Below are 55,891 nucleotides of genomic sequence, written 5' to 3'. Positions count from 1 at the left end.
TGGAGTCTCGCCGATCTTGCCGCCGGGGTGCTGAGGAGGCAGCCGTGCCGTGCAATCGTCTCATCGAGCCGCGCAACTATCTGCGGACGACGCCTCGGTCTGGGCTGCTGTAGAGTCCCGCAATCCGGCGGGAGATGGGTGCAGGCGTCGATATTCGCTCGGCGTCGAGCCCGTCGCGTGTCCGAAGCTTGTCGAGAAGTGCGCGGAGCTTGCATAGCCGCAGGCATAGGCGATGTCGGTCAGTGTGAGGTTCCGGTCGTCCAGCAGCCGCTTTGCCCGCTCAATCCGTTGCAGCATCTGCCAGCGATGGGGCGGAAGCCCCGTCGCGGCGCGAAAGCGCTTGCAGAAGCGGCCCGGGCTCATGCCGATCAGCGCCGCCATGGCTTCGAGCGTCCAGGGCGTATCGGTGGATTCGATCGCAGCCTTGATGCGCCGCAACTGGCACTCGGCGAGGGCCCCCCGCGCCGTGCTGCGATGGACCGGCTGCATGGCCTCTGGCCTGCGCCGCAACTTGTCCGGTGTTTGATCGTGCGAACCCGGCTCGGGGATCATCGGCGACTTCCACTGCCATGGCCAGGACCGCATTATGAGCCGAACGGCGTTGCATTTCCTTGTCGCCGCCGTGAAGTTTTCTGAAGCTGTGCGACGGAATGTTGCTGCCTTGCGGGAGAAGTTGCCCTGACCGCATCGCCGCAAGGTTAGTGGCAGGTGCGAGAAGGGGGGTGGTCGCCGGGCGATTTGGAGGCCGAGATGCCCGGTCGTGCGGCGAGACTGCGTGCGAAGGTGAGCGCGGGAAGACTGACTTCCGGATCGAACAGCGCACTGACTGGACCCACGAGGTCGAGTGCCGCCTGCCGACGTTTCGATCCTGCCATGATTCTTGCCCAGGTCGCCGCAACCTTCAGCTCGTAGAAGCGGCATTGTTGCTCACGTGCGACGGACAGTCCTTCCGAGAACAGCAATTCCGCCCTGGCGGTATCGCATGTGCTGTCCGCCAGCAGGACCTCGCCCTTGATCCTCAGCAGATCCGCAACGCACCACAACTGCCGACCTTGCCGGGAAATGCTCAGGGCTTCCTCGATGGCGGCGAGGGCCTGCGTGTTCTCGCCGATCGCGAACAGGCCCTCGGCGAGCGATCCGAGAAACTCGGGATTGCGCATCAGCCATCCGTTCTCGGTCCGCGCCTTCAATCCATCGCGCAGCAGCGCGATTCCGTCGCGGTGCTCTCCCTGCAGAACGTGCAACTGCCCCTTCAGGCACGACGTCCAGCTCGCCCAGAAGGCGATCCCCTCGCGCGTGACGAGCTTCAGGAGCGACGATATCGCGCGATCGGCAGTATCGAGATCATGCGTCATAAGGGCGATCGGACAGACGGCGTTCCGCAAGGCGTATGCCATCGCAAGCTTGTCGTTCTCGCTCTCCGCATCCCGGAGGCATTCGTTGGCGAGCGATCTGCTTTGGGCGACCTTTCCCTGCAGCAGGAGCACGCGCGCCAGCATGGCCTTGGCCAGAACGCCCTGGTTCAGCAGGAACCACACCTGGTTCGTGCCGTCCTTCAACCCGTGCGCCGAACGATCCAGGGACAGGGTCAGCTCACGCCGCGCATCCTCCTGCGCTCCGCAAAAATGCGTCGCGGCGCCGATCAGGCGCCGGCCCACCGTCTCGTTGCCGGAATTTCCGGTGCGCAACGCGATCTCGAGGTATCGCTCGCCGACTTCCTTGGCCGCGCCGTACTGGCCGGAATTGAGGTTGTAGCTCCACAGCGTCCAGACCGCCTTGAGCTGGAGCTCGAGGTCACCCAGCTCCTCGGCGAGCACGAGACCGATGTTCAGCGCCGCCTTCATGCGATCCGCCGAGCCCGTCGTGTTGAGAAGCGCAAACCCGAGGGCGACATAGAGCTGCGCCTTGAGCCCGGGATCGCAGGTCAGTTCGGGGGTGAGATGCGCGAGGGCATGCTCGATCCGGGTCGAGCATTCCGCGAAAGACAGCAACTGCATCCAGACTGGGACGAACCCCGCCGTGAGCTCGATCCCGAGCGCGACATCTCCGTCGGGCGAGAATGCCCAATCCAGCGCCGCATGCACGTTTCCGATCTCCCGAGCGAGCTGCGAGGAGTCGTCGGAGGCGGCAGGGCCGCCGCCGGGCGACTGTATGAGCTGCAGGAGAAAGTCCGCTTGCCGCCGGGCGGCCTGCCCGACGAGCCCTGCCTCCGCCAGCTTCTCCAGCGCATAGGCGCGGGTGCTCTCCAGCAGGCGCCATCGCCCGTCGAAGGATGGATCGAGGGAAACGAGGGACTTTCCAACCAGATTTGACAGGGTCTCGATGACATCGGGTCGCGACGCGTCGTCGTCCATCATCGCGATGGCGGCGTCGAGCGTGAAGCCCGCGGGAAACATCGCGAGCCTGCAAAGGAGCTTCTGCTCTTCCGGCGGCAACAGATCGTAGCTCCAGTCCAGTGTCGCGCGTAGCGTCTGGTGCCTTGGCAGCTGGTCGCGGCGCCCGCCGTTCAGGAGCTCGAAGCGCTTGTCGAGGCGACGCAATACGGTATCCACCCCGAGATTTGCGGCGCGCGCGGCCGCAAACTCGAGCGCGAGCGGAATTCCGTCGAGCCGGCGACAGATCGCGGCGATCTTGACGAGGTCTTCCGCATCGGGAACGAAGCTCGTGCGCAGCGCTCGCGTGCGCGCGACGAACAATTGTACGGCGCTCTCCTGCAGAAGCAGATCCGGCTCGTGCACGTCCGGCCGAGGGATCGACAAGGGCGGGATGGCCGCGACGTATTCGCCGTCGATGCGCAGGCCCTCGCGGCTGGTTGCGAGAACGGTGACGTTCGGACAATAGCGAAGCGTGGCGCTTGCGATCTGCGCGGCGACGTCGATGAGGTGCTCGCAATTGTCCAGGACGAGAAGCAGACAGCGCGAGCCGATGGCCTGGGCAACGCCCGCAGCCGAGACTTCCTTGTCGTTCAAGGCGAGCCTCAGGGCGCGGGCCGTCGCGGATATTGCGAGTGCCGGGTCCTGCAAGGTCGCGAACTCGACCAGCGCGACGGATTCGTTGAACGAGGATGCGAGCCTGCGCGCGAGTTCGACCGCAAGCTTCGTCTTTCCGATGCCCCCGGGGCCTACCAGGGTCACCGCCCGGTATGCGGACAGCACATCGGTCAGTTCGTTGAGGCAATCCTCGCGACCGATGAGAGGCGCGCGCGTGTTCGGTAAATTGCTTGCGAACGACGAGTCGGTCGGAATGGATACCGGTGTCGCTGCGAAGTGATCCGGCTCTCCACTACGCCAGGTCCCCGCAAGAGTGTATCCGCGGCCGGAGATCGTCTTGAGGAGATCGCGGTCCTTGCCAAGCGCCTTGCGGACTGCGGAAATATGGACCTGTAGCGTGTTCTCTTCGACGGTCAGGCCCGACCAGACGCTTCCGATCAGATCGTCCTTGGTCACCAGATGGCCGGCAGAACCGGCCAATTTCTCGAGGATCTCGAATGCGCGACTTCCGATTGGTACAGCGACGTTGTCGTACCTCAATTCTCTACGCTGGCAATCGATGAGCCAGCTCTTGAAAGAATAGGTTCGACCGGCCTGTGAAGGCGACATGGGGGGCCCGTGGATCAGCTTCATTGCCGTGATCCGGTGAAATGGACCCACCCGGAAATCACCGACCCTTGGCAAGAATTTGAAAGCGCAAATGCGCTTGGGTGTCGTACAGGGAAGGCCGTTGCCGTGTCAAGAAGGCCTTCTCAGTCGTCGGCGCTCCATCACTGCGCGATGCAGGCGTCGATAGGTTGGTCGTTCTTGATACACGAATTCGTGACGGCAACTCGGAGTGCCGGAAGTGGGAGGGGTGGCTGAAGGACGCGCGAAGCGGGACCAGAGAGCCGCACGGAGCAGCGGATTTCGTGTTCCAACCGTTCAGAAGCTCGGCAGTCTGCTCCAGCTGTTCATTCCTGAAGCAGTCGATGGCTGTGCTCCGTGCAAGGTGTGCAAGCTGCAGGATATCGCGCGCCATCTCGGTTGGGACGACGGCACGACGCATCGTTTCCTCGTCTCCTTGACCGAAATCGGCATGCTCGAGCGGACCAGCGATGACCGGTTCCGCATCGGCGTGCTCGCGATGCAGCTTGCATCCGTCTACGTGGCGGCGAGCGAGCTCCGCGGCGTCATCCTCGAAAAGATCGAAGAGCTCAGCGCCGCGACGCGTCTAACGACGGAAGTCGGCGCGTTGCAATCTGGCGCGATGGTCGTCATCGCGAGCAGGCAAGGATCGATGCCGCTGACGTCGCGGTGCATGCTCGGAGAGAAAGTGCCGCTTCACGCGACGGCCGGTGGAAAGGCGATCCTGTCGCAGCTTGGCGATGCCGAGGTGGAGGAATTGTGCCGCGGCAAGCTGGTCGGTCTGGCATCGAATACCCGCACGACACTGTCGTCCCTGATGTGGGACATCGGGCACGCCCGAGAGAGCGGCTTCGTCAGCACTCTCTCGGAATATGCCGAAGGTCTGCGCAGCATTGCGATTCCGCTTCCCGCCGGGTGCTTTGGAACTGGTCCGGCCGCCTTGGCCTGCTCAGGCCCGGCGATCCTGTCCGGGCCCGGATGGGAGATCGCGGAGGAGGAGCTGAGGGCTTTTGCTGCCACCCTCCCTCGTGGCGTAGCCTAGAACGCCGTCATCCCCGGCACCGTCAGGTTCTCCATGCACGCGCGTCGAGGGGGATCGGTATCGCCAATGGATCGATTGAACGATCAGATCAGCAGGTCGCCCCGCTTACTCCTCTGCCAATTCCACCATCGGTTCCGCGCGGATGGGAGTACCTGAAGATTCCTGATTTTGCGTCTCTTAACTGGCGAGCGGTTCTCACTTTGCTACCCTCATCATGATCGAAGCGCTCCGTTGCCTGCAGGCGCAGGCTGCGCAGCTCTCCTTGGTCGAGTATCACAGCAAGAGTCGTGACCATGCCCCAGCCATCGCCACAACCGAATGATGGACACGTCGCCGCAACAACCGTCCTGGCGCGCGATCATGACACGGCGGTCCGGGGCGCCGGCGCAATAGCGTTCGAGCAACTCGCTTTGGTCATTGCGATCGAAGCGCACCCGCAGCGCTATCCCGGGACGCCGCCGCGCGAGCCGACGCGTGATATCGGCCGGCTGCGCGTCAAAATCCCCCCGCAGTCCGAGTCCGGGATCAGATTGCACTCCGCGAGGCTGGCACTCATCACCGGCGAAGGAGCGGGTCTTCGCGATGCGCCGTCGGATGATCCCGTCATTCAAGGCCTGTCCGAGGCGCTCATCGCCGTTGAGAGAATGCAGCAGGATCACACCGCCCTTTGTGCCGACGCGCTGCGGCTTGCCGTCGTCGCCAGGCTGATCGCATTGCAGTCCGACAGGCAGTGGAAGCTCGGCGAGCGAAGCGGCACCGGGCATTGCGTGGGCGAGAGGCCGATCCAGGGGCTGCAGAAATGGCGCCTGAAGCGCGTGCTCGACTACATCGACAGTCATTTCTGCCGGAAGATCGCGCTGGCCGATCTGGCCGCGGCTGCAGGCCTCAGCCGCATGCATTTCGCGGCGCAGTTCCGGGCGGCGACGGGCTGCCGGCCTCACGAGTTCGTCCTGCGGCAGCGGATAAGACGGGCCAAGGATTTGCTGCGGAACTGTGAGATGTCGATTGTGGAGATCGCGCTCACTGTGGGCTTTCAGAGTCAGGCTCACTTCACGACGACGTTCAGGCGCTTCACCGGCGACACTCCAAGTCGGTGGCGAAACGCAGCTGCAGCGGATTTCGAGAGAATTGGGACGTTGTCGTACGATATCGCCTTGCCGGGTGACGACAACCTGTCCTGATGCCGCGCCGGTCGCCGCGCGGCACCGCTGACAGAGCGAGCGATCCGGCATTTGTCGATCCAAATCGAAGGAATGACGGCCTCACGAAGAGCCGCCATTCCTCCTCTCCGGCTGAGCCGGAAGAGCCCGAGACCGCGTGACGATCCGCTTCGGCGCAGCGCGCGCGATCGCGTCGCGCCGAAGGAGCCTCGTCCGGCTCGAACGCTCAATAGCCGGACGTGGGCTCGCAGGGCGGACGGCGCCACGGGGCACTTGCATAGGCGCCGACATCCGGTGCACGCGTGCAGCTGCGCTTTGAGGTGACCGGAACGCGTTGGGCCGATGCGTAGGCATCGACATTCGTCCGGCGCGCATGCGTATTGCCTTCGCGCGCCATCGCCGGGGAAGCAACCATGGCCGCGGCGATCAGTCCGGCCGAGAGCAGTTTCAATGTCGTCATCGTACGTCTCCTTGCAAAGCGATGCCGGGAACGCCTCGGCTCGCTCGCCAGACATGTGAATGCGAGGGCTGGATCCGTAGTATCAATCGAACGATCGTTTTCGTCCTTGCACGGCGTCATGTGCGCGACGTCCATGGCATTTGCGCGCACGTGATGCGGCTGCACTCCGTTCGAGACGCGGACGAAGGTTACCTGTATCCGGCAAGCGGCATGGCGCCTGGTCGCTTCGTATCGTCATCGGCGCCAGTGATGCTCGTGAATCCGGCTTGCGCCGAACACGGGAGCGGCGCCACCGGGGCGCTCAAGTCCCATACGTCCCGCCGGGGTCAACGTGCCGCCATTCAGCACGTCGCGGTCGGGATACATCGAGGCATAGGTCGCGGGCTCCTGGTCGGCGAATGACCAGGCTGCGGAGGCAGACGACAATGTCGCTGTTGAGATCAGTGCCGTAGCGATCAGGATCTTGAATGCATTCATGGCGATTCTCCATTGTTGCTCGTGCGGAGAGTCGCTTGGCAAGGATCGCTGCTCGGCTGGTGGCGTTTCCGGAGTTCTATTCTGTGCCCGACATATAGGTCGCCTGGTCCGCAAATCCCGTGAGCATGCATCACGCTTGCGGGAAGATGGCCGAGTGCAGGACATGGTGCTCAGGCGATCGACGAATACCTTGCGCGCTGTCGCGTGGAATCCTGTCACAGATGTCAGAATCGATCGCGCGATCGTGCATGGTCAAATCACGCGCGGAGCCCAGTTCTGGATTCAGGTCATACAGCATTGGGAGTGCAGCCATGAGACCGATCTCGCTTCTCTGCGTCGTCACTTGCCTCGCGCTCTCGGGCGCGGCGTCCGCCCGCGGCGGTCTCGGCTCGTCGATGGTGAGCGGCGGTGCGCTCGGTACGAGTGCCGGCAGGCCCGGGACGAACTCGCTCGGCACTGCGCTTCCGTCGTCCGAGAGCGGCGGTCACGCGATGGGTGGACCGCTGCTCGGAACGGACCGGACCATCGACCAGGAAGATGCGCGGCTCGAGAAGTTGCTCGAAGGATCGATCTGCCGCGGCTGCTGAGACTGTCGGATCGAAGCGCAATGAGCGTGGCCGGCGCCGGTATTGGCGTCCGGGCGAGCTGTGTCTTTTGGAAAGGTTGGTGGTAGGCTGAGCACTAAATCCAGGAACCGCTTGGGGCTGTCGACGATGGCTGAGCCAGGCCAGCAACCCGTCTATGTGTGCGGGGAATGGGAAGTCGATCTCGCCCGACGAGAGTTGCGCGCGATGGGAGCGCCCGTTCCCTTGGGCGGGCGTGCCTTTGAGATTCTTGCCGAATTGGCGCGAGCCCAGGGCGAGCTGGTGACCAAGAACGATCTGACCGAACGTGTCTGGCAGGGCGTCTTCGTCGAGGAGAGTGCGCTCCGCGTCCATGTTGCGGCGATCCGGAAGGCCTTTGGTTCTGGGCGCGACATGCTCGTCACCACGGTCGGCCGCGGCTATCGCCTGGTCGGCGAGTGGCAAATCCGGCAGACGGATGCTCTGCCACGATCTGCCGCACCCGCGCTGCTGCCGTCGACCAATATCCCCAACGCTTCGTTCGATCTCATCGGCCGTGCGTCTGCGACCACGCATCTGTGGGAGCTGCTGTCGGCCTATCGTGTCGTGAGCCTCGTCGGACCCGGTGGGATCGGCAAGACAGCGCTTGCACTGGACGCTGCCAGACGGCCGCCGGCCGGCTTTGCCGCGGATCGATTGCTGGTCGAGCTGGCCGCTCTGTCCGATCCCAGGCTCGTCTGCTCGGCCTTGGCGAGCGTGCTCGGCATCAAGCTGGAGGGTGAAGAGATTTCGCCTGAATCCATCGCACGCGCGATTGGCGCCAGGAAGTTGTTGCTGGTTCTCGACAATTGCGAGCATGTGGTCGACACCGTGGCCCAGGTTGCGGAGACGATCGTCAGCCGCTGCCCCGAGACCACCATCATGGCGACGAGTCGCGAAGCGCTGCGCATCGACGGTGAATATGTCTATCGCGTTGCGCCCCTTGGCGTACCGCCCCAATCCCGGCTCGAGGCCGGCGCCGCATCCGCCTATGCCGCCATGGAGCTGTTCACGACGCGGGCCAGGGCCCTTGGCTCGAGCTTCGTGGCCGACGAAGAAAACCTCGACGCCGTCGCGGCCATTTGTCGGCGGCTGGACGGCATTCCACTCGCGATCGAGTTCGCGGCGGCGCGGGCAGCGGTGCTCAGCCCGCCGAAGATTGCGGCACTTCTCGACGACAGGTTCAGATTCCTGACGACCGGCCGCCGCACTGCGCTGCCGAGACAGCAAACGCTGCGCGCGACGCTCGACTGGAGCTACGACCTGCTGCCGGAGACCGAAGCCCGCCTGCTGCGGCAGCTCGGCATATTTGCTGGCGAGTTTATGCTCGAAGCGGTGATCGCTGTTGCCAGCAAGGGTATCGACGATGTCACCGGGCAGCTTGCCAATCTGGTGGCAAAGTCGCTGGTCCTCGCCGATATCCGCGGCGACCGCCCTTACTACCGCCTGCTGGACACCACGCGTGCTTACGCGATGGAAAAGCTTCATGCCGGCGGAGAATTTGCCGACGCGGCCCGCCGTCAAGCGGAGTACTATTGCGGCTTCTTCGCGAACGCGGAGGCCGACAGCGAGGTGAAGCCGCAATCCGAGTGGCTTGCCTTCTACGGCCGGCACATCGACAACGTACGATCGTGTCTCGATTGGGCCTTCTCTCCCGGCGGAGACGCGCAGATCGGAGCCGCGCTGACCGCAGCGGCGGTTCCACTATGGGTGCAATTGTCGCTCCTGTCCGAATGCCGTGAGCGGACCGAGCTGGCCTTGGCAAGCCTCGACGAGAGTGCCGCCAACGCATTGCGGCTTCGCATGCAATTGTCGGCCGCGCGTGGCTGGGCGTTGATGTATGGCGTCGGAAGAGCGCGGGAGGCCGAACCTGCCTGGGCTGCCGCCCTGCAGCTCGCAGAACTACTCGACGACAGGGATTACCTGCTGCGGGCGCTCTGGGGACTGTGCATCAATCAGTTCAACAATGGCGAGTTCCGCAAGGCGCTCGAATTCGCGCATCGATTCGCCGACGCCGCGGCCGATTGCAGCAATTCCGTCGAGCGGATGACTGCCGACCGGCTGCTCGCCACGTCGTTGCACTATCTCGGCGACCAGAAATTGGCGCATGATCACATTCAGCGGACCTTGTCGCGCCTGCCTGACCTCGCCGCGAGGCCGCAGGTCATTCGCTTCCGCTTCGATCTGAGAGCCTCGGCGCATTATTTCCAGGCGCGCATCCTGTGGCTGCTCGGTCTGCCGGATCAGGCATTGAGCGTGGTCGAGCGCAATGTCGCAGAAGGGCGTGCGAGCGGCCACGCCCTGACGTTCTGCAGCATATTGGGCCAGGGTGCCTGCCCTGTCGCGTTCCTCGCCGGTGATCTCGGCGCTGCCGAACGCTATTGCACGATGCTGATCGAGCACACCGAACGTCATCCAATCCGCCTGTGGAACATCTGGGCGCGCGCTTTCCGTGGCGTGGTCATGGCGCGAAACGGCGACATCGGCACCGGATTGCCGCTGCTTCAGAAGGCGCTCGAGCTGGCGGGCGAGGCGCGCCTCCTGCCGCGCTTCCTGCTTCCGCTCGGTGAACTCGCGGCATGTCTCGGAGAGACCGGAGAGGTGTCGCTTGGGCTTACGACCGCCGACCAGGCGCTCGCCAGGTGCGAGGCGAGGGACGAGGGCTGGTATGCAGCCGAGCTCTGGCGCATCAGGGGTGAATTGTTGATGCGTCCGGGCCAGTGCCGCTCGCTCGCTGCCGCCGAGGAGGCCTTCGACAAGGCGCTTGAGATGGCACGCGATCAGGGCGCCCTGTCCTGGGAACTGCGTACGGCGATCAGCATGGCACGGTTGAGGATCGGTCAGAACCGCGCCGTCGAGGCAAGCGGGGTTCTTGCGTCGGCTTACGGCAAATTCACCGAAGGCTTCGAGACCTCGGATATGAAGCGCGCGAGAGCAATGATGGCGGAGCTCTCGAGCCCGTAATGTCGAGCCGCAGCGGATGCCCCGGGGGCGTCATCCAATTTGGCAATCGGATGCAGTTGCGGCCTCGGCGAGCGCCGCATCCCCCGTGCTCCGGAACGTTCCGTCTCATTGCCGGATCAGGATGCCATGACGGATCGTGGACATCTTCCCGTTCCGCGCGCTTGTATCGGGATCGCACGCAACGGCGACGGCAGGTCCGACATGGGACGTGGTGATCGCGATGGCGTGAAATGCCCGGGCCAGCTTCGTAAGGCCACTGGCAGCGATGTGATCGGGCGTGCCTTCGCGAAAATCACGATGCGTTTGGGAAGATCGCTGCCGATCGCCCCGCTAAAAGCGCCTTGTTGCCATTCGAGCGGAGAGCTGCGCGTTCGAGCGCCAGGCCCCTTCGCGCTGCAAGGAGACTTGATGAAACCGCCCGGCAGACTGCCGCGTTCGAGCCTTGGATCGCTCATCCTGATTGCAACCGTCATTGGTTGTAGCGCCGCGGCCTTCGCATACACTGCGGGCTGGCTCTCGCCCGGGCGTCTCACGCCGGATCGGATGATCGCAGCGCTGACACCGCCGAGCGGCCCGCCGCTCGGACACCGGCGCAATCACGCCAAGGGAATCTGCTTCGCCGGCACGTTCGAAGCGAACGGAAATGGGGTGGAGCTCTCCCGCGCCAAGGTGTTCGCGCAGGGCCGCTATCCCGTCCTCGGCCGTTTCAATCTCGGCACAGCCGATCCGAGCGCAGTGGATGCGACCGTGCGCGTGCGCGGCATCGGGCTGCAGATATCGGCGGCGGATGGAGAGGAGTGGCGGATGGCGCTGATCAATCCGCCGGTCTTTGCAGTCGCCACGCCCGATGCGTTTCACGACCTGCTGGTGGCGGCCGGCAAGAAGGATCCGGAGGCGATGAAGGCCTTCAGCCACGCCAATCCGGAGTTCGCCGCCTTCGCAGCCTGGGCCAAGGCGGCGCCCTGGACCGCAAGCTATGCGGAGGAGCCCTATAACAGCCTCAACAGCTTCGTCTTCACGAATGCGAAGGGCGATGAGCACGCCGTGCGATGGTCGCTCGTGCCCACGGCAGCGCCGGTGCCCGTCGCGCAGGCGGATCTGGAAAAGCTCGGGCCGGATTTTCTCGAGCAGGACATCACGGCGCGGGTGCAGTCCGCCCCGCAACGATGGACCATGGTCACCATCGTGGCCGATCCCGGCGATCCGACCGCGGATCCGAGCAGGCCCTGGCCGGAGAACCGGCGCAAGGTGCAGGTCGGAACGCTCGTCGTAGAGCGAATTGAAGCGGAGCGGGATGGACCCTGCCGCGACATCAACTTCGATCCGACCGTGCTGCCGCAGGGAGTCCGGGTCTCTGACGATCCTTTCCCGGCGGCGCGCTCGTCGGTCTACCGCAGATCCTACGATCTGCGCGCCGCCGAGGCCAGGGACTATCCGAGAACCGAGGCCGCAGAGCCATGACCAGTGCCCCGCATCGCTTCGCTCCGATCCAGCGGCTGCTGCATTGGCTGATGGCGGTCTGTATCCTCGTCATGCTCTTCGTCGGTGTCGGCATGGTGTCCACCGTGGCGCCGAAATACCTGCCGCTCATCGAAATCCACAAGACGCTGGGCCTCGCGCTCCTCTTTCTTGTCCTGATCAGGCTGGCGCTGCGGCTTCGTTTCGGCGCGCCGCCCTTGCCGGCCGATCTTCCGCCGGCGGTCAAGCTGGGCGCGCGACTATCGCACCTGCTGCTCTACGGTTTCATGATGATCATGCCGTTGCTTGGTCTCGGCATGCTCTGGGCCGCGGCCTATCCGGTCGTCCTGTATGGCGGGATTCAGGTCACGGCGTTGCTGCCGCAGAGCGACGGCGTGCATACGCTGCTCTGGAATGCCCATGTCTATCTGGGCCTCGCGTTGTTCGCCCTCGTGCTGCTGCATCTGGCGGCGGCGCTGTTCCATGCCTTGATCCGTCGCGACGGCGTGTTTGCGACCATATCGCCCCTGCCGCAGCGGGAGCGGATGAAGCCCGCCGAATGAGCGCGGGCAGGTGTGCAACCCGGGAACGATCCGTTCGGGACAGAAAGACCGCCCGGCTAGAGTTTTCCCACCCCAGCAAGGATGCCGACCATGACCAAAGCAGACCTCCAAAGCCCGACGGATCTCGGGGCCAATGCAAACCGCGACATTCCCGCCGCGCTGAGAGCATTGCTGGCCGACGTGTTCGCGCTATACCTGAAGACAAAGAATTTCCATTGGCACGTGTCGGGCAGTCATTTCCGCGACTACCATCTTCTGCTCGACGAGCAGGCCGAGCAGATCTTTGCCATGACCGACGATATCGCCGAGCGGGCGCGCAAGATCGGCGGCACCACGCTCCGCTCGATCGGCCAGATTTCGCGCGAGCAGCGCATTCTCGACAATGACGCGGATTATGTCGATCCGCAGGACATGCTGGCCGAACTGCGCAGCGACAATCAGCAATTGACGCGGGAAATGCGCCGGGTCCACGAGCTCTGCGACGAATATGGCGATGTCGCCACCGCCAGCCTGCTGGAAAACTGGATCGACGAGACGGAGCGGCGGATCTGGTTCCTCTACGAGACCGGGCGAGGCGGCCCGAATTCGTAAGTGTAGGGCGAGCCATCCAGCCGGGAGGCGGATGAAAGATGAGCAGTCTCCCTGAGCTCCTGCCGGATCTGCTTGGGATGATCGTCTTCGAATTGATCACCGTTTCGGCGCGCCATGTCTGCTCGGGCGGCGCCGGCAACATCCGGCTCGAAGTCTGGGGCGCGGCCGATTCGGCGACGTGCTGCCTCATCGACAACGGCAACGACAGGTGGAGCGCGGTCCTTGGGCAACCATTCCACCGTCGAAATGCTCGTCGCGCGCCTGAATGGAACGATGAACATCATCTTCGGACCCGAGGCAACCAGAACCATCGTCGAGATCCCGCGACTGACCTAGCCCGCACCGCCGCACGGCATGGCGACATGACGTCCCGCTCGTGTCCGCAGGCTCGCCGCGCGCAACGCTCCGCATCGTGCAGATCGACAATATCGTCATTTCCGAGAAAGATGGGGCGCGGGCCCGCTTGTACGCTTGCTCCATGACCGAAGGACCGGTCACACGCGCAAGGGTCAAGCCATGACGGATATGTCGCACTCGAAGGCGTCGCTCGGGAGAGCCATCCACGCGATCAGCGGAAAATGGGGCTGGTTCGTTGCGCTGGGCGCAGGCGAATTGATCCTCGGTGGCATCGCCTCCGCAAATCTGATGGCAGCCAGCCTCGCTTCCGTGCTGGTCATTGGCGCCACTATGGCCGCTGCAGGGATCTTCCAGATCGTCCATGCCTTGTCGGTGCGCGGCGCGCGGGGATTCCTGTTCTGGCTGCTCGCGGGCGTCGTCTACGGCGCGGCCGGAATCATCATCCTGTGCGATCCGGTGCTGGCCTCGTTCACGCTGTCGCTCGCCGTATGCGCGTTCCTGGTCGTCGCCGGTGTGATCCGGATCTGGGCAGGCTTTCACATGCGGCCGGCTGCCGGCTGGCGCTGGATCGCCGCCGCTGGCGTTCTGACATTCTGCATTGGCGTCCTGCTGGTCGCGTCCTGGCCGGCGATCGGCCTGTGGCTGCTGGGCGCGATGCTGGTCGTCGATCTGATCTTCCAGGGCTGGGGCTTCATTGCATTCGGGCTCGCGCTCAGAAGCCGGGTGTCCCGCCACTCGGCCCGGCCGGCGACGGTGTGAGCCATGATGACGGGGGCGACATTCACGCGGCATTGGGAGATCGCCTGGCGCGGCGGTCAGGCTCGGTCGACCTCGCGTCTGGTCGCCGAGGAGACGGCCATCGCGCTCACCTATAACGGCTCGACCCATGCCGTGATGATGGGGACGCCGGCGGATCTCGAGGATTTCGGCATCGGCTTCAGCCTCACGGAAGCCATCGTCGAGCGGCGAAGCGAGATCAGGAGCATCGATCTGATCCCGAACGAGCTCGGCATCGAGGTACGGATGTGGCTCGATGGTGACCGCGCGGAGGCCCTGGCCGCCCGCCGCCGCGCCATCAGCGGACCGGTCGGCTGCGGGCTGTGCGGCATCGAAAGCCTCGAACAGGCGCGCCGGACGCCCACGCGGGTGGAAGGCCGCGGCGTTGCCTTTCCTGCACGGGACCTGTTGAACGCGATGCAGGCGCTGTCCCCCCTTCAGACATTGAATCAGCACACGCGATCCGTTCACGCGGCGGCCTTCTGGAGTCCTCGCAGCGGCATCGGTCCGGTCAGGGAGGATGTCGGCCGCCACAATGCGCTGGACAAGCTTGCGGGTGCGATCATGCCCGACGGCGGGTCGGCCTGCGATGGGGCCGTGCTGCTGACGAGCCGCGTCTCGGTCGAGATGGTGCAGAAGGCGGCGATGATCGGTGTGCCGGTCGTCGTGGCCGTGTCCGCTCCGACCGCGCTTGCGATCCAGACCGCGAAGGAGGCGGGCATCACGCTCCTGGCGATTGCCCGCGACGACGGATACGGCGTCTTCACGCACCCGCGACGCGTTCTGCTGCCCGACGAGGCCGCGCCGCGCCCGGGGTGTTGACACTGCGGGCCGACCAAGATGGCGATGCAGGCAGCATCTCCGGAGGCGGCAGCCGAGCCCCTCGTCGAGGTCTATGCGCCGGAACGGTCGCTTCTGGTTGCCTCCCTGCTGACCATGTCGGGCGGCTTCCTCGATGCTTTCACCTGGCTTTCGCTCGGCGGTGTGTTCGCCAGTTCCCAGACCGGCAATGTCGTCTTCCTCGGCATCGACGCCCTGTCGGGGCAGTGGCGGCAGGCGGCCCACCATCTTCTTCCAATTGTCGTCTTCCTTCTCGGCGCATCGATTGCGATCCGCATCCAGGCGCCTCTGCGCTGCCTCGTTGCGGAGATCGTCTGCCTCGCCGCCGTGATGCTGTTCCTGCACCGAATCCCTGATCCGGTCGCCATCCTCGGAGTCTCCTTCGGCGTCGCGCTGCAATCGGCGAGCTTCAGGCGTGTCGAGCGCTGGAGCTATCTCTCGGTCACCGTCACCGGCAACATGCTGCGCGCCATCGAACAGTTCATGTCGCGATCCGATCGCGAGGTCCCACATGGCGCCGGGGCCATGCTCGTGCTCTGCCTGATGTTCCTGTTCGGAGCGGCGGTCGGTGGCTATGCGACGAAGCGGCTCGATGCGGCCAGTCTTGCCGTACCGATCGCATTGTCGACATGCGCGCTCCTGTTGTGCCAACGGAACCGTGGCTGGCGCGACATCGGCTGAGAGGACATGCGCCGTCGGAGCATGCCATTCGGCAAAGGGACGTTCGTTCGCGGAAGCAGGTGCGCCGCGCGCGACGTATGATTTCCAGCACGTGCCGGAACGGCGCCTCCGGATCAACTGCCACGAGAGGCCAACGATGAACGACCTCCGCAAAGAGACCGACAGCCTGGGTGAAGTGAGCGTCCCCGCGGACAAGCTCTGGGGCGCGCAGACGCAGCGCTCGCTCGAGCATTTCAGCATCGGCAGGGACCTGATGCCGCGCGAAATGATCCAGTCCTACGCGATCCTGAAGAAGGCGGCCGCGAACGCCAATTACGCCGGCGGTCGTCTCGACGGCAAGGTCCACAAGCTGATCGTCCAGGTCTGCGACGAGATTCTCGCGGGCCAGCATCGCGACATGTTCCCCCTTCACGTCTGGATGACGGGTAGCGGAACGCAATTCAACATGAACGTGAACGAGGTGATCTCGAACCGGTGTTGCCAGCTCGCGGGCACCGCGCTCGGCAGCAAGCTGCCGGTTCACCCGAACGATCACGTCAACATGTCGCAATCGTCGAACGACAGCTTCCCCTCCGCCATGTACATCGCAGCCGCGCTGAACGTGACGGAACGCCTCGTTCCCGCGGTCGAAGCCCTGCATGACGCAATCGCAACGAAGGCGAGCCAGTGGGACGGCATCGTCAAGATCGGCCGGACCCACATGCAGGATGCAACTCCGCTGACGCTCGGGCAGGAATGGTCGGGTTACGCCGGCATGCTTGCCGATGATCTGACGCGCATCGGCGATGCGCTCAAGGGAGTCTTCCGGCTCGCGCTCGGCGGCACGGCCGTCGGCACCGGGATCAACGCGGCGCCCGGCTTCGCGGAGGCTGTCGCGGCCGAGATCGCGCGGTTGACGGGCCTGCCCTTCGTCAGCGCGCCCAACAAGTTCGCCGTGCAGGGTGCGCATGATGCGCTGGTGCAGCTGTCCGGCACGCTGCGGACACTCGCCGGATCGCTCTACAAGATCGCGAACGACATCCGCCTGATGTCCTGCGGCCCGCGCGCGGGCTTTGCCGAATTGCTGATCCCGGAGAACGAGCCCGGTTCGTCGATCATGCCGGGCAAGGTCAACCCGACGCAGGCGGAAGCGCTGACGATGATCGCCGTGCAGGTGATGGCGAACGACGTCGCGGTAGGGTTCGGCGGCGCCGGCGGCTATCTCGAAATGAACGTCTACAAGCCGCTGATCATCCACAACATCGCGCAGTCCGTGACCATCCTCAGCGACGGCTGTACGAACTTCCGCACCTTCCTGGTCGAAGGCACCAGGCCGAACCACAAGAAGATCCAGGAGTATGTCGAGCGGTCGTTGATGCTGGTGACCGCGCTGGCGCCGGTGATCGGCTACGACAAGGCGTCGCGGATCGCGCATTACGCGATGGACAACGACCTCACGCTGAAGTCGGCGGCGCTGAAGCTCGGTTTCGTGACCGAGCCGGAGTTCGACCGCATCGTGGATCCCGCCAAGATGGTGAAACCCTATGTGGCCGAGATCAAGGTGCCGCTCGCAATCGACGCGAAAGCCGGCTGAAGGGAGCAAGCACCATGATCCGGTGCATCAAGCTGTGGACGGGTGCGGATGGCAAATCGCACTTCCAGGAGGGTGTCGTCGATCTCTCGCGCGGTGCGAGGGGAGATGCGCTCAGCGCGAAGCTCCGGGTCGATGCCGCCTCCTTCCACGAAACAGACGCCGATCCCGAGCTCGGATGGCATCCGGATGCCGCACGCCAGCTCGTGATGTCCCTGAGCGGGACGCTGCGGTTCGAGACGGCGGACGGAAGCTTCGTGCTGCGCCCGGGCGATGTTCTGTTCACCGAGGACACCGGCGGGACGGGTCACAACTGGACCATGACGGACGACGCGCCGTGGCGGCGCATCTACACGGTTCTTGCGCCGGACGTCGAGGTGCCGTTCCGACCCGCACAGAACCGTGCGGTCCGAGCTGCAATCTTGCAAGGAGGGACACAATGATCCGCTGCGTGCGACTATGGACCGGAGAGGATAACAATTCGCATTTCGAGGAAGGCGTCATCGAGCTGGAGCCTGGTCAGCGCGGTGATTTCCTCACCGGGAAGATCGATGCCGTCAGTGTCTCCTTCCAGGAGACCGAGTCGGGTGGCGCTTTCTCCTGGCACACCGCGCCGGTGCGGCAACTCGTGATCACACTCAGCGGAACGCTCGATTTCCAGACGCGCGACGGCAACCACTTCCTGATTCGTCCCGGCAACGTCCTGCTGGCGGAAGACACCGCGGGCTCCGGGCACAGCTGGAAACTGACGGACGATTCGTCCTGGCGCCGCGCCTATGTGGTGCTGCGGCCGGGGGCCGAGGTGCCGTACCGCGCCAAGGCACGCCAGCCGACGCGAGCCTGATCGAGCCATCCAGACCACATCGTCGAATCCCAATCGAACAAAGAGAACTGCCATGCAAGGAACTTCCGAATCCGACGTCGTCCTCATCGGCGCGGGCATCATGAGCTCCACCCTCGGTGTGCTTCTCAAGGAGCTCGAGCCCTCGCTCACGATCCAGATGCTCGAGGTCCTCGAGGATTGCGCGCTCGAAAGCTCGGATGCGTGGAACAACGCCGGCACCGGTCATGCGGCCAATTGCGAGATGAACTACACGCCGCAACGGCCCGACGGCAGCGTCGATATCTCGAAGGCGCTTGAGGTCAATGTCGAGTTCGACCTGTCGCGGCAGTTCTGGTCATACCTCGTCGCGCGCGGCGCGATCGCCGATCCCAGATCCTTCATTCATCCCGTGCCGCATATGAGCTTCGTGCACGGCCTCGACAATGTTGCCTTCCTCAGGAAGAGGTTCAAGGCGATGGCTGCCCATCATTGCTATGAGGGCATGGAATACAGCGAGGATCCGGCCCAGATCGGCGAGTGGGCACCGTTGGTGATGGAGGGCCGCACGGGCGGCGATCCCGTGGCGGCCACGCGTATCATCACGGGAACCGACGTCGATTACGGTTCGCTGACCCATCTCCTGGTCCGTCATCTCGTCGGCCAGCCGGGCTGCGCCGCGCACTACAAGAGCTGCGTCACCGATCTCGTCCGCGAGCAGGACGGCCGCTGGCGCATCGAGGTGCGGGATACGGACAGCGGCGAGGCGCGATTGGTGCGCGCGAAATTCGTCTTCATCGGCGCCGGCGGCGGTGCGCTGCCGCTGCTCGAAAAGTCCGGCATCCCGGAGGGGCGCGGCTATGGCGGTTTCCCGGTTAGCGGGATCTGGCTGCGCTGCGACGATCCGGAGATCAACAAGCGCCACCATGCCAAGGTTTACGGCAAGGCCGCGGTCGGCTCCCCGCCGATGTCGGTGCCGCATCTCGACACCCGCGTGATCGGCGGCCAGCGCTCGCTGCTGTTCGGCCCCTATGCCGGCTTCTCGAGCAAGTTCCTGAAGCACGGCTCGCTGCTCGATCTCTTCGAATCCATCCGTCCCGGCAACGTCAAGCCGCTGCTTTCGGTGGCGCGCGACAATTTCGGTCTCACCGAGTATCTGGTCGGGCAGGTGCTGCAGTCCGAGAGTCACCGCCTTGCGGCGCTCGACGAATATTTCCCGAGGGCCGATCCGAAGGACTGGCGGCTGCAGGTCGCCGGCCAGCGCGTCCAGATCATCAAGCCCGACGTCAAGCGCGGCGGACTGCTCGAGTTCGGGACCGAGCTCGTTGGCGCCGACGATCATTCGCTGGTCGCCCTTCTCGGCGCCTCGCCGGGCGCCTCCACCGCGGCGTTTATCGCCATCAGCGTGCTGGAGAAGTGTTTCGCCGGCGAGCTGACGGCGAGTGCCTGGCTGCCGAAGCTGAAGCAGATCATCCCGTCCTACGGCGTGTCGCTGATCGAGGATGCGGATTTTTGCCGCCAGATCCGCGCCGCGACGGCCGAGGTGCTCAAGGTCGACAACATCCCGCAACCGGCGGCACGCGCGCCGGCGGTCGCCCAACGAGCGTGAGCAGAGAGGGGGCTTGCCATGGATCCGACGGCGCTTCTCCTCTCGCGGCTGCAATTCGCCTTCACCATCTCGTTCCACATCATCTTCCCGGCGTTCACGATCGGGCTTGCCGCCTGGCTCGCTGTGCTGGAAGCGATGCACCAGTACAGCGGCAAGCCGGTCTACCGGACCCTGTTCGAGTTCTGGCTCAAGATCTTCGGCGTCGCTTTCGGCATGGGCGTAGTGTCGGGCGTGGTGATGGCGTTCCAGTTCGGAACGAACTGGAGCGTGCTCTCGAAGATGTCGGGGCCGATCCAGGGGCCGCTTCTCTCTTACGAGACATTCACCGCCTTCATGCTGGAGGCGGGCTTCTTCGGCATCCTCATCTTCGGCCGGCCCCGGGTGCCGCCATGGTTCTACCTGTTCTCCACCGCGATGGTCGCGCTCGGAACGACGCTTTCGGCGTTCTGGATCATGGTCAACAACAGCTGGATGCAAGTGCCGACCGGCTACGTGCTGGAGAACGGCCAGTTCGTGCCTGATGATTGGGCGCAGATCATCTTCAACCGGGTGGTCTGGGTCCGCTTTCCGCACATGCTGCTCGCCTCTTATCTCACCGGCGCGTTCTGCGTGGCGGCGACCGGCGCGTGGTATCTGCTGCGGCGGGCCTATCGTGCCGAGGCGCGTGTGATGCTGCGGATGGGCCTCGCGCTCGCGGCAGTGTTGCTTCCGGTGCAACTCTTCATCGGACATCTCGTCGGCGACTACGTTCACGACTATCAGCCGGCCAAGTTCGCCGCGATCGAGGCGCGCTGGCATGACGAGCAACCGGCCTCGGAGGTGCTGATCGCAATTCCGGATTCGAGCACCGGGTCGAACAAATACGCGATCTCGATCCCCGTGCTCGGCAGCATCATCGGCAGCATGAGCCTGACGTCGAAGGAGGTCGGGCTGAGCAGCTTCGCGCCACAGGACCGTCCGCCGGTGGCGATCCCGTTCTTCGCCTTCCGCATCATGGTCGGCTGCGGCTTCGTGATGGTGGGGCTGGCCTGGCTCGGAAGCTGGCTCGGCCTCAAGCAACGGCTCGAGCGCAGCCGTCTGCTGCTGTGGGGCATCTTCCTCAGCTTCCCGCTGCCGTGGATCGCGATCCTCACGGGATGGTACACCGCGGAGGTCGGCCGCCAGCCATGGACGGTCTACGGCGTATTGCGGACCGCCGATGCCGTGACGCCGTCCCTTACCGCGGCTGCCGCGACGGCTTCACTGATCCTGTTCGTCGCGGTCTATGCGTTCATCTTCTCGTTCGGAACTTACTACATCTACCGGCTGCTGCGCGCCGGCCCGGCGGGGCTGGTCGGCAAGCCCCTGCACGTGCCCGTCCCCAATCGGCCGATGTCGCTCGCCGACAAAATGCCGGCAATCGTCGAAGCGGGAGAATAGACATGGTGATGTTCTGGGTTGCGCTGCTGGCCATCAGCGTTCTGATCTATCTTCTCCTGGACGGGTTCGACCTCGGCGTCGGCATGCTGTTCAGCCTCGCCGATGGCGAGGCGAGGCGCGAGGAGATGCTGCGCACGATCGCTCCGGTCTGGGATGGCAACGAGACCTGGCTGGTCGTCGCCGGCGTGATCATGTGGGGTGCGTTTCCCGCGGTCTATGCCATGCTGATGCCCGCCTTCTACATCCCGGTCGTGGTCATGCTGCTGGGATTGATCCTGCGCGGCGTCGCGTTCGAATTTCGTGGCAAGGCCTCGCGCTCGCGCCGGATCTGGGATGTCAGCTTCACCATGGGATCGTTTGCCGCAAGCTTCATGCAGGGCGCCATGGTCGGAGCGCTCGTCGAGGGACTGCAATTCTCCAACGGCGAATATGTCGGCGGCACCTTCGGCTGGCTGACGGCCTTTTCGGTCCTGTGCGGGATCGGCCTGTGCTTCGGCTACGCGCTGCTCGGCGCCTGCTGGCTGGTGAGGAAGTGCGAGGGCCCGGTCCGCGACGCCTCCCGGCGTCACATCCCGCTGCTCGCGGTTGCCGTGCTGGCCTTCCTCGTCGTCGTCTTCACGCATGCTCTTATCGAGCATCTGCCGATCCTGCGCCGATGGATCGAGCGGCCCTATTTGTTGGTGTTTCCCCTCATCGGCGCCGGCGCCGCCGCTGTGCTCGCCACCAGCATCCTGCGCCACGACGATTATTGGCCGTTCCACATGGTGGCGCTGATCTTTGTGTCGGCCTTCGGCACGCTAGCCCTGTCGTTCTGGCCCTACATGATCCCGTTCATAGTCACGATCGAGGAGGCGGCCGCGCCTCATGCGAGTCTCGCTTTCATGTTCTGGGGGGCGGGCCTGTTCGTGTTCCCGCTGATGCTGCTCTATGTCGCGGTGGGCTATCGCGTCTTCCGCGGCAAGACGGCTGCGGCAGCGGATCACTACTGACGGCGACAGGCTCGAACCGCGAACAAAGGAAAGGCGCCGGTTGCGGCGCCTTTCTCGTTCGGAACACTTTTCCCCGCTCAGCAGGAGTCAGGATTTGGGCATGACACCCGGGCTGTTGTCCGGCCATTGCGCGACCAGCTTCTCGTCGATGTTGAAGTGCTGGGCCACCAGCTTGGGCGGCGTGTGCGTCAGCCAGTTGGAGAGCGAGACCTCCTCGTAGCGCGGCGCACGGAACACGCCGACGAACTGCAGCTCGGTGTCGCCGACATTCTCGACATAATGGCCGAGATTGCGCCGGACATAGCCGATGTCGCCGGCCGAGAAATCCGTCGTCAGCGCGTTGGGGCCGGTGTCGAACACCGTCATCCGCGCCTTGCCCTTGATGTAGTACTGCCACTCGTCGGCGTTCGGATGCCAGTGCATCTCGCGCACGGCGCCCGGCGGCATCGTCACCAGCGCAGCGGCGACAGTGGTCGCGACCTTGAAGTTGCTGCTGTCGGCGACGCGGATGCTGCCGGCGGAACTCTCCTTGACCGGAGCTGAGCTGCCGAGCGCGTGGATGAAGGGATAGGGCGGTGCTTCGGCTTGCCTTGCGACTGCGGCGCGATCGGCGGCGAGATCGCCGGGCACGGTGCCCTGGAAAATCCAGCGATTGTGCAGCGGAATGTTTGCGAAGGCCTCGGCCGACACGCCGAAGTTCTTTGCCAGCACTTCGGGCGGCGTATGGGCGAGCCAGTCCGTCACCAGCAGGGTGTTGAACTCATTGGCGTGGCCGTCGTCGAAGCAGATCACGAACTCGCAGCCGTCGGGCCCCAGGCCCTGCAGCGAATGCGGCGCGCCCGGCGGAAAATACCAGAGGTCGCCGGCCTTGAGATCGCCGATATAAGGGCGCCCCTGCGTGTCCAGCACGGTGATGCGGCAGCTGCCGTAGGTCATGATCGCCCATTCGGCGGCCTGATGCCAATGCAGCTCGCGGATGCCGCCGGCGGCCAGGCGCATGTTGACGCCGGAGATTTCCTTGGAGATGGCGAAGTCCTCGACGGTGACCTGACGGGCCCAGCCGCCGTTCTGGATGCGTCGCGGCGCATTGTTGAACGAGGCCCAATCCATCGGTAGGCCGCCAACGTCCGTCGCCGGCGGCGTTTGTGCCGAAGGGAATTGCCTGGCCAGTTCGGGATTTTGCGGACCGGGATCGGTCAGGCTCCCGGGACTCTTGGCGTTGATGGCGCCCTGTGGCGGCTCATCGGGATTGCCGAAGGTTGCGGCCTGCGCGCTGGAGCCGACCATGGCGGCGCCTGCCGCGGACATGGCCAGCAGATCACGTCTTGAAAACATCTTGGGTCGCTCCTGAAATCGTCGAAAGCCCTCCGTCGCGATGGGGCTCCAACCGCCAAGCGTAGTTTCCGCCTGTGGTTTCAGCTTCCGGGATCGGTGCTCTTTTTGCCGGAATGCACTGGCTGGTGCGGCAGGGCAGCCGGCGCCGAGCGTGTGCAATTGAGAAATTGTGTTCATTTTGAGAAGACGGCTCTGCCTGCGTGCTCCTTAACTGCCCGGAGAAATGCCATATCGAGAGACATCGAAATGACCACGAAATCGATTCGTCCCTACCGTGAACCCGCCGGCGGCTGGGGCGCGCTGAAGGCCCTCAGCGAGGCGCTTCTGGTGCAGCGGGTACCGCTGAAGGGCGCGGCGACGCTCCGCCGGATGAACCAGCCGGAGGGTTTCGATTGTCCCGGCTGCGCCTGGCCCGACCCGAAACACACCTCGTCGTTCGAATTCTGCGAGAACGGCGGCAAGGCGATCGCCTGGGAGGCCACGTCGAAGCGCTGCACGCCCGAATTCTTCGCCGAGCATACCGTCACGGAGCTCGCGAGCTGGAGCGACTACGATCTCGAAATGGTCGGGCGGCTCACCCATCCGATGGCCTACGATTCCGCATCCGACCGCTATCTGCCGGTGGAGTGGAGCGATGCATTCGACATGATCGGCCGCGAGCTCAAGGCACTGCCGGATCCGAACATGGCGGAATTCTACACGTCGGGGCGGACCTCGAACGAGGCCGCCTTCCTCTATCAGCTTTTCGTGCGTGAATACGGCACCAATAATTTCCCCGACTGCTCGAACATGTGCCACGAGGCCACCAGCGTCGGACTGCCGCACTCGCTCGGCGTCGGCAAGGGCACGGTGCTGCTGGAGGATTTCGACAAGGCCGACTGCATCTTCATCTTCGGCCAGAATCCGGGCACCAACAGCCCGCGGATGATGACGAGCCTGCGCAACGCGGCGCGCCGCGGCGCGTCCATCATTTCCTTCAACCCGTTCCGCGAACGGGCGCTGGAGCGTTTCCAGGCGCCGCAGAGCCCGGTCGAGATGATCACGCTGTCATCGACGACGATCAGCTCGAAGCTCTTCCAGGTGCGGGTCGGCGGCGACGTCGCCGTCCTCAAGGGGATCATGAAGGTTTTGGTCGAGACGGACGAGGCGGCCAGGGCCGCCGAGCAGCCGGAGATCCTGGACTGGGATTTCATCCGCGGTCACACCGTCGGCGTCGAGGCGCTGATCGACGATCTCAAGCGCACGCAATGGCCCGACATCGAGCGCCAGTCCGGCCTGACGCGCGAGGACATGGAATATGCGGCCGGCGCCTATATGAAGTCCGAGCGCGCCATCCTCGTCTACGGCATGGGCATCACCCAGCACTGGCGCGGCGCGAACAACGTCCAGCAGATCGCCAACCTGGCGCTGTTGCGCGGCAATGTCGGGCGCGAGGGCGCCGGCGTCTGCCCGGTTCGCGGTCATTCCAACGTGCAGGGCGATCGCACCGTGGGGATCACGGAAATTCCCAATGCGGACTTCCTCGAGCGCCTGAAGCAACGCTTCGGCTTCAAGCCGCCGGCCGCGCCGGGACACAATGTGGTCACCGCCCTCGAAGCCATGATCCGCGGCGAGGTGAAGGCCTTCTTCGCGATGGGCGGCAATTTCGCCGCGGCGATTCCGGACTGGCAGGCGACGCAGGCGGCGCTCGGCAAGCTCGATCTCACCGTCCATGTCTCGACCAAGCTCAACCGCAGCCACCTGATCCATGGCCGTGCCGCTCTGATCCTGCCGTGCCTCGGACGCACCGAGATCGATATCCAGGCATCGGGGCCGCAGTCGATCACGGTGGAAGACTCGATGTCGATGGTGCATGCGTCCGGCGGTCGCAACAAGCCGGCATCGGAGCATCTCCTCAGCGAGGTCGCGATCATTGCCGGCGTCGCCAAGGCGACGCTAGGCGAGCGCACAGTGGTCGACTGGGACGGCTTCGTTGCCGATTACGACCGCATCCGCGATGCGATCGAAGCGGTATTCCCGATCTTCCAGGGCTATAACGCCCGCATCCGAGTTCCCGGCGGCTTCCATCTCACCTCGACGGCGCGCGAACGTATCTGGGCGACGCCGTCGGGCAAGGCCAACTTCCTGGTCTTCCCGGGATGCGGCGAGGACCCGTCGCAGAGCGATGACGATTTCCTGTGGCTCACCACCATCCGCAGCCACGACCAGTACAACACCACGCTCTACTCGATGTCCGACCGCTACCGCGGCGTGTTCGGCCAGCGCGATGTGGTCTTCCTCAACGAGTACGAGCTGAAGAAGCGGGGATTGGCCGACGGCGATCGGGTCGACCTGGTCACCGCCTCGACCGACGGGGCCGAGCGGATCGTGCGAAATTTTCGCGTCGTGGCCTATTCCTTCCCGACCGGCTGCTGCGCGGCGTACTATCCGGAGACCAATCCCCTGGTCCCGCTCTATGCCCGCGACCCCCTCAGCTTCACGCCGTCATACAAGGGCGTCCCGATCCGTCTGCTGCGTTCGAGCGGTACCGGAGAATAGCGGCAGCGTGAACCAGAAACGAGCACCGCCATGCGCGGTGCTGCGCTCGGCGCCGATCCGCCCTCCATGGGCTTCGACGATCGACCGGCAAATCGGCAGCCCCATGCCCATGCCGCTCTCCTTGGTCGTGAAGAAGCTCTCAAACAGCCGGCCGGCATGTTCGGCGGCGATGCCGGGACCGTTGTCCTCCACGGAGCAGCACAGCGTCGTCCCGTCCTGCGCGACCGTGCTGATGACGATCCTGCGATCGTCGCATCCGGCTTGTATCATCGCCTGCACTGCGTTGATGGCGAGATTGACGATCACCTGCTGGAGCTGGGTGCGGTCGCCGAGCACCAGTGGCGTGGCCGCATCAGGCTGGTGCAGGATCGTTACGCTGCGCGATTCCATCTCGTGCCGCAGGAAGAGAAGTGCTTCGCGAATGATCTCGTCAAACGACAGGCAGGCCTGCTCGGGAACCTTCCGCGCGGCCATGGCGTGAACCCGGGCCACGATGTTCGCGGCGCGCTTGGTATCCACGACGATGTTCTCGATGGCCTTGCGGATCTCGCCGATGTCGGGCACCGGCCGGTTCAGCCAGCGCAGCCCGGCGGCACCGTTGGTGGCGATGGCGGCGAGGGGCTGATTGACCTCGTGCGCGATCGAGGCGGTGAGCTCGCCGAGCATCGAGACCCTGGCGGCATGCGCGAACTCGGCCTGCACCTGTTGCAGCTTCTGCTGGGCGCGAACGCGCTGTGAGATGTCGATGGTGCCGACCAGGCTGACTTCGAGATCGTTGATAGGGCCGACGCGGGCGGTCGTGAAGAGAACGTCGACGACGCGGCCGTCCCACGTCACCATCCTGGTCTCTTCCTCGAAGTTCGTCTCGCCGCGATAGCGGGATTCCATCGCGCGCCGGAACGTATCGGGCCGTTCTTTCCAGCTTTCGGCCATGGAACGGCCGATATAGCCCTCAGTGCCTCCCCCGAACATCTGGATGGCCCGTTCGTTGGCCTCCTGAAACGAGAGCGCATCCATGCAGGTCCGAAGGAACTCGGGATGGCTGTCGAAATAGGCGCCGAGGTCCTTGACGCCTTCGGCGCGCAACTTTCGAAAAAGCATGACGAGCCTGCTGGCGTCGAGCTGCCGGAACGCGATCGGCATCCGGCTGAACAGATGGCGGTAGCGCAGCTCGCTCCGTTCCAGCTCGGTGTGGGCCTTCTTCAGGGCCGTGATATCCATGATGGCGCCGACGAGCGTCAGCGAAGCGGCCAGAAACGCGGCGAAAGCGATCACCGTGAAATTGTCGCCAAGCAGTGAGCAGGCGAAGGAGAGCAGGGTCAAAACAAGGCTACCCCAAGCCCACAGCAGTATCCGATCCTGTATCGTCTGGATCGGCAGCACACGGCACCACCATCGCTGGGGCTGTAGGGGGGTAGAGCCATCCAGGCGTTCGAGCGTCATATGGAAAACCTACCGCGTCGCCGAAGGCCGGTCTTTTGTGTTTTCGCAGGCTCTTTGCCAGAATGCACGAAACCGCGCTCGGGCCTGCTGTCCGCGACCCTAGGCCATCGCCGCGACAGCTTTCGTGACGCCGAATCGGCGTTCGAACTCGGCGACATCGACGACGCCACGGCGGTGGGTGCCGTCGCCGATCTTGCGGTCTCCGTCCCAGGCCTCGACCTCGAACAGGATGCTCCTGGGCTCGACCCCGACGACCCGCGCGACCGCGCGCACCGTGCGGCCGACCGGTGTTGCCGCGAGGTGGCGGATGTTGACCATCATGCCGACGCTGACGTGGCCTGCGGGCAGGAAGGGCTGCACCGCCGATCCGGCAGCCATCTCCATGTGCAGGATCATCATCGGCGTGCCGTAGACCGCGGGCATGCCCGGCACCACATGGCCGACCGTCATCTCGCCCGTGACGGTCACCAGCGTCTCTGCCGTCATGCCGAGGGTCACCTTCTCAAGCGGATTCATGGCTCATTCCCGTCTCTGCCTCGGTCGTGGGTGGGGTGGATGTCTCGGCCCGCGGCTTGCGTCCGGAGAGCCAATTGCCGAGCCGATCGAGATAGAGATAGACGACGGGCGTGGTGTAGAGCGTCAGGACCTGCGACAGCATCAGGCCGCCGACGATCGTATAGCCGAGCGGCTGGCGCAGCTCCGCGCCGGCGCCGGAGCCGATCATCAACGGCACGCCACCGAGCAGCGCCGCCATCGTGGTCATCAGGATCGGCCGGAAGCGCAGCGTGCAGGCCTGGTAGATCGCCTCTTCGGGGCTGAGCCCGTGCGTTCGCTCCACCTCGAGGGCGAAGTCGACCAGCATAATGCCGTTCTTCTTGACGATGCCGATCAGGAGGATGATGCCGATGATGGCGATGACGCTGAGATCCATGTGGACCGCCAGCAACAGCAGCAGCGCGCCGATGCCGGCCGACGGCAGCGTCGACAGGATCGTAATGGGGTGGATCAGGCTCTCATAGAGCACGCCGAGGATGATGTAGATCACGATCAGCGCAGCGCCGATCAGCAGAGGCGTACCTCGCAGGGAGGACTGGAAGGCCTGGGCGTTGCCCTGGAACGAGGTCGATAGCGAGGCGGGCTTGCCGGTGTCCTTCTCGATCTTCTGGATTGCCGTCACCGCATCGCCGAGCGCGACGCCGGGCTTCAGGTTGAACGAGATCGTCACCGACGGAAACAGGCTCTGGTGGTTGATCAGGATCGGCGCGGGCTTGATCACGCTGTGAACCAGCGTGCTGAGCGGGACCTGCTGACCCGTAGCCGAGTTCAGGTAGATGTCCTTGAGCGCTTCAGGGCCGTACTGGAAGCGCGGATCGACCTCCATCACGACATGGTACTGGTTCAGCGAGGTGAACATGGTGGAGACGATGCGCTGGCCGAAGGCGTCATCGAGCGTGTTGTCGATCGTCGTAGGCAGGATGCCGAAGCTCGAGGCGACTTCGCGATCGACGGTGACCTCCAGCCGCGGACCGGCATTGGCCTGATCGCTCGCGACGTCGGCGATGGCGTCGAGGGCGCGGAGCTTCTCCAGGAAGATCCCCGCCCAGTGGCTGAGTTCATTGGAGTCGGCATCCGTCAGTGTGTACTGATACTGCGTCTTCGACAGCCGTGCTCCGATCGTGATGTCCTGCGCCGCCTGCATGTAGAGCGTGATGCCCTGGATGTGGGCGAGCTGAGGGCTCAGGCGGTTGATGATCTGGTCCGCACTGGCCTTGCGTTCAGGCTTCGGCTTCAGGACGATGAAGATGCGCCCCTGGTTGAGCGTCGCCGTCGGGCCGCCGGGTCCGATATAGCTTGCCACTGATTGAATTGCCGGGTCCTTCAAGAGGATGTTGACGATCGCCTGCTGGCGTTCGGACATCGCGGGGAAGGAGATGTCCTGGGCGGCTTCGGTGATGCCGACAATCTGTCCGGTGTCCTGCTGCGGGAAGAATCCCTTCGGGATGATCACATAGAGGTAGCCGGTCAGCGCGACGGTCGAGAGCATCACCAGCAGCGTCGCGAAGCGATGGCGCAGCACGACACGAAGGCCCCGCGCGTAGAGCGAAAGCAGGGCATCGAAGCCACGTTCGAAGACGAGGTAGAGCTTGCCGTGCTTTTTCCGCGAGTCGTCCTTCAGGAGGCGTGCGCACATCATCGGCGTCAGGGTGAGCGAGATGACCAGCGACAGCAGCAGCGAGGCGGTGATCGTGACAGCAAATTCCTGGAACAGCTTGCCGACATAGCCGCCCATCAGGAACAGCGGGATGAACACCGCGATCAGCGACAGGGTGATGGAGACGATGGTGAAGCCGATTTCGCTGGAGCCCTTGAGCGCGGCCTCCATCGGCGTCATGCCCTGCTCGAGATGTCGCACGATGTTCTCGATGACGACGACGGCGTCGTCGACGACGAAGCCCACCGCGATCGACAGCGCCATCAGCGAGAGGTTGTCCAGGCTGTAGCCCAGCACGTAGAGCACCGCGAAGGTGCCGACCAGCGCCAGGGGGACGGTGATCGCCGGGATGATGGTGGCCCAGAAATTCCGCAGGAACAGGAAGATGACCATCACCACCAGGGCGACCGTCAGCATCAGCGTGAATTGAACGTCGGAGACCGCGGCGCGGATCGTGGCGGTTCGATCGGCGGCGATCGTCACCTTGATCGCCGGCGGAACGGAAGCCTGGAGCTGCGGCAGCAGCGTCTTGATGCGGTCGACCGTCTCGATGACGTTGGCGCCGGGCACGCGCTGGACGGCGAGGATGACGGCGGGTTCCTTGCCGTACCAGCCGGCCAGGAGGTCGTTTTCGGGCCCCTCGATCGCGTTGCCGACGTCGCGGATACGCACCGGCGAGCCGTTGCGATAGGCGACGATGAGGTCTTCGTAGGCCGAAGGCTTCAGCAGCTGGTCGTTGGTGTTCAGCGTATAGGTGACGCGCGGGCTGTTGAGCGTGCCCTTCGGCAGATCGACATTGGCGCCGGCGATCACGTTGCGGACGTCTTCGAGGCCGATGCCGCGGGCGGCAAGCGCTTGCGGATTGACGCGGACGCGGATCGCGGGCTTCTGCTGGCCGCCGATGCCGACGAGGCCGACGCCGGGAACCTGCGAAATCTTGGGCAGCAGGATGTTTTCCGCATAGGCGTCGACCGTGGTCAGCGGCAGCGAGTCCGACGTCAGCGCGATCAGCATGATCGGCGTCTCCGCCGGATTCACCTTCCTGATCGTCGGCGGGTAAGGGATGTTCTGCGGCAGGAACGGGCTGGCGGCATTGATCGCGGAGAGCACGTCGACCGCCGCGCTGTCCACGGTGCGCGACAGCTCGAACTGCACCGTGAGCTGGGCAACGCCGAGCGCGCTGGAGGAGGTGAGCTGGGTGACACCGGGGATCTGGCTGAGCTGCTGCTCAAGCGGCGTGGCGACCGACGAGGCGATGGTGCCGGGATCTGCGCCGGGCAGTTGCGCCGAGATCTGGATCGTCGGGTAATTGACGTTCGGCAGCGCCCCGACCGGCAGCAGCGGATAGGCCGCAAGGCCGAGCAGCAACAGGCCGGCCATCAGCAGGGCGGTCGCGATCGGCCGCAGGATGAAGGGCGCCGAGAGGTTCATGGGATCACATCCTGCACGGCGCTCTGCAGGTCGGCTTCCTGCGCGGCCTTGCCGTGGAGCTCGCGAACGCGGCTGCCTTCCTTCAGCCGATACTGGCCGTCGACCACGACGACGTCGCCCGACTTCAGCCCCTGATCGATCAGGGCCTGTCCGTCGCTGATCTGTGCGACGTGAACGGAGCGCAGGGCCGCGGTCTGGTCGGGAGAAACGACGTAGACATAGCTGCCGTTCGGCCCCTGCTGCACGGCCGAGCCGGCGACGGTGAGCGCGTTCTTCTGAATCTCGAGCAGCAGGCGGGCGTTCACCAGCTGGCCCGGCCACAGCCGGTGCTCATGGTTCGGAAACACCGCCTTGAGCTGGACGGTACCGGTCGTTCCCGCGATCTCGTTGTTGACCAGCAGCAGCGTGCCCTCGTCGAGCTTGATCTTGTTGTCCTGGCTGTAGGCGATGACCTTCAGCTCTCCCTTTGCGGCGTGCTGCTGGATCACGGGCAGGTCCGTCTGGGGGAGGGTGAACAGCAGCGAGATCGGCTCGATCTGGGTGACGACGACGAGACCGTTGGGGTCGGTCGGATGAATCACGTTGCCGACGTCGATCTGGCGAACGCCGGTGATGCCGGGAATCGCCGATGTCAGGCGCGTGTAGCTGAGCTGGACATTGGCCTCGTCGATCTGGGCCTGATCCGCCTTTACGGCAGCCTTGAGCTGGGCCACCTGCGCCGTTTGCGTCTCGATCAGTTGCGGCGTCGCATAGCCCTTGTCGCCGAGCTGATTGTAGCGGGACAGATTGGCTTCGGCGTTGGCAAGCTGAGCCTGGTCCCTGTCGCGATTGGCCGTCAGCTGCTCGATCTGCGCCTCGTAAGGGCGCGGATCGATCTGGGCGAGCAGATCGCCGGTCTTGACCGTCTGTCCCTCGGTGAAAGCGATCTTGATGATCTGTCCCTGAATCTGGCTGCGCACGATGTCGGTGTTGTAGGCGATCACCGTGCCGATGCCGCGCAGGTAGATCGGAACATCCTTGCCGGTGACGGCGGCGGCGACCACCGGCACGGCGGTGGGCACCGGCGCGGCCACCACCGCCGGCCTGCGATCGCTGCCGAAGAACCACAGACCTCCGCAGATCAGGATCGCGGCGACGGCAATGAGTGCAATGGTGAGGTTGCGCTTCACGTTGATGGTCCTCGTTGATCTCAGGGATTGCCGGAGCCGTCGATCGAGCCCGTGCTGCCCAAGGAGGTGGGGCCGGGCACCGACACGGATGGACTGATTCCGGCACCGCCCAGCTCGGTGGAGCCGAGCGGGATCCCGACGCGTCCGACCGTGGATGTTGAGGGAGGCAAGGTCGACTGGGATGCCATGCCGTTGGCGCAGGCTAGCGAGGAGCTTCCGGACAGACCGCCGCCGTCGAACAGGGCTCCCGATGATCCGGTATTGCCCGACGCGGTGCAGTTGGTCATGCCTTGCGATGGCGTGATCGGGGACACGCCCGGCGTCGCAATTTCGGTCGAGCCGAGCGGAATGCCTTCAGGCCGCGTCGAACCCATGTTGAGCGGCGAAGTCGCCGACATGCCGGTCGGTGGTTGCGTCGGCGGCATCGTCGGCGGCGTCATTTGCGCAATGGCTGCCGCAGGAGTGAGCCATGTCAGGCCCATCGCGAGTGCCGCGCCCAGATACATCGCTGCTAACCGGCGGCGTCCGAACCTGTTCAATGAGAGCTGTTCTCGCATGGGCTGCTCCGGAGTTTTCACTTGCGCGAGACGATAGGGAGCGGCCGGCGAACCGGTATTCCCTGAACGCACGTCCCACTGTCTGGTCGCACGACCGAAAGGCATGCCCTCATTGCGGCTGCTTCCGAATCAGCAGCGTTGCTTCGGACAGTTCCCGGCGGCACCTGGCGACGTCGCTGGAACGGCCCGCGGCCCGCGCGCGATCGAGGGCGTCGAGCGCCAAAAGAAGATGCGCACCGCTCGGGCCTTCCGCCTGCGCCAGCGATCGCGGCGTGGGTTGATGACTGCGCAGCGCGTCAAGGCTTTCCGGGCCCCAGCCATGTGCGCCGGCATTCCTCTCGATGGCCGCGTCCAGCTGCGCCTGGACGTGCCCGATCGAAGCTTCGCAAGACGCTGCGTGAACCGGGGATGCCGCATCCACGAAGATTATAGTGGCAGCTGCAATCCGGATGAGTGAATTCGATGTCATTGTCGATCTTCTCGCATCGGTGTTGAACATCCGTCTCGAATGGCAGAGCCGATACGCACCGTCTTTCGCTTACGAACGCCGGCCGCTCTTCATGCGCACAAGGTCGTGCCATCGGAGAAAACCGGACGTGAGCTGGATCGGAGTTGCGGTGGAGATTTCCCGGCGTGCGAAGTGGCAAGGGTCGTTGCTTGCCGAAATACGCAACGGCGCGTCGAACCTAGTCTCGCATCATTCCAACCCGGAGTGATCCCGACATGAAACGCCTCAACGCTGGCCTCACCTTTGCCGCAGCCCTCTCCCTGCTCGCGACCGTCACCCCGGCGCGCGCGGAACCCCTGAAGAACATCGTCCTGGTGCACGGCGCCTGGGTCGATGCGTCCGGCTGGAAGCCGGTTTATGAGATCCTGACCAAGGAAGGCTTCCGCGTCACCATGGTGCAGGAGCCTGAAACGTCGTTTGCCGACGACGTCACGGCGGCGAAACGGATCCTCGATCTCCAGGACGGCCCGACGCTCCTCGTCGGCCACAGCTATGGCGGTTCGATCATCACCGAAGCCGGCGTTCACCCCAACGTCGCAGGCCTCGTCTACGTCGCCGCGCATGCGCCCGACGTCGGCGAGGACGAAGCGGCGCTCGGCAAGAAGACGCCGAGCGTGCTCGGCAAGACCGAAGGCGTCATCAAGGTTACGCCCGACAAGTTCACCTATCTCGATCCCGTGCAATTCCCGAAGCTGTTCGCGCCCGACCTGCCGCGCGAGCGCGCCGAGTTCGTTGCGCGCTCCCAGGTGCCGGCCGCGACGCAGGTATTCAGCACGCCGCTGACCGCGGCGGCGTGGAAGACCAAGCCGAGCTGGGGCATCGTCGCCGGCGGCGACCAGATCATCAATCCGGATCTCGAACGCTGGTACTACGAGCGCGCCAAGAGCCAGACCACCGTGATCCCGGGCGCCAGCCACTCCGTCTACGAGTCCCATCCGAAGGAAGTGGCGGCCGTCATCACCCGCGCCGCGCGCAGCATCCAGCAGCCCGCCACGCGTTGAAGCCCTTTGCCGGTTCTGACGCACGGCCGGCAGAAGGAAGGCCGGCGGGAGCAACAGCACTCCCGTCGGCCGGACTACCCAGCCCGGAGAATTCCATGAGCGCGATCGAGAACACCGTCCTGACCTGGAGCGTGACGACGGTGAAGCGAGCCGGACTGAGCCGCAACTTGCCGTCCGGCAATCCGGACCTGATGTGGGTCGCGAATTCCTCGACCCTCATCTACGGTGAGCGTGACGCGATCCTCGTGGATACGTTCCTCACCGCCGGTCAGGCGCAGACGCTGCTGGACTGGGTCGTGTCGCGCGGGCGCAATCTGACTGCGATCTATGTCACGCACGGCCACGGCGATCATTTCTTCGGCCTCGTGCCGCTGCTCGACCGTTTTCCGAATGCCAGAGCGGTGGCCGTTCCCGAGGTCGTCGACGAGATGAGGGCGCAGCTTTCGCCGGCCTCGCTCGATGGCTTCTGGCGCAAGCGCTTTCCGGGCGAGATCGCGGAACGTCTGGTCGCGGCGGAACCCCTCACCGGGGAGCTCACGCTGGAAGGACACAAGCTCACCGTCGTCGATATGGGCCGGACCGATACGGCGAGGTCCACCGCGCTGCATGTCCCGGCTCTCGATCTGATTGTTGCGGGCGACACCGTCTACAACGGCATCCATCCTTATCTCGCCGAGACCAATACCGAGAGCCGGCGAGAATGGATCGCCGCACTTGGTCGGCTGGAGGCGCTCAAGCCGCGTTTCGTCGTCGCCGGACACAAGAAGCCGGACAATGACGATGATCCGCGCAACATCGCGGAAACCCGGCAATACCTCGTTGATTTCAATCGCCTCGACGAAGCAACGGCATCGCCGCGCGAGCTCTACGAAGCGATGCTGGAGCTCTATCCCGACCGCGCCAACCCCGGATCGCTCTGGAGCGGAGCCAATGCCGCGAAGGGGCAGACATCATGACCAGCTGGCAAAACAACCGCGCCGCACGCGATGCGCGGATCGCGGCCGGTGCCGGCCTTGCGCATGGCAAGATCGTGGAGTCGCGCGACGCCACGCGCCTTTTGGAAGCCGTGATCAGGCCGGGCGATCGGGTTTGCCTCGAGGGCGACAATCAGAAACAAGCGGATCTGCTCAGCCGTGCGCTGCTGGCGGTCGATCTCTCGAGGATCAACGATCTGCACATGGTGCAGTCGGGCGTCGTTCTGCCCGAACATCTGGACCTGTTCGACCGCGGCGTCGCCAAGCGGCTCGACTATGCCTATTCCGGGCCCCAATCGGCGCGGATCGCGCGCATGCTGTTCGGCGGCAAGATCGCGCTCGGCGCGGTCCATACCTATCTCGAACTGTTCGCCCGTTATTTCATCGACCTGACGCCGCACGTCGCCTTGATCGCCGCCGTCAGCGCCGACCGCGAAGGAAATCTCTTTACCGGCCCGAACACCGAGGACACGCCGACCGTCGTGGAGGCGACCGCGTTCAAGGACGGTGTCGTGATCGCGCAGGTCAACGAGATCGTCGACACCGTGCCGCGGGTGGACATCCCGGCGGACCGTGTCCACTTCATCGTCAAGTCCGACAAGCCGTTCTTCGTCGAGCCGCTGTTCACGCGCGATCCGTCAGCGATCACCGAAGGGCAGATCCTGACCGCGATGCTCGCGATCAAGGGCATCTACGCGCCCTATGGCGTGCAGCGGCTCAATCACGGCATCGGCTTCAGCACGGCCGCGATCGAACTCCTGCTGCCGACCTTCGGCGAGCGGCTTGGGCTGAAGGGCAGGATCGCAACCCATTTTGCATTGAACCCGCATCCGGCGCTGATTCCGGCGATCGAGTCCGGTTGGGTGCGGCAGATCCACTCGTTCGGGTCGGAGGTCGGCATGGAGGACTACATCCGTGCACGGTCCGACGTGTATTTCACCGGTCCCGACGGCTCGCTGCGCTCCAACCGCGCCTTCTGCCAGACCGCCGGGCTCTATGCCTGCGACATGTTCATCGGCTCCACCTTGCAGATCGACCTGCAGGGGAATTCGTCGACCATCACGGCTTCGCGTATCGCCGGGTTTGGCGGTGCGCCGAACATGGGCGCCGATGCCCGCGGGCGGCGTCACCCGAGCGAGCCCTGGCTCAGGGCGGGAGCTGAGAGCGACCCTGATGGCGCGGCCCTGCTGCGTCGCGGCCGCAAACTGGTGGTGCAGATCGGCGAGACGTTCGGCGACAAGAACGTGCCGCTGTTCGTCGAGAAGCTCGATGCGATCGAGCTTGCGGAGAAGCTGAACCTCGAGCTCGCGCCGATCATGATCTATGGTGACGACGTCACGCACATCGTGACCGAGGAGGGGGTGGCGAACCTCTTGCTGTGCCGCACCGCGCAGGAGCGCGAGCAGGCCATCCGCGGCGTTGCCGGTTACACCGATGTCGGCCGCCGGCGCGACCACAGCATGGTCGCGCAGCTGCGCCAGCGCGGGGTGATCCGCCGCCCGGAAGATCTCGGCATCAATCCGCTCGATGCGGATCGCAGCCTGCTGGCGGCGCGCTCGATCAAGGATCTCGTGCGCTGGTCGGGCGGGCTCTACGCGCCGCCGTCGAAATTCAGGAACTGGTGAGGACGAGCCATGGAAGATTTCAGCTTTCAACACAACGTTCGCGCACGGGCCGGCGGAACCAGGCAGACCGCGATCGTCGGCGTGGTCGCATCGGGCAATCTGGAAGTGCTGGTGGAACGGGTCCTGCCGGATGCGGAATGCGCCCTCGACATCAAGACCGCGGCGCTCGGGTTCGGCGAGGTGTGGCGTGCGGTGATCGGCGATTTCGTCGAGCGCTATTCGCCGGGTGGGCTGAGATTTTCGATCAACGACGGCGGCGCGCGCCCCGATACGGTCTCGCTGCGGCTGGCGCAGGCGGTGCGATTGATCGCGGAGAACGGCCAATGACCGCGCCGTTCAGGGATATCACCCCGGCCGAGCGGGCTCGCAGCACCAGCTTCTACGAGGCGTCGGCCCGCACGCGGCTGGAGCTTCTGCTCGATGCCGGAAGCTTCGTCGAGTTCATCGGCCCGGAGCAGCGCGAGATCAGTCCTCACTTGAATATATTCGATCTGCCCGAGCAGTTCGACGACGGCATCGTCGTCGGTCACGGCCGCCTCGACGGCGCGCCGGTGTTCGTGGCCGCGCAGGAGGGACGCTTCATGGGCGGCGCCTTCGGCGAGGTGCATGGCGCCAAGCTGACCGGTCTGCTTCGTGCGGCGCGCGAGATCGGCAGGATCCCCGTCCTGATCCTGTTCGACACCGGCGGCGTGCGGTTGCAGGAAGCCAATGCCGGCGAGCTTGCCATCGCCGAGATCATGCGGGCCGTGATGGAGGCGCGCGCCGCTGGCGTGAAGGTGATCGGGCTGATCGGCGGCAGATCCGGATGTTACGGCGGTGGCGGCTTGATCGCAGGCTGCTGCTCGGCGCTCGCCGTCTCGGAGCCGGGACGTATCGCGGTCTCGGGCCCCGAAGTCATCGAGACCAACCGCGGTGTCGAGGAGTTTGACTCGCGCGATCGTGCCCTGGTCTGGCGCACCATGGGCGGCAAGCATCGCCGGCTGCTCGGCGCCGCCGACGTCTTCGCCCACGACAATGTGCAGGATTTTCGTGAGGCCGCGCTGGCGCTGCTGGATCTGGTCGGTCCTTTCGGTCTCGAGAGGTTGAAGGCCGAGCAGGAGCGGCTTGCCGACCGGCTGCGCCGCTATGGTGCCTGCCTCGATGCCGTCGACATCTGGACGGCGGAAGGCATCGCACATGCTGAAACGGTTCCGGAGCTGCCGGCCGATCAGTTCATTGCGCTCGCCGACAGGATCGGGAGGACCAGCCGTGACGCTCGATGACGTTCTCACTTCGCTGTTTCCTGACGGCCATGAGGTCCGGAATGACAAAGGCGTCCTCCTCGGCTCGGCGACGCTCCGATCCGGCGCCAGCATGCTCGTCCTCGGTGTCGCGGACCGGACCGCGCTGGGCGTCGACGAGGCGCTCAGATTGTCCGGTCAAGTCCTGAAGTCGATCGACCGGGGCCAGGGGCCGATCCTGGTGCTCGTCGACAGCGACAGCCAGCGCATGAGCAAGCGCGATGAGCTGCTCGGGCTGAACGAATTCCTCTCGCATCTGGCGAAAGTGCTGATCCACGCGGACCTGAATGGCCGACCGACCATCGGTCTTCTCTACGGCCACTCCGCTGCGGGCGCGCTGCTTGCGACAGGTCTTGCAACGCGCGTGCTGGTCGGGCTGCCCGGGGCTGCCCCTGCGGTGATGGACCTGCCGTCGATGGCGAAGGTCACCAAGCTGTCGATGGACGCGCTGGAGGAGAAGGCGAAGTCGACGCCGGTGTTCGCTCCCGGCCTGTCCAATCTCGCGCAGATGGGCGCCGTCCACTTGACATGGAGCAACACGATTTCGCTCGCCGACCAGCTGGAGGCGTTGCTGGCGGACATGCCGGCCGTGCAGGACCGGCGAGACGTGCTCGGCAAGGAACGTGGCGGCCGGCTCAAGGCCGCCGAGATCGCGGAGCGCGTTCGTGACCTCGCCCTGCAAGCATACTGAGCGTCCACCTGGTCGCCACGACCTCGTCTTCGTCAGCCCGGATGGCTGGCGCACGTTGCTGGACGCGCGCGACGATCTCGCGACCGACGCCTTGGTCGCGCGCTGGCCCAAGATGCGATGGCCGACGATCAGGCGCCGCGCTTTGCCATGCGACGCAGGCGGCCTCGCTTTGGGCCTGCCCTTGCCGCCTTCGGCCGGCAAGAAGCGGATTTCCCTCCTGGTGGATAACGACCACGTCGCCTCGGTCGCGCGGCCGCCATTGCTGCGGCAGGCGCGGGCTTACGCGCCGCGCAACTGGTGGCCGACGCTCGATCGGCTCGACGCGCTGGCGCTTCGGCACGCGGTGGATGCGCGCGTGTTCGGCAGCCTGGCCTGGCAGTCGCTGACCGGGCTCGACTACGTGACAGGCCGTTCCGATCTCGATGTCCTGTTCGAGTTTCGAACCGAGACCGACATCGATCGTTTCGTCGCCGATGTCGCCATGATCGAGACGGATGCGCCGATGCGGCTCGATGGCGAGCTGATGGGCGCGGGCGGCGCTGCAGTGAACTGGCGCGAATTCCACGGCGGCGCGAGCGAGCTTCTGGTCAAGAACATCGACAGCGTTGGCCTGCTTGGCAGGCATCAATTCGTTTCGGGAGCGGTGGCATCATGATCACCCCGGCCGCAAGAGGCGTGGAATGGCCTATCCTGCGCCAAGCGCAGATTGCACCCGATGTCTTCGCGATCGGTGCCGTCGCCGCGGACTGCCTCGTCAAGGAGCTCGAAACCTGGCCGAAGCCCGGGCTGGTGAGCCATGTCGACAACGGCAGTCACGACGACATGGACGCCGGCACGTTCCGCCGCAGCGCCGCGGCGATCGGGCCCTACCTGCAACGTCTGGCCGATGCGGGCGCGCTGGGGTGCGGCATGGGCCGGCTGCGGATCATCGGCCTTGAGGCGGAGCGCGCCATGTTCGCGGCAACGTCGGGGGTCAACACGCATCGTGGTGCGATCTTCGGGCTCGGCCTTCTTTGCGCGGCAGCCGGCGCGAAAGCCGGCGGGCTGGTCGATCCCGTTCTTCCGCTTGGCGAGGTCGTGGCGCGCCTGTGGGGCGACAGCATCCTCGATGGTCCGGTGCTGCTGCACAGCCATGGCAGCGCGGCCCGCCGCCGCTTTTGCGCGGGCGGTGCGCGCATCGAGGCCGCGACGGGATTTCCCAGCATCTACCGGATCGGCCTACCGGCCTTGCGGAGAGCCAGGCCTGTCGCGCCGGAGGATAGGGAAGCCGCGCGGGTCGAGGCGTGCTTCGCCCTGATCGCATCCGTTGAAGACACCAATCTGCTGCATCGCGGCGGGCTCGACGGCCTTCGCTTCGCGCATGAGGAGGCGCGTCGCTTCATCGCTTCAGGCGGCGTTTCCGCACCCGGCTGGCGTGCGCGGGCGCAAACGATCCACGACAGCTTCGTCGCTCGCCGTCTCAGTCCGGGCGGATCGGCGGATCTGCTTGCAATGACGCTCTTCGTCGACGCCCATGAGAGGCCGAGGCCATGACCTCGAACGTCATCCTGATGGCGCTGGTGCCGGTCTTCTTCGTCCTGCTGCTGGGCTACAGCGCCGGCAGATTTCGCATCGTCGACAACGGTCACGTCGAAGGTCTCAATGCCCTCGTGATGGATTTCGCCCTGCCGGCCTCGCTGTTTGCGGCGACCGCATCGGCCCCGCACGACGGGATCACCGGGCAGGCGCCGGTCTTCCTGGTGTTTGGCGTGACGATGCTGGTCATCTATGCCGGCTGGTACTGGTTCGAGCGCAGCTTGTTGGCGGTGACGAGGTCGGACGCAGCGGTGCAGGCTCTGACGGTCGGTTTTCCAAATCTTGCCGGCGTCGGTCTGCCGATCCTGTCGACCGTGCTCGGACCTGCCGGTGTCGTTCCGGTTGCCGTTGCGCTCGCAACCGGATCGATCCTCGTCAGCCCCCTGACCCTCGTGATCGCGGAGATCAGCGCCAGCAAGGTCCGCGGCACCGAGGCGCCGGCATCGCCGGTTCTGACGGCCATCCGGCGCGCGTTCGCCAAGCCTGTCGTGTGGGCGCCCGCGCTCGGCGTCGCGTTCTCGTTGTCCGGTCTGAAGCTCGATCCGCTTGTCCATGCCTGTCTCGTCCTGATCGGAAACGCGGCTGCGGGTGTCGCGCTGTTCCTGACCGGCCTCGTTCTGTCGGCCCAGTCGCTCCGGATCGATTGGCGGGTCATTGCAGCGACGGGAGCTGCGGACATCCTTCGGCCGCTGCTGGCCGTCGCGATCGTCTACGGCTTTCACCTCGGACCCGATGTTGCGAAGACGGCAATTCTGCTTGCGGCATTGCCGTCGGGCTTCTTTGGCATCCTGTTTGCGGTGAACTATCGCCTGGACTCCGCAACGGTGGGCTCGATGGTCATCGCCAGCACCGGATTCAGCGTCGTGACGCTGGCGATCGCGATCGCAACCCTCTTTCCTCATTAGGCCGCGCCCATGACGCTTGCGATCCTGTGCTCGGGACAAGGTCGGCAGCACCGGAACATGTTCGCCCTCACGGGCGATGCGCCTGAGGCTGCGCGCTTGTTTGTGCACGCGGCGACACTGCTCGGCGGCAGGGATCCGCGCGACTTCGTGCGCAGCGAAGCCGATGAGGCCCTGCACCGCAATCGAGCCGGCCAGATTCTCTGCACCTTGCAGCCACTCGCGGCGGCGAGCGCGCTCGCAGATGCCCTTTCACGTGACGTCATCATTGCCGGCTATAGTGTCGGCGAGGTCGCGGCCTGGGGTGTCGGCGGCCTGTTCGATGCGACCGCTACGCTCGATCTCGTGGCACGCCGCGCCGAGGCCATGGATGCGGCGACGCACGCCGGCGACGGGCTGATCTTCGTTCGCGGTCTTGCGCGCGAAGAGCTCGAGCGCCTTTGCGTGCGTCACGGCGCGGCGATCGCCATCGTCAATCCGGGCGAGGCCTTTGTCATCGGCGGCGGCCGCGAGGCGCTGCGCGGGATTGCCGGCGACGCACGGGCGATGCACGCCGCAAGGGTCGTCGCGCTGCCGGTCGAGGTCGCCTCCCACACCGGGCGGCTCGCGGAAGCATCGTCAGCCTTTCGCGAGGTCTTGCGCGCCACGCAAGTGATATTCCCGCCGCGGGCCGGTGTGCGCATTCTGAGCGGTATCGATGCAGCTCCGGTCGTCTCGGCCGGGAGCGGCCTCGACAAGCTTGCGGCGCAGATATCGCACACGGTGCAATGGGCCGATTGCCTGCAAGCCTGTGTCGAAGCCGGCGCGACGGGCTTTCTCGAACTCGGTCCGGGACATGCGCTGAGCGGAATGGCTGCCGAAATCGCCCCCACGCTTCCGGCGCGCTCGCTCGATGATTTCAGGAGTCTTCAGGGCATCCGCGCCTGGATTGCGCGCCATCTGGACGGCTAGAGCGCCATGATATCCGGATGGATCGTCATCGCGCCCGAAAAAAAAGGGCCGTCCTTGGGGAGGACGGCCCCAAAATGCTCGGATGCCCAGGGAGGAGGGAGGCTCGAGCGGCGACTTGGGGGGTCTCAAGTCACCTAACACGCACAGCATGGCCGATCCCGTAACGGAAGTATTTCACGAACCCCGGATGTTTCTCATTTCGCATGATTCACGAGATGTCCGTGGTCAGCACGCAAGACGCGGCTTTGCGAGCTGACGCCGCCGATGCGTTCCGCACGGCGCTGCGCCAGCGCGCGGGCGTGTCACCCGTCATCCGTTTGAAGACGGTCGAGAAATGCGCCTGCGTGCAGAAGCCGACGGTCAGCGCCACCTCGGCGAGGGGTGTCTCAGAGCCTGACAGCAGCGATTTCGCGCGTTCAACGCGCTCGCGCAGCAGATACTCTCGCGGCCGGTAGCCCGTCGCGGCACGAAACTGGGCGGCGAAATGCATTCGGGACAGTCCCGCGACCTTGGCCAATTGGGACAGGCTTACGCAGTGATCGAAATGTGTCCCGACATACTCCTCGACGCGCCGCAGTCGCCATTTCGCCAGGGCGTTGACTCTCGCGTGGGGACGTTCGCGCCGGGCAATGTGCATGGCGAGCGTCCGACCGATGCAGCGGGCAAACTCCCGGTCGGCCAAATGACCGTGTTCGGTAAGCGCCTTCGCAAGTTGCTCGGCGAAGGGGTCACGGAGCAGGACGAGATCGTTGAGGATCTCGGGCGCGGCAGGATCAGCTCCAGGCTCGCACGGAAAATAGACGCTGGCGGAGGCGTGGACATGCAGGAAATCGTACGGCGCGCAGAACACCGCACTGAGCTGCTGCGACGGTGCGCCGACATACAGCGTGCCTGCCGGCATGATGCCGTCGAAGACGATGTGGCGGCCTCTGTTCAGTTTGAGGCGGGTCGTCTGCAGGGCGATGGCGAGGAAATATCGGTCGGGAGGCGTCGTCGCTTCTCCCTGCCTTATGCCTGTCTGCGTGCAGATACAGCGCGAGATTGTGATGTCCTCTGCCGATGTGCCGGCTTGTTGGTCGGGCTGACGCCATCCTCGCTCGCATGGAATTGCGCGCGCTCCGAGCGGGGAATCGGGTTCGTGACGGGTGGGTTGACGGGTGAGCCAGGCGCCTGCCGCATGCACATCAGTGAACATCGTTCGTTCCTGTGTCCTGGATTCTGCTGCCGTCGTTGGCCTGCAGAATTCAATTGGTCCATGCACGAACGATAGGTCTGAAGCTGTCGCAAGGCGCGTTACGGATGCTTAAGGGGTGTTAGATGTTGCAAGTGCGTCGGGTGCGACCGCATGTCGCAAATCGTTCAATTGAACCAGAGCGATCAGACACTTGGAGCGAGCGTCCGATGTTAGCGGACGACGTTGACCTGCGTCAGGGCAGGCGTGGCGAAGCGTCGATGCCGGGTGTGAGGCCGGGTGCGATCTTCTCTGCCGGCGGAACCGCGGGCTCGCGCGCATAGGGAAGCACTTCCACCTCCGGGCGCTGCTGCGATATGGCCTGCAGGCAGTCCGGACGAGGCGGGCGTCCTGCGCCGAACAGATCTGAGACAGGATCGACGAAGGTCATACGGAAACGGTCGAGCCAGGTCTGGCCGGTCGTGGACGGCTGCCGGATTGTCACCGTCGCTGTCATGCCCGAGACGAGTGGGACATCCGGCGGCACGGTGTCGATGGCGAGGCGAACCGGTACGCGCTGCGCCAGTCGCACCCAGGTGTAGATCGGATCGACGTTGGGCAGGCCCTGTGTGCCCGCGGCCGCGTTCGATACGCTGATCCCGCGCGTCACGGTCTTCACGTGTCCCATGATCGGCCTGGAATAGCCGACCAGTTGCGCTTCGGCGCGATCGCCGACGCAAACCCGCGCCATCTTGGTCTCCTCGAAATAGCCGTCGATCCAGAAACTGTTGGAATCGATGACCGAAATGTTGCTGACGCCGGTAACGGCATAGTCGCCCGCGCGCAGCAGAAGGTTGGTGACATAGCCGTCGACCGGACTGACCACGCTGGTGCGCTTCAGGTTCAGCTCCGCCTGCGCGACCTGGTGTGCCGCCGCCTCGTAGGCGGCCTTCGCCTGCGCCGCGTTGCCCGCATAGATCTGCTGCTCTTCGGGGGTCGTCGCAAGATCGGACAGATGCTGGCGCCGGTCGAACTCGGCTTGCTTCACCACGAGGTCTGCCGCCCGCTGGTCGACCAGGGCCTTGCCGACGCGGACGGCCACCTCGAAGTCGAACGGATCGATCACGTAGAGCACGTCGCCCTTGTGGACGAATTGGTTGTCGGCCACGCGCAGTTCCACGATCTTGCCCGCAACCTGTGGCGCGACATTGGCGACCTGGACACGGACGCTGCCGTTCCGCGTCCAGGGCGCGGTGACGTAGTGCTGCCAGGTCGCAACCGATATCACCACCGCGACCAGCGCGATGCCGAGGGTGGCAAGATGCTTGCCGGCGCCGCGGATCAATCGGCCGACGGCCTTGCGCAGTCGCCCCGCGAAGAACGCGGCCTGCACCGGAGGTCCGCGGCCGTCCACGAAGCGATCGCCGGTGTCGCGCGCCACAGGCTCCGGGGTGCCCGAACCGTCCGCGGCGTCGGCGGCATCGGCTTGCGTTTCGGCTGACATGACCGTGTCTCCCTAGAAGAACAGAGCGAGCAAGCCGAACATCGCAACGTAGAGACTGAACTCGGCCAGTGATGGGTTACTGAAGATCTTCGCGAATCCGATGAAACGCAGCAGCGGGCGGAGCAGCAGGAATGCCAGCAGCGCCGTTGCCGCATAGGAGACGATGGGAGCAACGAGGACGCCGCCGATGACGAGCTCCCGATAGGTGTTCGTCATGGCTGTTCGCCCCGGCCCGAAGGCTGTAACGGCGCGAATGCGTGGCTTGCCGGAATCAGCAGGGCAATGGCGGCATCGGCGGAGAGGCCGCTTCGCGCTGCGGTCTGGCGCAGCGCCGCGGCTGCCGCGAGGATGGCGTCGCCGTTCCGCTCGGCGAGGGCCTCTCGCGCGTCCTGCGCAGCGCCAGCGAGTGGGCCCTGTCGCAGCCGATCCAGTTCGGCGCGGCAACGCCGCAAGGTTTCAGCCTGGCCAAAACAGCGCATCGCTTCGGCCGCGATCCGACCATCGAGCGGCGCGGCGCCGTTTGCGGTCAGAATCTGTTCGATCCGCGCCGCGTCGCGAAACGCAGCTTCCTCCGGCGCGAGGGATCGAGCTCGCCCGCCGTCGAGGCGGCTCAATTCGCGTCTCGCCTCTCCAAGCAGGAGCCTCCCCCGCCGCTCGCCCGACAGGGGAGGCAGCAGCATCTGCGCCGCGAAGACGAGCACCGCCGACAGGCAGGCAAAGAGGCTCGTCGCCAGGAATACCTCGGGGTCGTAGCTCTGTGGATTGGTCGGTACGAGGACGGCGATCATGAAGACCAGGACGAGGCGGCCGAGGGACGACAGCATCGGGTTCGGCAATGAGATCAGCAGCGCGAGGCCGATGACGGCGGGCGCAAGTCCGATCGCCAGCAATTGAAATTCGGACACGCCGTTGAAGACGAGGTATTTCAGCATGCCGGCCAGCGCGCAGGCGATCGGCATTGCCATCACCGCCACCAGCGCGAAGTTTCGTGGTGCGGGCGAAATCGAGCTGAGGCCGATGATCGCTGCGACGAGCGACAGGCAGAGCTCGGTGGCCGGCCAGCCCGTCAGCACGAAGAAGAGCGCGATCAGCGTGAACGAGATCGCCCCGCGTGCGGCGGCTTCCGCCGCGATGCGGCGCGAGCGGTAGAGCGGCGCGCGCCATGCATGATAAGGGCGCGTTCCTTCATGCAGTGCATCGAGGCTGCTGCAGACCCGGGCACTCTTTCGGCTGATCTCGGTCCGGAGCCATGATCGGGACATCGCCGTCAGTCCGGCGGCATCCGGCGAGGTGTCGGGGAGTGCCGCGAGCATGCGACCGAGAGAGAACGCGCTGACGAGGTCGACCAGCGCGGAACGCGCGGCTGCAGTCCTTGCCGTGCCGATGCTCGATTCCGTCACGAGGCTGGCGATCTCCGGACGCAGCGCAGCGATGTCGTGCAGCAAGCCCGCGGCATCCGCTGCGCAGTTCCCCTCTGCGCCTTGCGCGAGGGTCTTGACCCGGCGGTGCAGCGCCTCGATGCGGCTTGCCAATAGCGGATGATAGTCTGGCGCGGCCAGAACCTCATTCACGAATGCGACCGCAAGGACCCCAATGCCGATGGCGGCGCCGCGCGCGACGCCGGCCGGGAACACCTGGAGCGGCGTGTCGATCTGCTGGATGGCGACCAAGGCGACCGTGATGCAGCAGAGCGCCGCTGCATAGGCGCGATTGCCGTCCAGCATCCCGGCGACATAGACGCAGAGCCCGACCCAGATGCCGAGCACCGCGAGCAGCAGGCCGTCGGTCTGCGAAAACACGCCGGCGATCGCGATCGAGGCCACAACGCCGATGGCGGTTGCGAGCAGCCGGTAGCCGGCCTTTTCCATGCCCTGACCGCGGGTCGGCAGCGCGAGGACGGCAACGGTGAGGGCGGACGACGAGGCAGATTCGAGCTCGAGCCAGAAGCTCACATAGAGTGCGAGCATCATCGCCAGCCATACCCGCAACGCAAAGGCCCAGGAGCTCGCCCGGAAGCCAGCGAAGACAAGCGGGCGCGGCGCGGCAGCACTGGTGGCATTCACGAGCATCGGCCTCATGCGTTTCCGGCAGGGCATGCCGCCCTGCAGATGTCGATAAAGTCACGGCGGAATATGAGGTTTACCGGGCCTCGCGGTATTTCCGCTCCATCAACCCGCTTGCCGGAATGCACGTCTGGTTGCGGCGGCGGCGCGCGAAACGGGCGAATGGACTACGGCGTCTGGCCCGCCAGCGCCTGCTCAAGACAATGGATGATCTCGTCGCCGCTGGAAGGCTTGCCGAGATAGCAATGCGCGCCTGCCGTCATCACGCGCTGGCGCACGGATTCGCTCGGAAATGCCGTCATGAAGATGATCGGGAAGCGGCGGCCAGAGGCGATCAGCTGGGCCTGAAGCTCATCGCCGCTGATGACCGGCATCTGGACGTCGGCGATCATGCATGCCGGATCGTCTCCCGGCGCATGTTGGAGGAAGTCGACTCCAGACTCGTAGGCCCGGGCCTCGTAGCCGAGCGAGCGAACCAGGCTCGCAAGCGAGGCGCGAACGCCTTCATCGTCGTCCACTATCGCAATCACTGGGGTTTGGGCCATTCGCGTACAATCCTGACCGCGGAGTTCCGCAAGGCAGGAGGATATCTCCCGTTGCGCGGCCGATGACGCCTTATGGACCTTTGGGCAGGTCCGCCGAAATTATACTCAGGTGTGATCCGTAGTCCCGCGGGTTTGGGATACCCCGAGCGCCTCGGCCTTGCGGACGAGGTCGGCCAGCGTCCGGACCCCCATCTTGCGCATGACGTTCCCGCGGTGGATCTTAACCGTGATCTCGCTGAGGCCGATCAGGGCGGCGACCTGCTTGTTCATCAGGCCGGCGGTGACATGGCCCATCACCTCGCGCTCGCGCGCCGTCAGGGTCTCGTACTGGGCGCGGATGTCCTCCTTGGTCGCGGCTTCGGCGCGGTGCTGCGCATCGCGCTCCAGCGCGGCCGTCACGGCATCGAGCATGTCCTGGTCGCGAAACGGCTTGGAGAGGAAATCGACCGCGCCGGCCTTCATGGCGCGCACCGACATCGGAATGTCGCCATGGCCGGTCATGAAGATGATCGGATAGCTGATGCCCTGCCGGACGAGCTGGCCCTGCAGATCGAGGCCGCTCACGCCCGGGAGACGAACATCCAGCACGATGCAGCCGGGGCCGTCGGGCAGCGAGCTGCCGAGCAGTTCGGCCGGCGAGCCGAACAGCCGCGTCTCGAGGCCGACGGACCGGAACAGGCTGTCGAGCGAGGCGCGGATCCCGGCATCGTCGTCGACGATGATGACGGTCGCGCTGGAGGGTGGCACCGGCGGTTGGGCCTGGTTTGGTCGTGTCATGGCGAGGCGTGTTCTTGGCTATATGGCAGTGTCAGGTGAAATGTCGCGCCCGAACCCGGGGTGCTGGCCACCGACAACCGGCCGCCGTGAGCTTCCACCGTCGTTCGGCAGATCGCAAGTCCCATGCCCATCCCGCCGCCCTTGGTCGTGAAGAACGGATCGAACAGGCGCGGCAGGTCGTCAGGATGGATACCCGGGCCACTGTCCTGCACCGTGATCCAAAGGGTTTCGCGGTCCACGGTGCCGGCGCGCAGCGTGATGGTGCGGGAACCGGGCTGGCCTGACATGGCTTGGCCGGCATTGACCAGCAGATTGACCAGGACCTGTTGCAGCTGAATCCGGTCGCCGCGAACCGGCGGCAGGTCGTGCGGCGCCTCGACGATGAGGGCGACGTCGTCCTTGGCGAGCTCGCGCGCGACCAGGGCCGTTGCCTCCTCGATGACTTCGTCGATCTGCAGCATGTCCTGCTGGGGCGGGACCTTCTTCAGGAAGGTCCTGATGCGGGTCACGATCTCGCTGGCGCGGCGGCCCTGAGCCACGACATGGCCGATCGTCGTCGCGACCTCCTTGAGATCGGGGACGTCGCGCCGCAGCCATCGCAAGCCGGCCTCGCCGCTGGTGACGATCGCCGCCAGCGGCTGGTTCACCTCGTGCGCGATGGAGGCGCTGAGCTCGCCGAGGGTGGCGACGCGCGCAGCATGGGCGAGCTCGGCTTGCGCCGCGAGCAGCGCATCCTGAGCCTGCTTGCGCTCGGTGATGTCGACGACGAAGACGAGCACGTTATGATCCCCGTCGGGTTCGGGCGGAAAGGTGATCGTGAACAGCACGGGTACCTTGCGTCCGTCGAGCCGCACGAGCTCCGTCTCTCCTTCGTGGAACCGCTCTCCTTGCGCGAAGGCGGCCAGGGCGTCGAGGAAACTGCGATCGTTCTCGCCCAGCAGCTTGTCCACGTTCGCGATGAAGGCCGCAGAGTCGCTCGCCCCCGCCATCTTCCGCAGGGCCGGATTGACGTCGGTGATTCTGGTGAGCCGGCGGGCATCCCGGACGAAATCGGGGTGTCGTGCCAGATGGTCGCGCAAGTCCGCCCCTTCGGTCTGCAGTGAATCCAGCGCCGCCCGCAGTCCGCTCCAGTCCTCCTCGACGACGCCGATCCGGCTAGCGTCGAACATCCGGCGATATCGCCGCTCGCTCTGCACCAGCGCGCTGTGCGCCGCGTGATTCTGCAGCACCAGCAGGGTGGTGATCCCGATCGCCGCGAGGCTCACCAGCGCGCGAAGGGCAGGCGAGGCGATCGTCTGCAGGCCGTGCGATGACAGATATGCGCTGATGGTGAGGACGATGCAGCCGGTCGCGGCGACGATGATGTCGTTGCGCCGGTTGGTCCTCGCCGCAAGCAGGATCGCGACGACATAGAGAACCGCGACCGCGCCCTCGAGCGGCGTCAGCACGTCGACCATGAAGACCGCAAAGGCGAAGACGGCGGACCAGAACCGCAAGCCCGCGCGGCTCATGGATGAGCCCGTGGGCCGATCAAGGTTCGTCATTGTCGCAGGCGGTGTTTCTTCTCATTGCAGTCGCGTTGATGCCGCGATTTCGTCGCGTCCACAATATCCGGTCAGGTGATTTTCGTGCTCTCTTGGAAGACCTCGTGGGAAAGTTGAATTCGGCGCGGGCGGGCGCGTCAAACTACCGCAGGTGCGCCGCACCATCGGGCTCGCGCGTCCGCGGATGCAGACGAGGGTGCCGCTCGCGCTTCGCCCGGTGACTGCGCCGCGATCATACCTAGGTATGACGCGGTTAACCCCAGAACTTATCCATGCACCCGCGCGTAGAATGGAGCGCGCGGATCGCCGAATTACTCTGCTCCCATCGCATTCGGGCAAGCCGGCCAGGCATTGCCGCTGCGAACTGGGACAAGGAGGCTCGACGATGTCGCTGCAGATGTCATACCCGCAAATCGCCAAGGATCATGTCGCCGCCGCAATCGACGTTTCGTCGGTCGACGGCCCGCAGTTGCGGCCATCGCGACGATTGCCGCGCTCCGGCGAGGAGGCGATGACGCTCTCCCTCGTGCATCTGGATGTTGCGCTGGCGATCGAGCCGCCTGCGCCGGACGTGCAAGGATCTGCCGACGGCAAGCCGGGTTTCAGGGTGTCCGCGAAACGTCTTGCGCGCGCGTCCGCTGACTCCGATCGGGAGACGGGTGCCGAGGAGGCCACGGACCCCGTGATGCGGCGCCTCTCGGATGCACTTGCGGCCACCAAGGCCATGCACCATCCCCATTCCGCCATCCTTGTCGACGCGCTGCGTCTGGCGATTCTGACCCGCCAAGCAAGCGCGCAGACGGTGGTTGGACGAAGCCAGTCCGAGCCGGCCAAGGACGACCACGAAGGGCAGGCCTGCCGGACCGTGCGGTCGCTGCAGAAATGGCGCCTCAAGCGCGTCATGCAATACATCGACGACAATCTGGATGCGAAGGTCACCCTGCAGCATCTGGCCGCCGTTGCCGGCCTCAGCCGGATGCACTTCGCCGCGCAGTTCCGGGCGGCCGTCGGCATGCGGCCGCACGACTATTTGCTGAAGCGGCGGATCGAGCGAGCTCAGGAATTGCTGCAGCGGGCCGACGTCTCGCTCGTCGACATCGCCTTGACCGTCGGGTTCCAGACGCAGGCTCATTTTACGACGGTGTTCAAGCGCTTCGTCGGCGATACGCCATATCAATGGAGAAGCGCCCATCGCGCGCAGTTTCTGCCGCTGCCGCGCCCCGAAGCGAGGCCGTCATGAGCAGCCTCGGCATTCAGGCCCTGTTGCTGTCGCTGCTCGGCATCCACTCGGCGGTAGTGCACCACGAAATCATGGGAGTGTTCGAGATTGCCCGCGGTCTCGGGGCCTCCTATCGTTTCGCATCTTCGGAGCCGGGATCAGGCGTCTTCTATGGCCGCGTCACTCTCAGCTTCTGCAGGCTCGTCGCCGGCAGCATCGCACGTTATTGATCGATGGATTCGTTGATCGGCTGCCCGCGCTCGCCAGGAACGAGTTGCGCGGGGCAGTGCGTCGGGCTGGCGCGCGCCGGTCTGCGCCCAGACTAGGAACTCTTGCGAACCGTCAAGGCTTGAATCCGCGGGCCAGCGTCGCCGCCGATCGCTGGCCTGCACGGCCCGCCTCCAAGCCCCCATACCCCCCAGGTCGGGCCGTGCTTCCCATCCGAGGAGATGCAATTGTCCGAGCCGACCGAGCAAGAGATCAGAGAACGCGCGCACCGCTTGTGGGAGCAGGCCGGCAAGCCCGAAGGCCGCGAAGAGGAGTTTTGGCGCGCGGCCGAGCAGGAGCTGCGCAACGAGGACAAGTCCAACACGCAGCGGACGCCGGATACTCTGTGACCGAACTACATCTTTAGGAACAGAACTTGCCGGAAGGAATTCTGTGTCTGAACGGCACGAGGCCTAAAGCAACCTGTTCTACGGCAGTGTTCGCAGTGGACGAGCGGCAGAATATCGAGCGCCAGATCGAATTCGCAACGCGAGCGGCCGCGCTCGTCAAGGACGAGCCCACGGGACAGCGCTTCAGAAGCTTCGCCGAGGAGCTGAAGCGAAAGCTCCTTCGCATGATGCGGCGCGGCGAGGTGCGGACGCGTGCGTACGAGCTTTGGGAGCAGGCCGGCCGACCGGCCGATCATGACCTGGACTTCTGGCTCGAAGCCGAGCGGCAGATCGAGGCAGAGCGCGAGGAGAGGAAGGGTCCGGGCGCCTGACCGGAGCGACAGCTGCCGCATGCGAGAAGAAAGCCGCCGGGTTCTTCACGCTGGCGGCTTCGAATAGTCCATAGCTGTCGATCACTCCACAGTCTCGTGCGTACCGCCGTTACCTTGTTTGCGGCCATGCCCGGTCTTTGTAGGGGGAAACACTTGATCTTGCTGTGACCTGCTTCACAGTGGGGCTGGACCCTTCGCCGGCTGCATCTCGGCCGTGTATCCTTCGAGGCTCCCCCGGACGCGCCGCGTACCATGCCTCGCACCTCCAGCGACAACGGCTTCGCCGTTGCGCGGGGATGACAGAGCCTCAATGACACGGATAAGGAAGCGTTCGCCGCGCTACGGCACTCTCCCTCAGACCCGATACCAGCTCCCCAGATTCCACGTCGTGACTTCCCAGCCCGAGATGTCGGTCATGAGGCTGTTGACGGAGCCGCCGACGATGTTGCGCGAGAGCAGCGGCACCAGCACGTTGGCCTCGCAGAAGATCTCGTTGACCCTGATCAGCAGCGCGGCGCGCTTGACCGGGTCGAGCTCCTTCTGCGCGGCCTTGTAGGCTGCGTCGGCTTCGGGGTCGGACCAGCGCGAGACGTTGCGGCCGAGCCATTTGTTGTCCTTGTTGGCGATCTCCCAGGACACGCACTGGTTCAGGAAGCGCTCCGGATCGGGCTGCGGCTGCGTCGTGTTGTACATCTCCATGTCGGCATAGAGCTTGGAGTAGGTGTCGGGGTTGCCGACATCCGAGGAGAAGAACACCGATCCGGTGACCGATTTGAGCTCGATGTCGATGCCGGCCTTCTGGCAGGCCTGCTTGATGATGGCCTGCGTTTTCTGGCGCGGGGCGTTGATCGAGGTCTGAAAGACGTATTTGAGCTTCTTGCCGTCCTTCTCGCGGATGCCGTCCGCGCCCATCTTCCAGCCGGCCGCCTCCAGGATCCTGCTCGCCTTGTCGATGTCGAACTCATATTTGAGCTTGCTCGACTTGAACTGGCTGGGCTGGTTGACGAAGCTCGCGGTTGCGACGGCGGCGCGGCCGTAGATGAATTTCTGGATCGCCTCGCGATCGACCAACAGGTTGAAGGCCTGGCGAACGGCGGGGTCGGATAGCGTCGGGTGCCTGGACTTGACGCTGGACCGCTCGCCGTCGACCTCGGTCCACGGATCGGTGGTGTTGAGGATGATGAACTCGACGCCGCCGGACAGCGTGAACTCCACCTTGCCTTTGCCGCTGGCTTCCATGCGCTTGAGGACCTCGTCCTCGACCAGGAGGTTCCAGGCATAGTCGTATTCGGCGGTTTGCAGCACGGCGCGCGCCGCCGAGACCGCATCGCCGCCGCCCTTCACCTCGAGCGTGTCGAAATGCGGCTGGTTCTTGACGTGGTAGTCGGGGTTGCGCTCGGCCGTGAGCAGGTCGCCCGGTTTGAACTCGACGAATTTGTACGGCCCAGTGCCGACCGGCTTGAGGTTGCCCGGCGCCTCGCGCGACTTCGCGCCGACATAGTCGCCGAAATGATGCTTTGGCAGGATCTGGCCGACCGCGCCGACAAAGGGGTCGGCCCAGAACGGGGTCGGGGCCTTGAAGATCACCTTGACGGTGTAGTCGTCGATCTTCTCGACGGTGATGTTCTGGTAGGACCCGGTGGTGTACGCCGCCGTCGCAAGATCGGCGGCGTATTGCCAGGTGAAGACGACGTCGTCGGCGGTGAAGGGCTTGCCGTCATGCCATCTCACGCCCTGCTTCAGCTTCCAGGTCACGCTGGTGCCGTCAGGCGACAGGCCGCCATTCGACTTGGTCGGGACCTCGGCGGCAAGGCACGGGATGAGGTTGCCCTCCTTGTCCCAGCCGGCAAGCGGCTCGAAGAAGATGCGCGAGGCGACCTGGTCCTTGGTGCCGATCGCGAAATGCGGGTTGAGCAGCGTCGGCGCCTGCCAGATCAGGATCTTGAGCGGGCCGCCGCCGCCGGCCTTGGTCGGCTTGTATTTGAGCGTGGCGTCCGCCATCGCCACGTCGTTCCAGAGCAGGATCTGGCTTGCGACCGGCGCTGCGATCCCGACCGCAGCCATGGTCCGGATGAACGAGCGTCGCGACAGCGTGCCTTGCTTTACCTCCGCGATCAGACCCCGGATCTCGTTCTCGTTCATCAGATGACCTCCGCCTTCACAAAGAAAAAGTCGTCCCCGGCATGCAAGTTACGTGCACTCTAGCTTGGGATGCCTGACGTCGTGGAGTCAAAGGGATGCCCTGCGGCGAAATGGCGATAGAGGATGAGGCCAAGCGGAATTGGGCCCGTTGATATTGCTGCCGCGCACTCCGCCCTCATCCTGAGGGCCCGCCATCGGCCGGCGTCTCGAAGATGCGCTGCGGGCGAGCTATCCGCCTCTCTTCTTCGTATGCGATAGACCTTTCGGCGAGAGGGAACTGGCATCTGACCTGTCCACGAGCTGCGCGTTCCCGGACCATCGGCTGCGTCGCCCGAACATGGCCCGGCCCTTGCCAGTATGATGGATATGTATAAAGATCATACTCGGAGAGATGGCGTGGTTCGGTCTGGTGATGTCGAAGGGCAGGCGTTCGAGCCCGGCGTGCTGTTCGGCGGGCTGATTGCCGCCAATCTCGCCGCATGGGCCTTCGCCTTCGCAGCGTTCGGCGATCGGCCGACAGTGATGGCGACCGCGCTGCTGGCCTGGGTGTTCGGCCTGCGCCATGCCGTCGATGCCGACCACATCGCCGCGATCGACAATGTCGTGCGCAAGCTGATGCAGGCGGGCGATGCGCCGCGCAGCGCCGGTCTCTATTTCGCGCTCGGACACTCCACGGTGGTCCTGGTCGCGACCATGCTGCTTGCGCTCGGTGTCGTGAGCCTCGGCGGCGACAGCCTGCTGACGGAGATCGGCTCCCTGATCGGCACTTCGGTCTCGGCGCTGTTCTTGCTGGTGATCGCGGCGATCAATCTCGTCATCTTCGCCGGCCTGTGGCGGACCCTGCGCGAGCTGCGCGAGCGGGGCATCCATGACGCCGCGCAGCTCGAACAGCTGCTCGCCGCCCGCGGCTTCATGGCGCGATTGCTCGGCCCGATGTTCCGTCTCGTCGCAAAATCCTGGCACATGTATCCGCTGGGGCTGCTGTTCGGTCTCGGCTTCGACACCGCGACCGAGATCGGCCTGCTCGGCATCTCCGCCAGCGAAGCCGCGCGTGGCGTCTCGCTTGCGCACGTGCTGGTTTTTCCCGCGCTGTTCGCCGCTGGCATGGCGCTGGTCGACACGGCCGATTCCGCGCTGATGGTGAGCGCCTATCGCTGGGCCTTCGTCGATCCCCAGCGCAAGCTCTGGTACAACCTCACCATCACCGGCGCCTCCGTCGCGGTCGCGCTGCTGATCGGCGGCATCGAGACGCTCGGCCTGATCGCGGACCGGCTCGGCCTGTCAGGCGGGCCGTGGTCGCTGGTCGAGGCCCTCAACGACTCGCTCGTCAATGTCGGTTTTGCCGTGATCGCGCTGTTCGCGATCGCATGGCTGGTCTCGATCATGCTTTATCGCCGTATCGCTCCGAGCGACCGGCCGCGCATGGTCGATTCTGACGAGCTGAGCAGGGACGCCGCGCCGGGATGATCGCACCCAGGTGTGTCGCAACGGCAACAATCGGCGACTTTCCGCGATCCGCGATCAGATCCGAATTCCTGGCGCTCTTGCGAACAACCAACTCGCGCCAACATAGCGTCCGGTAGAGATCACCCGCCAAGGAGGCGGGTGAAAGAGACGACTGTCGACAGCGAGTGAGCATCATGCGCGCGTTCTTCCGAATCGCGTTCGTTCTATCTGCCATCTGGCTTCTTGCTCATCCAAGCGCGTCCCAGGCCCACGCCATCATCGTGTCGTCCTCGCCGGCGGCGGG

Annotated in this window: 53 protein-coding genes; 32 read left to right on the top strand and 21 right to left on the bottom strand. The window is 65.0% G+C overall.

Going from position 1 to position 55,891, the window contains the following annotated elements; genetic code table 11:
* Positions 1-60: 60 nt before the first annotated feature.
* Together A5906_RS11640 and A5906_RS11635 are read right to left on the bottom strand one after the other, a co-directional pair.
* Positions 61-552 carry a helix-turn-helix transcriptional regulator gene (locus tag A5906_RS11640; protein ID WP_161495384.1) on the bottom strand — a complete coding sequence of 164 codons (492 nt, stop codon included), beginning with the start codon at positions 550-552 and terminating at the stop codon, positions 61-63.
* Between the two features lie 146 nt (positions 553-698).
* Positions 699-3,599: an ATP-binding protein gene (locus A5906_RS11635; protein WP_283807684.1), complete on the bottom strand. Its 2,901-nt coding sequence runs from the start codon at positions 3,597-3,599 to the stop codon at positions 699-701.
* A 229-nt stretch (positions 3,600-3,828) separates the two neighbouring features.
* Between A5906_RS11635 and A5906_RS11630 the strand changes: the two genes are divergently transcribed.
* Together A5906_RS11630 and A5906_RS11625 are read left to right on the top strand one after the other, a co-directional pair.
* Positions 3,829-4,659 carry an IclR family transcriptional regulator gene (locus A5906_RS11630; protein ID WP_080135356.1) on the top strand — a complete coding sequence of 277 codons (831 nt, stop codon included), beginning with the start codon at positions 3,829-3,831 and terminating at the stop codon, positions 4,657-4,659.
* Between the two features lie 293 nt (positions 4,660-4,952).
* Positions 4,953-5,840: an AraC family transcriptional regulator gene (locus A5906_RS11625; RefSeq protein WP_080135355.1), complete on the top strand. Its 888-nt coding sequence runs from the start codon at positions 4,953-4,955 to the stop codon at positions 5,838-5,840.
* Positions 5,841-6,045: 205 nt separating this feature from the next.
* Here A5906_RS11625 and A5906_RS11620 read toward each other — a convergent pair whose 3' ends face one another.
* From A5906_RS11620 to A5906_RS41275, 3 genes are all read right to left on the bottom strand, one after another.
* Positions 6,046-6,279 carry a hypothetical protein gene (locus A5906_RS11620; RefSeq protein WP_080135354.1) on the bottom strand — a complete coding sequence of 78 codons (234 nt, stop codon included), beginning with the start codon at positions 6,277-6,279 and terminating at the stop codon, positions 6,046-6,048.
* Positions 6,280-6,513: 234 nt separating this feature from the next.
* Positions 6,514-6,756 (bottom strand): hypothetical protein, encoded by a 243-nt coding sequence (locus A5906_RS11615; protein WP_080135353.1) that lies wholly within the window; start codon positions 6,754-6,756, stop codon positions 6,514-6,516.
* 130 nt (positions 6,757-6,886) lie between these two features.
* The gene (locus A5906_RS41275; protein WP_136615149.1) at positions 6,887-7,069 is read right to left on the bottom strand and encodes a hypothetical protein; all 183 of its coding nucleotides are present in this window, start codon (positions 7,067-7,069) and stop codon (positions 6,887-6,889) included.
* Between A5906_RS41275 and A5906_RS11610 the strand changes: the two genes are divergently transcribed.
* The 5 genes from A5906_RS11610 to A5906_RS11590 all read left to right on the top strand — a co-directional run bounded on the left by A5906_RS11610 (position 7,068) and on the right by A5906_RS11590 (position 12,934).
* Positions 7,068-7,343 (top strand): hypothetical protein, encoded by a 276-nt coding sequence (locus A5906_RS11610; protein ID WP_080135352.1) that lies wholly within the window; start codon positions 7,068-7,070, stop codon positions 7,341-7,343. The two genes, A5906_RS41275 and A5906_RS11610, sit on opposite strands and share 2 nt — an antisense overlap.
* A 126-nt stretch (positions 7,344-7,469) precedes the next feature.
* Entirely contained in the window at positions 7,470-10,322 is a 2,853-nt protein-coding gene (locus A5906_RS11605) for an ATP-binding protein (RefSeq protein ID WP_080135351.1), read from the top strand.
* 408 nt (positions 10,323-10,730) lie between these two features.
* Positions 10,731-11,783, top strand: a complete 1,053-nt coding sequence (locus A5906_RS11600) for a catalase family peroxidase (RefSeq protein WP_080135350.1) — start codon at positions 10,731-10,733, stop codon at positions 11,781-11,783.
* A complete protein-coding gene (locus A5906_RS11595; protein ID WP_080135349.1) occupies positions 11,780-12,343 on the top strand; it encodes a cytochrome b in 564 nt (187 codons plus the stop codon). Before A5906_RS11600 ends, A5906_RS11595 begins: the two co-directional genes overlap by 4 nt.
* Positions 12,344-12,433: 90 nt before the next feature.
* Complete coding sequence (locus A5906_RS11590) at positions 12,434-12,934, top strand: Dps family protein (protein WP_080135514.1); 501 nt, start codon at positions 12,434-12,436, stop codon at positions 12,932-12,934.
* Here A5906_RS11590 and A5906_RS41270 read toward each other — a convergent pair.
* On the bottom strand, positions 12,901-13,245 hold the full coding sequence (locus tag A5906_RS41270) for a hypothetical protein (RefSeq protein ID WP_136615147.1): 345 nt from the start codon (positions 13,243-13,245) through the stop codon (positions 12,901-12,903). The two genes, A5906_RS11590 and A5906_RS41270, sit on opposite strands and share 34 nt — an antisense overlap.
* 205 nt (positions 13,246-13,450) lie before the next feature.
* Between A5906_RS41270 and A5906_RS11585 the strand changes: the two genes are divergently transcribed.
* The 9 genes from A5906_RS11585 (at position 13,451) to cydB (ending at position 21,996) form a co-directional block, all read left to right on the top strand.
* A complete protein-coding gene (locus A5906_RS11585) occupies positions 13,451-14,050 on the top strand; it encodes an HdeD family acid-resistance protein (protein WP_080135513.1) in 600 nt (199 codons plus the stop codon).
* Positions 14,051-14,053: 3 nt separating this feature from the next.
* Positions 14,054-14,890 carry a formate dehydrogenase accessory sulfurtransferase FdhD gene (gene fdhD / locus A5906_RS11580; protein ID WP_080135348.1) on the top strand — a complete coding sequence of 279 codons (837 nt, stop codon included), beginning with the start codon at positions 14,054-14,056 and terminating at the stop codon, positions 14,888-14,890.
* A 24-nt stretch (positions 14,891-14,914) separates the two neighbouring features.
* Positions 14,915-15,589: a YoaK family protein gene (locus A5906_RS11575; RefSeq protein ID WP_245326685.1), complete on the top strand. Its 675-nt coding sequence runs from the start codon at positions 14,915-14,917 to the stop codon at positions 15,587-15,589.
* Positions 15,590-15,725: 136 nt separating this feature from the next.
* Positions 15,726-17,162 carry a class II fumarate hydratase gene (gene fumC, locus A5906_RS11570; protein ID WP_080135346.1) on the top strand — a complete coding sequence of 479 codons (1,437 nt, stop codon included), beginning with the start codon at positions 15,726-15,728 and terminating at the stop codon, positions 17,160-17,162.
* A gap of 14 nt (positions 17,163-17,176) precedes the next feature.
* Positions 17,177-17,602, top strand: a complete 426-nt coding sequence (locus A5906_RS11565; protein ID WP_080135345.1) for a cupin domain-containing protein — start codon at positions 17,177-17,179, stop codon at positions 17,600-17,602.
* The gene (locus tag A5906_RS11560) at positions 17,599-18,003 is read left to right on the top strand and encodes a cupin domain-containing protein (protein ID WP_080135344.1); all 405 of its coding nucleotides are present in this window, start codon (positions 17,599-17,601) and stop codon (positions 18,001-18,003) included. The genes A5906_RS11565 and A5906_RS11560 overlap by 4 nt, the downstream gene beginning before the upstream one ends.
* Positions 17,936-19,588, top strand: coding sequence for a malate dehydrogenase (quinone) (gene mqo, locus A5906_RS11555; RefSeq protein WP_283807683.1), 1,653 nt, complete (start codon positions 17,936-17,938; stop codon positions 19,586-19,588). Before A5906_RS11560 ends, mqo begins: the two co-directional genes overlap by 68 nt.
* Positions 19,589-19,606: 18 nt before the next feature.
* A complete protein-coding gene (locus A5906_RS11550) occupies positions 19,607-21,007 on the top strand; it encodes a cytochrome ubiquinol oxidase subunit I (RefSeq protein ID WP_080135342.1) in 1,401 nt (466 codons plus the stop codon).
* A gap of 2 nt (positions 21,008-21,009) precedes the next feature.
* On the top strand, positions 21,010-21,996 hold the full coding sequence (gene cydB, locus A5906_RS11545) for a cytochrome d ubiquinol oxidase subunit II (RefSeq protein ID WP_080135341.1): 987 nt from the start codon (positions 21,010-21,012) through the stop codon (positions 21,994-21,996).
* An 87-nt stretch (positions 21,997-22,083) separates the two neighbouring features.
* Here cydB and A5906_RS11540 read toward each other — a convergent pair whose 3' ends face one another.
* Positions 22,084-23,331 carry an oxalate decarboxylase family bicupin gene (locus A5906_RS11540; RefSeq protein WP_080135340.1) on the bottom strand — a complete coding sequence of 416 codons (1,248 nt, stop codon included), beginning with the start codon at positions 23,329-23,331 and terminating at the stop codon, positions 22,084-22,086.
* Between the two features lie 246 nt (positions 23,332-23,577).
* On the opposite strand from A5906_RS11540, the gene A5906_RS11535 reads away from it, so the two are divergent.
* On the top strand, positions 23,578-25,869 hold the full coding sequence (locus A5906_RS11535; RefSeq protein WP_080135339.1) for an FdhF/YdeP family oxidoreductase: 2,292 nt from the start codon (positions 23,578-23,580) through the stop codon (positions 25,867-25,869).
* Here the strand turns inward: A5906_RS11535 and A5906_RS11530 are convergent.
* The 6 genes from A5906_RS11530 to A5906_RS11505 all read right to left on the bottom strand — a co-directional run bounded on the left by A5906_RS11530 (position 25,816) and on the right by A5906_RS11505 (position 33,180).
* Complete coding sequence (locus tag A5906_RS11530) at positions 25,816-27,192, bottom strand: sensor histidine kinase (protein WP_245326684.1); 1,377 nt, start codon at positions 27,190-27,192, stop codon at positions 25,816-25,818. The two genes, A5906_RS11535 and A5906_RS11530, sit on opposite strands and share 54 nt — an antisense overlap.
* 219 nt (positions 27,193-27,411) lie before the next feature.
* On the bottom strand, positions 27,412-27,828 hold the full coding sequence (locus A5906_RS11525) for a thioesterase family protein (RefSeq protein WP_080135337.1): 417 nt from the start codon (positions 27,826-27,828) through the stop codon (positions 27,412-27,414).
* The gene (locus A5906_RS11520; RefSeq protein ID WP_080135336.1) at positions 27,815-30,955 is read right to left on the bottom strand and encodes an efflux RND transporter permease subunit; all 3,141 of its coding nucleotides are present in this window, start codon (positions 30,953-30,955) and stop codon (positions 27,815-27,817) included. Before A5906_RS11520 ends, A5906_RS11525 begins: the two co-directional genes overlap by 14 nt.
* Entirely contained in the window at positions 30,952-32,124 is a 1,173-nt protein-coding gene (locus A5906_RS11515; RefSeq protein WP_080135335.1) for an efflux RND transporter periplasmic adaptor subunit, read from the bottom strand. Before A5906_RS11515 ends, A5906_RS11520 begins: the two co-directional genes overlap by 4 nt.
* Positions 32,125-32,144: 20 nt before the next feature.
* On the bottom strand, positions 32,145-32,681 hold the full coding sequence (locus A5906_RS42505; RefSeq protein ID WP_161495382.1) for a hypothetical protein: 537 nt from the start codon (positions 32,679-32,681) through the stop codon (positions 32,145-32,147).
* Between the two features lie 109 nt (positions 32,682-32,790).
* On the bottom strand, positions 32,791-33,180 hold the full coding sequence (locus tag A5906_RS11505) for a hypothetical protein (RefSeq protein ID WP_245326683.1): 390 nt from the start codon (positions 33,178-33,180) through the stop codon (positions 32,791-32,793).
* Positions 33,181-33,404: 224 nt separating this feature from the next.
* Here A5906_RS11505 and A5906_RS11500 point away from each other — a divergent pair, with 224 nt between their 5' ends.
* The 10 genes from A5906_RS11500 to A5906_RS11455 all read left to right on the top strand — a co-directional run bounded on the left by A5906_RS11500 (position 33,405) and on the right by A5906_RS11455 (position 42,188).
* Positions 33,405-34,190, top strand: coding sequence for an alpha/beta hydrolase (locus tag A5906_RS11500; RefSeq protein WP_080135333.1), 786 nt, complete (start codon positions 33,405-33,407; stop codon positions 34,188-34,190).
* Positions 34,191-34,285: 95 nt separating this feature from the next.
* Positions 34,286-35,146: an MBL fold metallo-hydrolase gene (locus A5906_RS11495; RefSeq protein WP_080135332.1), complete on the top strand. Its 861-nt coding sequence runs from the start codon at positions 34,286-34,288 to the stop codon at positions 35,144-35,146.
* On the top strand, positions 35,143-36,789 hold the full coding sequence (gene mdcA, locus A5906_RS11490) for a malonate decarboxylase subunit alpha (protein ID WP_080135331.1): 1,647 nt from the start codon (positions 35,143-35,145) through the stop codon (positions 36,787-36,789). Before A5906_RS11495 ends, mdcA begins: the two co-directional genes overlap by 4 nt.
* Before the next feature lie 9 nt (positions 36,790-36,798).
* Positions 36,799-37,116, top strand: a complete 318-nt coding sequence (gene mdcC / locus A5906_RS11485) for a malonate decarboxylase acyl carrier protein (RefSeq protein WP_080135330.1) — start codon at positions 36,799-36,801, stop codon at positions 37,114-37,116.
* Complete coding sequence (locus A5906_RS11480; protein WP_080135329.1) at positions 37,113-38,051, top strand: biotin-independent malonate decarboxylase subunit beta; 939 nt, start codon at positions 37,113-37,115, stop codon at positions 38,049-38,051. Before mdcC ends, A5906_RS11480 begins: the two co-directional genes overlap by 4 nt.
* Positions 38,038-38,760 (top strand): biotin-independent malonate decarboxylase subunit gamma, encoded by a 723-nt coding sequence (gene mdcE, locus A5906_RS11475; protein ID WP_080135328.1) that lies wholly within the window; start codon positions 38,038-38,040, stop codon positions 38,758-38,760. The genes A5906_RS11480 and mdcE overlap by 14 nt, the downstream gene beginning before the upstream one ends.
* Positions 38,735-39,415, top strand: coding sequence for a malonate decarboxylase holo-[acyl-carrier-protein] synthase (gene mdcG, locus A5906_RS11470; protein WP_080135327.1), 681 nt, complete (start codon positions 38,735-38,737; stop codon positions 39,413-39,415). Before mdcE ends, mdcG begins: the two co-directional genes overlap by 26 nt.
* Positions 39,412-40,293, top strand: coding sequence for a triphosphoribosyl-dephospho-CoA synthase MdcB (gene mdcB, locus A5906_RS11465; RefSeq protein WP_080135326.1), 882 nt, complete (start codon positions 39,412-39,414; stop codon positions 40,291-40,293). The genes mdcG and mdcB overlap by 4 nt, the downstream gene beginning before the upstream one ends.
* Entirely contained in the window at positions 40,290-41,240 is a 951-nt protein-coding gene (locus A5906_RS11460) for an AEC family transporter (RefSeq protein ID WP_080135325.1), read from the top strand. The genes mdcB and A5906_RS11460 overlap by 4 nt, the downstream gene beginning before the upstream one ends.
* A 9-nt stretch (positions 41,241-41,249) precedes the next feature.
* Positions 41,250-42,188, top strand: a complete 939-nt coding sequence (locus A5906_RS11455) for an acyltransferase domain-containing protein (RefSeq protein WP_080135324.1) — start codon at positions 41,250-41,252, stop codon at positions 42,186-42,188.
* A gap of 208 nt (positions 42,189-42,396) precedes the next feature.
* Here the strand turns inward: A5906_RS11455 and A5906_RS11450 are convergent, their stop codons facing one another.
* The 7 genes from A5906_RS11450 to A5906_RS11420 form a co-directional block, all read right to left on the bottom strand.
* Positions 42,397-43,383, bottom strand: a complete 987-nt coding sequence (locus A5906_RS11450; RefSeq protein ID WP_080135323.1) for a helix-turn-helix domain-containing protein — start codon at positions 43,381-43,383, stop codon at positions 42,397-42,399.
* Positions 43,384-43,615: 232 nt separating this feature from the next.
* Positions 43,616-44,863, bottom strand: a complete 1,248-nt coding sequence (locus A5906_RS11445) for an HlyD family secretion protein (protein WP_080135322.1) — start codon at positions 44,861-44,863, stop codon at positions 43,616-43,618.
* Between the two features lie 12 nt (positions 44,864-44,875).
* Positions 44,876-45,079, bottom strand: coding sequence for a DUF1656 domain-containing protein (locus A5906_RS11440; RefSeq protein WP_080135321.1), 204 nt, complete (start codon positions 45,077-45,079; stop codon positions 44,876-44,878).
* A complete protein-coding gene (locus tag A5906_RS11435; protein ID WP_080135512.1) occupies positions 45,076-46,932 on the bottom strand; it encodes an FUSC family protein in 1,857 nt (618 codons plus the stop codon). Before A5906_RS11435 ends, A5906_RS11440 begins: the two co-directional genes overlap by 4 nt.
* 161 nt (positions 46,933-47,093) lie before the next feature.
* Positions 47,094-47,471, bottom strand: coding sequence for a response regulator transcription factor (locus tag A5906_RS11430; protein WP_080135320.1), 378 nt, complete (start codon positions 47,469-47,471; stop codon positions 47,094-47,096).
* Between the two features lie 105 nt (positions 47,472-47,576).
* Positions 47,577-48,248 (bottom strand): response regulator transcription factor, encoded by a 672-nt coding sequence (locus A5906_RS11425; RefSeq protein ID WP_080135319.1) that lies wholly within the window; start codon positions 48,246-48,248, stop codon positions 47,577-47,579.
* Positions 48,245-49,705, bottom strand: a complete 1,461-nt coding sequence (locus A5906_RS11420; protein ID WP_245326682.1) for a two-component system sensor histidine kinase NtrB — start codon at positions 49,703-49,705, stop codon at positions 48,245-48,247. The genes A5906_RS11425 and A5906_RS11420 overlap by 4 nt, the downstream gene beginning before the upstream one ends.
* Positions 49,706-49,988: 283 nt before the next feature.
* Here A5906_RS11420 and A5906_RS11415 point away from each other — a divergent pair, with 283 nt between their 5' ends.
* From A5906_RS11415 to A5906_RS11400, 4 genes are all read left to right on the top strand, one after another.
* Positions 49,989-51,032, top strand: coding sequence for a helix-turn-helix domain-containing protein (locus A5906_RS11415; RefSeq protein ID WP_245326681.1), 1,044 nt, complete (start codon positions 49,989-49,991; stop codon positions 51,030-51,032).
* Positions 51,029-51,241 (top strand): hypothetical protein, encoded by a 213-nt coding sequence (locus A5906_RS11410; RefSeq protein WP_080135316.1) that lies wholly within the window; start codon positions 51,029-51,031, stop codon positions 51,239-51,241. The genes A5906_RS11415 and A5906_RS11410 overlap by 4 nt, the downstream gene beginning before the upstream one ends.
* 225 nt (positions 51,242-51,466) lie before the next feature.
* Positions 51,467-51,628, top strand: coding sequence for a DUF2934 domain-containing protein (locus A5906_RS11405; protein WP_080135511.1), 162 nt, complete (start codon positions 51,467-51,469; stop codon positions 51,626-51,628).
* A gap of 95 nt (positions 51,629-51,723) precedes the next feature.
* Positions 51,724-51,999 (top strand): DUF2934 domain-containing protein, encoded by a 276-nt coding sequence (locus A5906_RS11400; RefSeq protein WP_080135315.1) that lies wholly within the window; start codon positions 51,724-51,726, stop codon positions 51,997-51,999.
* A 354-nt stretch (positions 52,000-52,353) separates the two neighbouring features.
* Here the strand turns inward: A5906_RS11400 and A5906_RS11395 are convergent, their stop codons facing one another.
* Entirely contained in the window at positions 52,354-54,141 is a 1,788-nt protein-coding gene (locus tag A5906_RS11395; protein WP_080135314.1) for a peptide ABC transporter substrate-binding protein, read from the bottom strand.
* Positions 54,142-54,507: 366 nt separating this feature from the next.
* On the opposite strand from A5906_RS11395, the gene A5906_RS11390 reads away from it, so the two are divergent.
* Positions 54,508-55,608, top strand: a complete 1,101-nt coding sequence (locus A5906_RS11390; RefSeq protein ID WP_080135313.1) for a HoxN/HupN/NixA family nickel/cobalt transporter — start codon at positions 54,508-54,510, stop codon at positions 55,606-55,608.
* The last annotated feature ends 283 nt before the right edge of the window (positions 55,609-55,891 follow it).

The organism is Bradyrhizobium sacchari (assembly GCF_002068095.1).
Taxonomy (GTDB): Bacteria; Pseudomonadota; Alphaproteobacteria; order Rhizobiales; family Xanthobacteraceae; genus Bradyrhizobium; species Bradyrhizobium sacchari.
Note: the sequence above shows the minus strand (reverse complement) of the source record. Positions and strands in the feature narration are given on the sequence as shown.

What these genes read in the sequence shown, in the direction of transcription:
- A5906_RS11540 (WP_080135340.1), bottom strand. Translation starts at nt 23,331, where the DNA reads ATGTTTTCAAGACGTGATCTGCTGGCCATGTCCGCGGCAGGCGCCGCC.
- A5906_RS11610 (WP_080135352.1), top strand. Translation starts at nt 7,068, where the DNA reads ATGAGACCGATCTCGCTTCTCTGCGTCGTCACTTGCCTCGCGCTCTCG.
- A5906_RS11640 (WP_161495384.1), bottom strand. Translation starts at nt 552, where the DNA reads ATGATCCCCGAGCCGGGTTCGCACGATCAAACACCGGACAAGTTGCGG.
- A5906_RS42505 (WP_161495382.1), bottom strand. Translation starts at nt 32,681, where the DNA reads ATGCGAGAACAGCTCTCATTGAACAGGTTCGGACGCCGCCGGTTAGCA.
- fumC (WP_080135346.1), top strand. Translation starts at nt 15,726, where the DNA reads ATGAACGACCTCCGCAAAGAGACCGACAGCCTGGGTGAAGTGAGCGTC.
- A5906_RS11410 (WP_080135316.1), top strand. Translation starts at nt 51,029, where the DNA reads ATGAGCAGCCTCGGCATTCAGGCCCTGTTGCTGTCGCTGCTCGGCATC.
- A5906_RS11425 (WP_080135319.1), bottom strand. Translation starts at nt 48,248, where the DNA reads ATGACACGACCAAACCAGGCCCAACCGCCGGTGCCACCCTCCAGCGCG.
- fdhD (WP_080135348.1), top strand. Translation starts at nt 14,054, where the DNA reads ATGATGACGGGGGCGACATTCACGCGGCATTGGGAGATCGCCTGGCGC.
- A5906_RS11455 (WP_080135324.1), top strand. Translation starts at nt 41,250, where the DNA reads ATGACGCTTGCGATCCTGTGCTCGGGACAAGGTCGGCAGCACCGGAAC.
- A5906_RS11605 (WP_080135351.1), top strand. Translation starts at nt 7,470, where the DNA reads ATGGCTGAGCCAGGCCAGCAACCCGTCTATGTGTGCGGGGAATGGGAA.
- A5906_RS11565 (WP_080135345.1), top strand. Translation starts at nt 17,177, where the DNA reads ATGATCCGGTGCATCAAGCTGTGGACGGGTGCGGATGGCAAATCGCAC.
- A5906_RS11445 (WP_080135322.1), bottom strand. Translation starts at nt 44,863, where the DNA reads ATGTCAGCCGAAACGCAAGCCGATGCCGCCGACGCCGCGGACGGTTCG.
- A5906_RS11450 (WP_080135323.1), bottom strand. Translation starts at nt 43,383, where the DNA reads ATGTTCACTGATGTGCATGCGGCAGGCGCCTGGCTCACCCGTCAACCC.
- A5906_RS11480 (WP_080135329.1), top strand. Translation starts at nt 37,113, where the DNA reads ATGACCGCGCCGTTCAGGGATATCACCCCGGCCGAGCGGGCTCGCAGC.
- A5906_RS11420 (WP_245326682.1), bottom strand. Translation starts at nt 49,705, where the DNA reads ATGGTCGACGTGCTGACGCCGCTCGAGGGCGCGGTCGCGGTTCTCTAT.
- A5906_RS11615 (WP_080135353.1), bottom strand. Translation starts at nt 6,756, where the DNA reads ATGAATGCATTCAAGATCCTGATCGCTACGGCACTGATCTCAACAGCG.
- A5906_RS11460 (WP_080135325.1), top strand. Translation starts at nt 40,290, where the DNA reads ATGACCTCGAACGTCATCCTGATGGCGCTGGTGCCGGTCTTCTTCGTC.
- A5906_RS11575 (WP_245326685.1), top strand. Translation starts at nt 14,915, where the DNA reads ATGCAGGCAGCATCTCCGGAGGCGGCAGCCGAGCCCCTCGTCGAGGTC.
- A5906_RS11535 (WP_080135339.1), top strand. Translation starts at nt 23,578, where the DNA reads ATGACCACGAAATCGATTCGTCCCTACCGTGAACCCGCCGGCGGCTGG.
- A5906_RS11585 (WP_080135513.1), top strand. Translation starts at nt 13,451, where the DNA reads ATGACGGATATGTCGCACTCGAAGGCGTCGCTCGGGAGAGCCATCCAC.
- cydB (WP_080135341.1), top strand. Translation starts at nt 21,010, where the DNA reads ATGGTGATGTTCTGGGTTGCGCTGCTGGCCATCAGCGTTCTGATCTAT.
- A5906_RS11635 (WP_283807684.1), bottom strand. Translation starts at nt 3,599, where the DNA reads ATGTCGCCTTCACAGGCCGGTCGAACCTATTCTTTCAAGAGCTGGCTC.
- A5906_RS11595 (WP_080135349.1), top strand. Translation starts at nt 11,780, where the DNA reads ATGACCAGTGCCCCGCATCGCTTCGCTCCGATCCAGCGGCTGCTGCAT.
- A5906_RS11550 (WP_080135342.1), top strand. Translation starts at nt 19,607, where the DNA reads ATGGATCCGACGGCGCTTCTCCTCTCGCGGCTGCAATTCGCCTTCACC.
- mdcC (WP_080135330.1), top strand. Translation starts at nt 36,799, where the DNA reads ATGGAAGATTTCAGCTTTCAACACAACGTTCGCGCACGGGCCGGCGGA.
- A5906_RS11390 (WP_080135313.1), top strand. Translation starts at nt 54,508, where the DNA reads ATGTATAAAGATCATACTCGGAGAGATGGCGTGGTTCGGTCTGGTGAT.
- A5906_RS11560 (WP_080135344.1), top strand. Translation starts at nt 17,599, where the DNA reads ATGATCCGCTGCGTGCGACTATGGACCGGAGAGGATAACAATTCGCAT.
- A5906_RS11620 (WP_080135354.1), bottom strand. Translation starts at nt 6,279, where the DNA reads ATGACGACATTGAAACTGCTCTCGGCCGGACTGATCGCCGCGGCCATG.
- A5906_RS11525 (WP_080135337.1), bottom strand. Translation starts at nt 27,828, where the DNA reads ATGAATCCGCTTGAGAAGGTGACCCTCGGCATGACGGCAGAGACGCTG.
- mqo (WP_283807683.1), top strand. Translation starts at nt 17,936, where the DNA reads ATGTGGTGCTGCGGCCGGGGGCCGAGGTGCCGTACCGCGCCAAGGCAC.
- mdcA (WP_080135331.1), top strand. Translation starts at nt 35,143, where the DNA reads ATGACCAGCTGGCAAAACAACCGCGCCGCACGCGATGCGCGGATCGCG.
- A5906_RS11600 (WP_080135350.1), top strand. Translation starts at nt 10,731, where the DNA reads ATGAAACCGCCCGGCAGACTGCCGCGTTCGAGCCTTGGATCGCTCATC.
- A5906_RS41275 (WP_136615149.1), bottom strand. Translation starts at nt 7,069, where the DNA reads ATGGCTGCACTCCCAATGCTGTATGACCTGAATCCAGAACTGGGCTCC.
- A5906_RS11500 (WP_080135333.1), top strand. Translation starts at nt 33,405, where the DNA reads ATGAAACGCCTCAACGCTGGCCTCACCTTTGCCGCAGCCCTCTCCCTG.
- A5906_RS11395 (WP_080135314.1), bottom strand. Translation starts at nt 54,141, where the DNA reads ATGAACGAGAACGAGATCCGGGGTCTGATCGCGGAGGTAAAGCAAGGC.
- mdcB (WP_080135326.1), top strand. Translation starts at nt 39,412, where the DNA reads ATGATCACCCCGGCCGCAAGAGGCGTGGAATGGCCTATCCTGCGCCAA.
- A5906_RS11520 (WP_080135336.1), bottom strand. Translation starts at nt 30,955, where the DNA reads ATGAACCTCTCGGCGCCCTTCATCCTGCGGCCGATCGCGACCGCCCTG.
- A5906_RS11590 (WP_080135514.1), top strand. Translation starts at nt 12,434, where the DNA reads ATGACCAAAGCAGACCTCCAAAGCCCGACGGATCTCGGGGCCAATGCA.
- A5906_RS11440 (WP_080135321.1), bottom strand. Translation starts at nt 45,079, where the DNA reads ATGACGAACACCTATCGGGAGCTCGTCATCGGCGGCGTCCTCGTTGCT.
- A5906_RS11495 (WP_080135332.1), top strand. Translation starts at nt 34,286, where the DNA reads ATGAGCGCGATCGAGAACACCGTCCTGACCTGGAGCGTGACGACGGTG.
- A5906_RS41270 (WP_136615147.1), bottom strand. Translation starts at nt 13,245, where the DNA reads ATGGTTCTGGTTGCCTCGGGTCCGAAGATGATGTTCATCGTTCCATTC.
- A5906_RS11435 (WP_080135512.1), bottom strand. Translation starts at nt 46,932, where the DNA reads ATGCTCGTGAATGCCACCAGTGCTGCCGCGCCGCGCCCGCTTGTCTTC.
- A5906_RS11505 (WP_245326683.1), bottom strand. Translation starts at nt 33,180, where the DNA reads ATGTTCAACACCGATGCGAGAAGATCGACAATGACATCGAATTCACTC.
- A5906_RS11430 (WP_080135320.1), bottom strand. Translation starts at nt 47,471, where the DNA reads ATGGCCCAAACCCCAGTGATTGCGATAGTGGACGACGATGAAGGCGTT.
- A5906_RS11625 (WP_080135355.1), top strand. Translation starts at nt 4,953, where the DNA reads ATGCCCCAGCCATCGCCACAACCGAATGATGGACACGTCGCCGCAACA.